We start from the raw sequence: 54,061 nt of genomic DNA, 5'->3' as shown, positions 1-54,061 counted from the left end.
CGGAGGACGGGCGGATGGAGGCGCGCTGAGAAGCAGCGCGCTGCGTGGCGGGCGTCAGGCCCTAGATTTCAGATGGATGGCACATCGTTTCATTCCCCATTCTGTTGGGGGGAACACGAAGCTGGCGTCGTCGCCCGAGCATCGTGCGCTTTAGCTGTTGGTGACGCGGAGCAAGCTGCATCCCGATCAAAAGCCGCGGGTCCGATGCCGATGTCGTCATCCGGGCGGGGACCAGTCCGCTCCGTTTCAGGCAATCTCTACTTATAAGATAGAGTGTCTGGCTCAACCAAGTTTTGCTTGGCCGTGCCCAAATTGCGCTGTGCCGGTCCATCCGCCCGTTCGAGCATGGCGTCGCGTCGGGCGAGGGTGATGAGGCGCAGGCCCGATTCGGCGGCGCGATCGAGCGCGAGGCTGGTGGGGGCGGAGAGGGTGACGAGCAGCGGGCAGGCGGCGAGCGCGGCCTTTTCCACCAGTTCATAGGAGCAGCGCGAGGAGAGGAGGGCGAAGCCGCCATCCCAGCCAAGGCCGGCGCGGGCCATGGCGCCGATCAGCTTGTCGAGGGCGTTGTGGCGGCCGACATCCTCGCGCGCGAGGCGGAGCGTGCCGTCGGACGCGGCGAGGGCGGCGGCGTGGAGGGCGCCGGTGCGCTGATTGCCCGGCTGGCGCGCGTCGAGCGCATCGAGGGCACGGAACAGGGCATCGTCGCTGGCCTGGGTGACGGCGGTGACGCGTGGCAGCGGGCGCAGCGCCTGCTCCAGATTCTCTATGCCGCACAGGCCACAGGAGGATTCGGCGACGCGGTGGCGGACGCGCGCGAGGATGCGGTCATGGCGGTCGGCGATCAGGCGGATGCGCAGCAACAGGCCCTGGGGCGCTTCGTGAATGTCGATGTCGATGATGTCGGCGGCACTATCGATCAGCCGTTCGGACAAGGCGAAGCCGGTGGCGAGATCGTCGAGATCGGCCGGGGTCGCCATCAGCACGGCATAGCCGATGCCATTATATTCGAGCGCGACCGGACATTCGACCGCGACCGCGCGGGTGACGGACGCGCGGCCGCCGTCCGGGGTGATCCGGGTGAAGCGGACGGGCCGGTCGGCGTCGCTCATCGGGCGGCGCGCACCGTGACGGGAATCGACTTGTAGGCGGGGGTGCCGCTGGCCGGATCATAATCGTCGAGCGGGACGAGATTGTTCGCTTCGGGATAATAAGCCGCGAGCGATCCGCGCGCGATGGCGTGCATGACGATGGTGAAGCCGCGCAGTTCACGCCCGGCCGGCGTCGTCACATCGACCTTGTCGCCATGGGCCAGGCCCATCTCCGCCAGATCGATCTCGTTCGCGAAGATGATGTCGCGCCGGCCATGGATGCCGCGATAGCGATCATCATAGCTGTAGATGGTCGTATTATACTGGTCATGGCTGCGGATGGTGGTGAGCAGCAGCGGCAGCGCGCCCTCGTCCGGGGCGACCGGGTGGGTGATGAACTGCGCCTTGCCGCTGGGCGTGTTCCAGATCCGGTCGCAGGGGCCGATCGTCAGGCGGAAGCCGCCGGGCTCGCGCACCCGGATGTTGAAGTCGCGGAAATCGGGATAGACCGCCTCGATCCCGTCGCGGATGCGGTCATAATCGGCGACCATGCCGTCCCAGTCGGTGCGGCTGGCGGGCATGGCGGCCTTGGCCAGACCCGCAACGATCGCCGGTTCGGAGCGGACATGGGGCGAGGGGGGCTTCAATTTGCCGCGCGAGGCGTGGACCATCGACATGCTGTCCTCGACCGTCACCCATTGCGGGCCGGCGGCCTGCATATCCAGTTCGGTGCGGCCAAGGCAGGGCAGGATCAGTGTCTCGCGCGCGGTCAGCAGGCAGGTGCGGTTGAACTTGGTGAGGATGTTGATCGACAGGTCAAGCCGGCGCACGGCGGCGAAACAGGCGTTGGGATCGGGCATGGCGACGGCGAGATTGCCGCCGAGGGAAATCAGCGCTTTTGATTCGCCAGCGTGCATGGCGGCCAGCGCCTCGACCGCATTATGGCCATGCTTGCGCGGCGACTGGATGGAAAAGGCGGTGTCGAGCCGTTGCAGCATCGCCTCGGTCGGGAGTTCGGTGATGCCGACAGTGCGATCGCCCTGCACATTGCTATGGCCGCGCAACGGGCAGATGCCGGCGCCCGGCTTGCCGAAATTGCCGCGCAGCAGCAGCAGGTTGGCGAGCGCCTGCACATTCTGCGTGCCGTGGCGATGCTGGGTGATGCCCATGCCATAGCAGATGATGACCCGGTCGGCCCTGGCATAGACATGGGTCATGCTCTCGATCGCTTCGCGGGTGAGGCCGGACAGGCGCTCGATCCACGGCCATTGGGTGGCCTCGATATCGGCGCGCAGGGCGTCGAAGCCCTCGGTATGCTGGGCGATGAATTCGTGGTCTAGCGTGCCGGGCTGCTGCGCCTCGATCGCCAGCAGCGCCTTCATCATCCCCTTGAGCATCGCCATGTCGCCGCCGATCCGCACCTGATGATAGGCGGACGCGAGCGGGGTGGCGCCGGGCGAAAGCATTTCGGTGGGATGCTGGGGCGACTTGAAGCGTTCCAGCCCGCGTTCGCGCATCGGGTTGGCAACGATGATCGGCACGCCGCGCTTGGAGGCGGCGGCGAGCGTGCTCAGCATGCGGGGATGGTTGGTGCCCGGATTATGGCCGATGCAGAAGATCGCATCGGCATGGTCGAAATCCTCCAGCGTCACCGTGCCCTTGCCGATGCCGATCGATTTGGGGAGGCCGGTGCTGGTCGCCTCATGACACATGTTCGAGCAGTCGGGGAAATTGTTGGTGCCGAACTCACGGGCGAACAACTGATAGAGGAAGGCGGATTCGTTCGACGCGCGGCCCGAGCAGTAGAATTCGGCCTGGTCGGCATGGTCGAGCGCCTGCAAGGCGGCGCCGGCGCGGGCAAAGGCCTCGTCCCAGCTGATCGGCACGAAATGGTCGGTCGCGGCATCATAGCGCAGCGGTTCGGTCAGACGGCCGGCATCTTCGAGCTTGTGGTCGGTCCAGTCCCATAGCTCGCTGACGCTGTGGCGGGCGAAGAAATCGGGATCGACGCGCTTGACCGTCGCTTCCCAGGTGACCGCCTTGGCGCCATTCTCGCAGAACTCGAACGAAGAGGTGTGCTTGGGGTCGGGCCAGGCGCAGCCGGGACAGTCGAAGCCGTCGGGCTGGTTCATCTGGAGCAGGGCGCGGGTGTCGGGGCTGGCGCGCATCTGTTCGGCGACCGTCTTTGCGACTGCACGAAGCGCGCCCCAGCCACCGGCCGGGCCGTCATAGCTGGATACGCCTTCCACCGTGTCCGGGATCAGGTCTTCGGCGGATTTGTCCATGGTCGTCTGTCCCACATCATCGCGGTGCCCCGCGTCGGATATAGGAAAATTCGGCTGGAGAACCAAGGTCGGGCAGGCAGGATGGGTGGTGCCCGAAGGGGGCTGTCATCATCATCTGCAGCTATCGGGAAAGTGATGGTGCGGTCGAGAAGACTCGAACTTCCACGGCCTTTCGGCCACAACGACCTCAACGTTGCGCGTCTACCAATTCCGCCACGACCGCACATCAACAGGGAAACCGGCGGGGCCGGTGCCTTGGTAGGAGGCGGCCCTTAGCAAAGGCTTTTGGGTCATGCAACCAGTGATCGGCATCAACGTTATCTTTGTTTGGCAGAAAGTCGGTTGCGAAAGGGGGCTGGCCCCATGTCGTTGCATTTCTGGGTGGGATCGGGCGGCGCGCTGGTGGCCGCCGCCGTGATGGGGCTGGGCCTGGGCGCCTATGTCACCAGCCCGCAAAAGCCGGTGCGGCCTGCGCTGGAGGCGGAACTGGATAGCGGCGACATGGCGACGGCGCAGACTCTGCCGGAGGCCGAGCGCGGACCGGCATTCGTGACCTGCACCGGGTGCGGACCGACGCTGGAGGAACGGCGGATGAAAGCCGACATGGCGGGGCTGGATGCCGATGGCATGATCGGCGAATCGCGCGATACGGCGGTGCGCGACTATCTGGCGGAAGAGGAACAGCCGGTCGAATCGGCGGCGCTGGGCTATCCGCCGCTGCCGCAGCCGACGGTGCGGGTGGATCGCCTGCCGCCGCGGATCGAGCGATTCGCGGCGGGCGAGGCGGAACCGGGACCGGCGCTGAGGCCGGTCTCGGCGACGGCGGCGCCGCCCCCGCTGGTCCCCGCAGAACCGGCAGAGGCGGGCTTGCCGCAGTAATTATTCGGCAGCGACCGGGGTCGATGCGTCGCTCAGCGGATGGGCCAGGCGATTGACCATTTCCTTCGGGCAGACCTGCCAGATGTAGCGGCGCCAGCGATCCCAATCCTCCAGGATGGTGTTCGACCATTTGCTGTCGGTCGCGACCGCATGTTCAGCGATCAGCGCCTTGAGCTCGCCTTCCCAATGGGCACTGTCCAGACGCTGCCAGACGATGCTTTCCGGGTTGGCGCGGCTCGGGAAGCTGCCATCCTCGTCGAGGATGAAGGCCATGCCGCCGGTCATGCCCGCGCCGAAATTGGCGCCGGTCTTGCCCAGGATGACGGCAGTGCCGCCGGTCATATATTCGCAGCCATTGGCGCCGCAGCCTTCGACCACCACCTTCGCGCCCGAATTGCGGACCGCGAAGCGCTCGCCGGCCTGGCCCGCGGCGAACAGCTTGCCGCTGGTCGCGCCGTAGAGGACGGTGTTGCCAAGGATGGTGTTGTCCTTCGACGAGAGCGGCGAGGAGACGGTGGTGCGCACCTTGATGATGCCGCCCGAAAGCCCCTTGCCGACATAGTCGTTGGCGTCGCCGAACACTTCTAGGGTGATGCCCTTGCAGAGGAAGGCGCCGAGCGACTGGCCGGCCGAACCGCGCAGGCGCACGGTCAGATGGCCGTCGGCCAAGGTGGACATGCCGAACTTTTCGGTCACGGCGGAGGAGAGGCGGGTGCCGACGGCGCGGTGCGTGTTGCGCACCGTGTAGGTCAGCTGCATCTTCTCGCCGCGCTCGAACACGGCGCGGGCATCCTTCATCATCTGCGCGTCGAGGCTGTCGGGCACTTCATTGCGCCACTGGGGCAGGCTGAAGCGGCGATGCTCGTCGGGGGCGTCGACCTTGGCCAGGATCGGGTTGAGGTCGAGATCGTCGAGATGCTCGGCGCCGCGATTGACCTGCTTCAACAGTTCGGTGCGGCCGATCACTTCGTCCAGGCTGCGGAAGCCAAGGCGGGCCAGGATCTCGCGCACTTCCTCGGCGATGAAGGTCATCAGGTTGATGACCTTTTCCGGGGTGCCGGTGAACTTCTGGCGCAGCTTCTCATCCTGCACGCAGACGCCCACAGGGCAGGTGTTGCTGTGGCACTGGCGCACCATGATGCAGCCCATGGCGACCAGCGACAGCGTGCCGATGCCGAATTCCTCGGCGCCCAGGATCGCGGCGATGACGATGTCGCGCCCGGTCTTGAGGCCGCCATCGGTGCGCAGCTTCACGCGGTGGCGCAGGCCGTTGAGGGTCAGCACCTGATTGGCTTCCGACAGGCCCATTTCCCAGGGCGTGCCGGCATATTTGATCGAGGTCTGCGGGCTGGCGCCGGTGCCGCCGACATGGCCGGCGACCAGGATGACGTCGGCATGCGCCTTGGCAACGCCGGCCGCGACCGTGCCGATGCCGGCCTGGCTGACCAGCTTGACGCAGACGCGGGCGCGCGGGTTGATCATCTTGCAGTCATAGATGAGCTGCGCGAGATCCTCGATCGAGTAGATGTCATGGTGCGGCGGCGGCGAGATCAGCGTCACGCCGGGCGTCGAGTGACGCAGGCGGGCGATGAATTCGGTCACCTTGAAGCCGGGCAGCTGGCCGCCCTCGCCGGGCTTGGCGCCCTGTGCGACCTTGATCTCGATTTCCTCGGCCGATCCCAGATATTCGGCATGGACGCCGAAGCGGCCCGAGGCGATCTGCTTGATCACCGAATTGGCGTTGTCGCCATTTTCATAGGGCTTGAAGCGCGCGGCATCCTCGCCACCCTCGCCCGACACCGCCTTGGCGCCGATGCGGTTCATGGCGATCGCCAGCGTCTCATGCGCTTCGGGGCTGAGCGCACCCAGCGACATGCCCGGCGTCACGAAGCGCTTGCGGATCTCGGTGGTCGCTTCGACCTCGTCGATCGGCACCGCCTCGCGGGCGAAGTTGAACTCCATCAGGTCGCGCAGATAGACCGGCGGCAGGTCGCGCACGCCGCGCGAGAATTGCAGATAGGTCGAATAGCTGTCGGTGCCGACGGCGGTCTGCAGCAGGTGCATCAGCTGGGCGGAATAGGCATGGGCCTCGCCGCCGTTGCGCTGGCGATAGAAGCCGCCGATCGGCAGGCGGACGACCGCGCTGTCATAGGCCTTGTCGTGGCGCAGCATCGCCGAATAGTGGAGCGAGGCATAGCCTTCGCCCGAAATCTTCGCCGGCATGCCGGGGAAGAGATCGTTGACCAGGGCGCGCGACAGGCCGACCGCTTCGAAATTATAACCGCCGCGATAGGAGCTGACGACCGCGATGCCCATCTTGGACATGATCTTGAGCAGACCCTCGTTGATCGCGGTGCGCTGACGCTCGAAACACTGGTCGAGGGTCAGGTCGCCGAACAGGCCGCGGGCGTGGCGATCGGCGATGCTGGCTTCGGCCAGATAGGCGTTCACCGTGGTTGCGCCCACGCCGATCAGCACCGCGAAATAATGGGTGTCGAGCGCTTCGGCCGACCGCACGTTGATCGACGCATAGCTGCGCAGGCCCTTGCGGACGAGATGGGTGTGGACGGCCGCGGCCGCCAGCACGCCCTGGATCGCGACCCGGTCCTGCCCGGCGCGCTCGTCGGTCAGGAACAGTTCGCTGCGCCCTTCGCGCACCGCCTGCTCGGCCTCCTCACGGATGCGGGCGATCGCCGCGCGCAGCTGTTCCTGGCCGCCGGTCGAGGGGAAGGTGCAGTCGATTTCGGCCACGGCCGGGCCGAAATAGGCCTTGAGCCGCGCCCATTCGGCGCTGTTGAGCACCGGCGATTCCAGCACCAGCACATGGCTGTTCTGCGCATCTTCCTCCAGGATGTTGTGGAGGTTGGAGAAGCGCGTCTTGAGGCTCATCACATGCCGTTCGCGCAACGGGTCGATCGGCGGGTTGGTGACCTGGCTGAAATTCTGGCGGAAGAAATGGCTGATGGTGCGCGGCTTGTCGGAGATGACCGCCAGCGGCGTGTCGTCGCCCATCGAGCCGATCGCTTCCTTGGCATCCTCGACCATCGGCGCGAGGATCAGTTCCATATCCTCCAGCGTCATGTTGGCCGCGACCTGGCGCCGGGTCAGTTCCGCCTTGTCCCATGCCGGCAGGGCGCTGGGGACGTCGGGCAGGTCGGTGATGTCGAGGAAGTCCTTGATCAGGTCGCCATAGGGGCGCTCGCCCGCGATGCGATCCTTGATCGCGCGGTCGTCATAGACTTCGCCTTCCTGCAGATCGATCGCGATCATCTGGCCCGGACCCATGCGGCCCTTCTGGACGATGGTGGTTTCGGGCACGACGACCATGCCGGTTTCCGAACCCACGATCAGCAGATTGTCGCCGGTCAGCGTGTAGCGCAGCGGGCGCAACGCGTTGCGGTCGACGCCGGCCACGACCCAGCGGCCGTCGGTCATCGCGAGCGCGGCCGGGCCGTCCCACGGCTCCATCACGGAGGCGAGATATTCATACATGTCGGCATGCGCCTTGGGCAGTTCGGCGCTTTCCGCCTGCCATGCCTCGGGCACCAGCATCAGCTTGGCCGTGGGCGCGTCGCGGCCGGAGCGGCAGATCGCTTCGAACACGGCGTCCAGTGCGGCGGTATCCGACGCGCCGGCCGGGATCACCGGCTTGATGTCCTCCGACTGCTCGCCGAAGGCCAGCGAAGCCATCTTGATTTCGTGGCTCTTCATCCAGTTCTTGTTGCCGCGGATCGTGTTGATCTCGCCATTATGGGCGAGGGTGCGGAACGGCTGGGCCAGCCACCATTGCGGGAAGGTGTTGGTCGAATAGCGCTGGTGGAAGATGGCGACGCGGCTCTCGAACCGCTCATCCTGCAGGTCCGGATAGAAGACCGACAGCGATTCGGCGAGGAACAGGCCCTTGTAGATGATCGAGCGGCACGACAGCGAGCAGACGTAGAAATCGCTGATCTGCGCTTCGATCACCTTCTTCTCGATGCGGCGGCGGATCAAGTAGAGATCCTTCTCGAACTCGCCGACGTCGCGTTCCTCCGGCATCGGGCCGGCGATCATGATCTGCTCGATCTCGGGACGGGTGCGCTGCGCCTTCTCGCCGATGACGGAGACGTCGACCGGCACCTGGCGCCAGCCATAGATGGTGTAGCCCGCGTCGATGATTTCGGCCTCGACGATGGTGCGGCAGGTTTCCTGGGCGCTGAGGTCGGTGCGCGGGAGGAAGATCATGCCGACGGCGAGGCGGTTGGGCAGCGGCTTGTGGCCCGAATCGGCGATCGCATCGTCGAAGAAGCGGACCGGCAGGTCGACATGGATGCCCGCGCCATCGCCGGTCTTGCCATCGGCGTCGACCGCGCCGCGGTGCCACACGGCTTTGAGCGCATCGATCGCGGAGGAGACGACGCGGCGGCTGGGCCGGCCGTCGGTCGCGGCGACCAGGCCGACGCCGCAGGCATCGCCCTCCATCTCGGGATGATACATGCCCTCGGCAGCGATGCGTGCGCGCTCTTCGGGGCTGGCCATGAAATTGGTGTCGGTCATGATGACTTACCCTTGCATCTGGCCGTCCCTTTCTTGGGGCACGGCCGCCTTCATTCTGTTGGTGCCGGCGTGCCGGCGTCGATCGTCAGTTTGCCTTTTGCGTGTCCGCCCCGAGCAATGCGGTGAGGCGGTCGCGTTCGGCCTTGGTCAGGTCTTTATAGGTGCGCGGCTTGGGCAGCTTGGCGAGTTCGGCCTGGGAGGATTGCATGATCTCCGGCATGGCCTTCATCATGTCGGGCATGATCTTCTGCATGCGGCCGATATAATGGGGGTCGGTTGCCAGCTGCATGAAGCCCTCGCCGAACTTGGCGCCGGTCGGCGTCTTCAGGAAGGCGGCGATCTGATCCAACTCGGTGGCATTGTAGCGATAGGCAAATGCCTCCGCCATGCCGGCGCGCATGTCCGGTTCGTAACGGCCCATGAAGCGGCCCATGGCCGGCATCATGGTGTTGACGATCACGTCCATCCGCTTGCGGAAATTGGGATCGAGGATCGCCATCATTTCCTCCATCGTGCCTTCGCTCAGACCTTCGGCCCGTTCGGGGTCGATGCCGCCGACTTTCAGGAACTCGCGGATGGGCATCTTGGTCATGCTGTCCATCATCGGGCCCATCATCTTCTGCATCATCGGGCCCATCATCTTTTCCATCGTGCCGTCGGGCAGGATGAGGGCCGCGATCGGCTGCGCCTTGGCGAGCAGAGCCGGATCGACCGGCTGCTCGGCGGCTACAGGCGCCGCTGGCGTCTGCGCCTGCACGGCGACCGGGGCCGCCAGCAGAAACAGGGACAGGAAGGCGAGGCGCATCAGGCGGCAACCTTCTCGCTGGCGGCGGCGACGGCCTTGGCCTTGAGATATTTGTGCATATGGTCGGTCACGTCGCGGCCATCGCGGATGGCCCAGACCACCAGCGATGCGCCGCGCACGATGTCGCCGGCGGCGAAGACGCCGTCCATGCTGGTCATCATCGTCTTGTGATCGACGCGCAGCGTGCCCCAGCGGGTGACCGACAGGTCGTCGGCGCCGAACAGGCGGGGCAGGTCTTCGGGATCATAGCCCAGCGCCTTGATGACCAGATCGGCTTCCAGCGTATGTTCGCTGCCCGGATCGGGCTCGGGCGCGCGGCGGCCCGATGCGTCGGGCGAACCCAAGCGCATCTTGGTGACCTTGACGCCGGTGACATGCTCCGTGCCCTCGAAGGCGATCGGCGCGGTCAGCCAGACGAACTCGACGCCTTCCTCCTCGGCATTGGCGACTTCGCGCTGCGAGCCGGGCATATTGTCGCGGTCGCGGCGATAGAGGCACTTCACCGACTTGGCGCCCTGGCGGATGGCGGTGCGGACGCAGTCCATCGCGGTGTCGCCGCCGCCGATCACGACGACATTCTTGCCGGTGGCAAGCAGGGTGCCATCTTCATGGCCGGGCACGGCATCGCCGAAGCCCGCCTTGTTGGAGGCGGTGAGATAGTCGAGCGCCTTGACCACGCCCGGTGCGCCGACGCCCGGCGCCTTGATGTCGCGGGCCTTGTAGACGCCGGTGGCGATCAGGATCGCGTCATGCTTGGCGCGCAGCTGTTCCATGCTGGCGTCGCGGCCGACCTCGAACCCTTCGTGGAAGATGATGCCGCCGTCCTTGAGGCGCTGGACGCGGCGCATGACGACATCCTTTTCCAGCTTGAAGCCGGGGATGCCATAGGTCAGCAGGCCGCCGGCACGGTCGTGCCGGTCATAGACATGCACTTCATAGCCCGCGCCGCGCAGATATTCGGCGGTGGTGAGGCCGGCGGGGCCGGCACCGATGACGCCGACCGACTGGCCGCGCGCGGCGCCGGGGACGAGCGGTTCGACCCAGCCTTCCTTCCAGGCGGTGTCGGTGATGAACTTTTCCACCGAGCCGATGGTGACCGATCCGTGGCCGGAAAATTCGATCACGCAATTGCCTTCGCACAGACGGTCCTGCGGGCAGATACGGCCGCAGATTTCCGGCATGGTGCTGGTCAGGTTCGACAGTTCATAGGCTTCGCGCAGGCGCCCTTCGGCGGTCAGGCGCAGCCAGTCGGGGATATGATTGTGCAGCGGGCAATGGGTCGAGCAATAGGGCACGCCGCATTGCGAGCAGCGCGACGCCTGTTCCTCGGCCTTGTCCAGAATGAAGGACTTGCTGATTTCCAGAAAGTCCTCGGCGCGCGCATCAGCGCCGCGCTTTTCCGGATAGGCCTGTTCCTTGCCCACGAACTTCAGCATCGGATTTTCAGCCATGGCATTTCCCTGCAACGATTGTTTGCAGTGCGCATAGCAGGAAAACCCGCGGAGTCACGCGGATTCTAACATTTAGGACAGTTAAGTTGACCTATTATCTGGCGGTTTGGGAAAAGACTGTCGCGGCGCTGTAATTATCTTTCAAATATTAGGTCCGTATCGGCCTTATCTCAGGCTGAGCCAGACCAGCGCGCCGATGCCGGCAATGATTCGATACCAGGCAAAGGGTGCGAAGCCATGGCGCGACACCAGGCCGACGAACCATTTGATCACCAGCAGCGCGACGATGAAGGAGACGATGAAGCCGAGCGCGATGCTGTCCCAGCCGACCTGGGCGCTGGTGAGCTGGTCGCCCTTCTTGAGCAGTTCTAGCGTCGAGGCGCCGAGCATGGTCGGGATGGCGAGGAAGAAGCTGAATTCGGCGGCGGTGCGGCGTTCGACGCCCAGGGTCAGCGCGCCCATGATGGTCGCGCCCGAGCGGCTGACGCCCGGCACCATGGCAAGGCACTGGATGAAGCCGATGCCGATGACGCGGACCAGCGGAATGTCGGCGATGCCGTGAAAGCGCTGTTCCCTGATCAGGCGTTCGATCACCAGGATGGCGACGCCGCCGACCACCAGCGCGACGGCGACGACGCGGGGCGAGCCGAGCAGCGTGTCGATATAGTCGTGTAGGGCAAGGCCGATGACGACGGCGGGGATGAAGGCGACCAGTAGGTTGCGCACGAAGCGGATGCTGACCGGATCGAGGCGGAGCAGGCCCATGGCCACTGCCCAGAAGGTGCGCCAGTAGAGGACGACGACGGCGAGGATCGCGCCGAGCTGGATCATGACGTTGAACATCGCCCAGACCGACGCATCATAGCCGAGCAGCTCGCTCGCCAGGATGAGGTGGCCGGTCGAGGACACGGGGAGAAATTCGGTCAATCCCTCCACGATGCCGAGCAGGATGACCGTCAGATAATGCATGTCCATGGGGATGTCGGATCCTCAAGCAGGGGGCGCATAAGCCAAGCCCTCCCCCCGCGAAGGGAGAGGGCCGGGCAATGCCTATATGTCAGGGATGCACCATGCCGCAGTGCAGCGAAAAGGCAAAGCGGCATGGCCACGGCCGGTCGTGGCCGATCATCGGCCCGTCGAGCCGATGGCGGGAATGGATCAGGCCTTCACGCGGCCGGCGAAGCGGCCATGCTTGCGATAGGGGACCATCCAGCGTTCGGCGACGGCGGCCATCGGCGTGGGGGCGACGCCCAGCGCCTCAAGGCCCGGCGCGCCGGGCGCGGCGACATTGTCCTGGCCCAGCATGGCGAGCTGGTCGCGGGTGATCGGGCCGCCGGGCAGCATCGCCAGCAGCGAGGCGAAGGCGCCGGGGACTTCGACCAGCGGCTTGTCGCCCCGGCCGATCGCCTTGGCGACCCAGGCATTGATTTCCTTCATGCTCATGACCTGCGGGCCGGCGAGTTCGAAGGTCTTGCCGCCAAAGAGGCCGGGCTGCTGCGCCGCGTTGGCGATCGCCTCGGCAACGTCGCCGACATAGACGGGCTGGAACTTCGTGGCGGCGCCGATCACCGGCACGACCGGGCCGCTGCTGGCGACGCCGGCGAAGCGGTTGAGGAACTGGTCCTCCTGGCCGAAGATGATCGACGGGCGCACGATGGTTGCGGTCGGGAAGGCAGCCAGCACGGCGGCTTCGCCCGCAGCCTTGGACCGGCCATAGGCCGAGGGGCTGTTGGCGTCGGCGCCGATCGCCGAGACATGGACTAGCGCGGTGACGCCGGCGGCGGCCGCCGCCTTGGCGACATTGGCGGCGCCCTCATGCTGGACGGCGTCGAAATCGCCGCTCAATATGCCGACCAGGTTGATGACGATGTCGCTGCCGTGCAGGGCGCGGGCGACGGTGTCGGGCTTGCGGATATTGGCCGCGACGAACTGGGTCTGGCCCAGATTGCCGAGCGCCTTCACCTTGACCGAATTGGCGAGGTCGCGCTGGGCGATGCGGACGCGCGCGCCGCGTGCCATCAGCGCCTGGGCGACCTGGCGCCCGAGAAAGCCGCCGCCGCCGAAGATGGTTACCAGATTGTCCTTCATCACGCGCGTCCCATGCTGTTCGAAAAGGGGAAAGTTCGTGCCGTTTCCCTTGCAACTTCCGCCGCCCGCTGACAACCGCCCGCCGGCGGCGGTGTTCCGATTTCTGGAGCGTTTTCTAATCGGGTGATATCACCCGATGACTCGGAAAACGCGACCAGCCAATCAGCCGATCCAGCCCTGCAGTCCGGCGATCATCCACAGGCCCAGCAGCAGGAAGAGCAGGGCCGCACCGATCTGCAGCGCGCGCATCGGCACGCGCTTCGCCAGTGCTTCGCCGAACAGCACGGCCGGGACATTGGCCAGCATCATGCCGCAGGTGGTGCCGGCGGTGACGGCGAGCAGATTGTCGAACTGGGCGCCCAGCGCCACGGTCGCGACCTGGGTCTTGTCGCCCATCTCGACCAGGAAGAAGGCGACGAGCGTGGTTACGAACACGCCGGCCTTCGACGGGGCCTTGAGCGGCGCATCCTCATCGATCTTGTCGGGCACCAGCGTCCAGAGCGCCATGGCGATGAAGCTGCCCGCCACGGCATAGCGGAACCATGGCTGGGTGAGCACCCCGGCGATCGAATGGCCGACCAGCGCGGCGAGGAAATGATTGGCGATGGTCGCGACGAAGATGCCCAGGATGATCGGCACCGGCTTGCGAAAGCGGGTGGCGAGCAGCATGGCCAGCAACTGCGTCTTGTCGCCCATTTCGGCGAGCGCGACGAGGGCGGTGGAGGTGAGGAAGGCTTCCATGAAGAACGTCCGGGCCGGGCTCTGACAAAAGACACAATGCCACCGCCTTCCCCGCCCGGCCGGACTGGGAAGCCGATGCCATTGGTCTCGCCCGATGCGGCTGATACCGCATCCCATATGCCATGGCCTCTCGGCCAAATATGTTGACATATGGCCCGTCCCGTCAGCGGAACGGCTGGCTACTCCCCAGATGACGCGCTAGCCTGTAGTCGGACAGGCCGCGAAAGGCAAGCCGATGGCGACGGGCGAGAACAAGACCACGGAGACGATGGCGGATGTCGCCGCCTATCTCGACACGGTCGAACCGGCCGAACGACAGGCGGATGGTCGGATGGTCGCGGCGTTGATGGCGCGGCTGTCGGGCGAGCCGCCACGGCTATGGGGACCGAGCATCATCGGCTTTGGCCGCTATCATTATCGCTATGACAGCGGGCGCGAGGGCGACATGTGCCGGATCGGCTTTTCGCCGCGCAAGGCGGAACTGGTCTTCTATCTCGCCGGTCTCTACGACGCCGATTTCATGGCATTGGGCAAGCATCGGCGCGGCAAGGGCTGCCTCTATGTCAAGCGGCTGGCCGATATCGACATGGGCGCGCTGGAGGCGCTGATCGTGCAGAGCCTGGCGCATATGGACGGGCTGTATCCGCGCTAGGAAAAGCGCTCAGGGCGTGCTGCTGCTCTGCTGCATCCGCCGTTCGGCGAACCATTGTTGCAGCATCTGGGCGGTGCAGCCGGTGAAGCCGTTGCTGCCGATGGCGGAGCAGCTGTTGGGCAGGATCTGGCGCTGGGTCTGTTCCATCGTCGCGACCTGGCTGCCCCAGCCGGGGCCACCCACTTCTTCGGGCTTTTCGCGCAGCTTCTTGGGGATGCGATAGCGTTCGGATTCGGGCTTGCGGGCGCAGACCACGATTTCCTCGCCCTCGCCCGTCGGGCAGGGATCATCGCCATAGACAATGAGGTTGAAGATCTTTTGCGGCGGATCATCCTGGGCGACGGCCGGCGCGGTGGGCAGGGCCAGCGCGGCCAGGCCGGCGATCAGCAGGGGGCGGGGGAGACGCATCATCAATTCCTTCATTCGCCCCGGTTGCACCCCGTTCGTCCCGCGCTGCACTGGCGCGGGATCGATATGAACAGACGCCGCAGGACGCCCCATGCCGTCACGGCCGGGGCGGGACTTCCTGTTCCTGCGCCTTCTTGGCATCGGCGTCGGCCTTTTCCTCGGCCAGAACGCGCTTTTCGATCGCCTCGCTGTCGGCGTCGATGGTCGACAGGCGCCTGGCGCGCTCGGCTTCGACCAGATCCTTCCAGCTGGCATTGTCGGCCTGCTGCCGTTCCGCCTTGGCCAGGCGCGACAGCTTGGCGAAGCAACCGGTGGCGCCGCCGCCGCCGACCGGCGAGCAGCTTTCGGTGCCGTCGCGACCGACATATTCCATCGACTTCACCCGCTCGCCCCAGGCCTGGTTGCTGGGCTTGTTGGGATCGCCGCGCAGCGGCTCGGGAATGCGGTAGCGTTCCTCCTCGCCCTTGCGCGCGCACACGACGATGCCATCTCCCTGGCTCTGGGGACAGGCATCATCGCCATAGACGATGACCAGATTGACCTTTTCGGAGCCGGTGCTGGTGGCGGCCGTGGGGGCGCTGTCCTGCTGCGCGAGCGCGGGGGCGGCGGTGCCCAGCATCAGGCCGGCCGCCAGAGCGATCAACGGGGTCTTCATCATCGGTCCGTCCCTTGTTCAGATGCGCTTCGAGAGCGCGATGGCGGCGCGGCAACCCAGGCGGATCGCGCCGGACAGCAGCGGATAGGCCGGGGCCTGTTCCGCGCCATGGGCGATGGCGGCGTCGCGATGCTCGACCTCCTCCGCCTGGAAATCCTTGATCAGGGCAGAGAGTTCCGGATCATCCTCGCCCAGTTGCTGCAACTGTTCTTCATAATGAAGGTCGATCTCGGTCTCGATCGCGGCGGTGCAGGCCATGGCGGCCTTCGGCCCCATCGCGGCGGTCACGGCGCCCAGCGCGAAGCCGGCGACATTCCAGATCGGATGGATCGCGGTCGGCCGTACGCCGCGTTTGGCGATCAGCGCGTCGAAAGCGGCGCGATGGCGTTCCTCCTGCGCGGCCATGCCGGCGATCAGCCGGCCATAGGGATGGCGATCGCCCATCACCGCAAGCTGCCCGGCATAGATGCGCACCGCGCCGAATTCGCCCGCCTGGTCGACGCGCACCATGGAGGCGCGATCGACCTTGTTCGTGCGACGGCCCGGCCGGGGGAAATCCTTGGTGGCGCTCATGCCTTCCTCGCTTTCAGCAGCAGGGCCAAGATGGCGAGCGCGGCCGCACCCGACAAGAGGCCGTTATAGCCTGCCAGCGAAATGCCGAAGAGGCTCCAGGGCGCAACATCGCAACGGGTGATCGGCGTTGCCATGATCTGGCTCAAAATATCGGTGCTGCTGCCGCCGGTCGGCGTGGTCGAGCAAGCGGTCAGCCCTTCCCACCAGCCATATTCGACCCCGGCATGGAACAGGCCGATGGCGCCGCTGATGCCGATGGCGATGCCGGCGAAACCGGCAAACAGCCCGCTCATGCAGGCGCGGCCGCGCAGCGCATAGGCGACCAGCGCCAGCGGGATCGCCGCCATATGGGGATAACGCTGCCACCAGCACATTTCGCACGGATGCAGGCCGCCCAGATATTGGGAGGCATAGGCCGTGCCCAGCGCGATCACGGGCACGAGCAGGGCAAGCAGGCGGGCGCGGCCCAAGGCGGGGGACAAGCTGTTCATATCGCCCGCTTAAACCCTTGTCCGCCTTTCGTCATGCTGAACTTGCCCGTCCGGTCATCCGAACGGGCACGACTCATTTCGCGCCGGGCTTGCGCGCAGCGGCCTGCTGCGCCTGGGCGATGGTGGCGCCGGGCGTGCCGGCGAGGCGGGAAATGGTCTTGAGCGCATAATCGAGCTGGAAGTCCTCGATCCCCTTCTTCTTCAGCTCCTCGGCGGTCTGGGCGAAGCGCGGATCTTCCTTGCTGTCCTCTTCCAGCGCGGCGTCGTCGGTCTTGATCTCGTTGATCAGGTGGCGGCGCAGGTCGCTTTCGCGGAACTTGGGGCGATCCTTGTAATCCGGGTCGCTGAGCTGCGGCACCTTGATGTCCGGCTGGATGCCGCCTTCCTGCACGCTGCGGCCCGACGGGGTGAAGTAGCGCGCGGTGGTGAGCTTGAGCGCGGTGGTGTTCGACAGCGGCAGCATGGTCTGGACCGAGCCCTTGCCGAAGCTGCGTTCGCCCATGATGAGCGCGCGATGCTGGTCCTGCAGCGCGCCGGCGACGATTTCGGAGGCCGAGGCGGAGCCCGCATCGACCAGCACGATCACCGGCAGGCCCTTCGCGTCATCGCCGGGCTTGGCATAATAGCGTTCGACATCGCCCTTGTTGCGGCCGCGCTGCGACACGATCTCGCCGCGCTCCAGGAAGACGTCGCTGGTCGACACCGCTTCGTCCAGCAGGCCGCCGGGGTTGGAGCGCAGGTCGAGGATATAGCCGGTCGGCTTGTGGCCCAGGCTCTTGTCGATGCTGCGGATCGCCGAGCGGACATCGGCGCCGGTATTGGCCGAGAAGCTGACGATGTTGATGACGCCGATATTATTCTTCACTTCCCACTTCACCGGCTTGATCTCGATGATCTCGCGGGTGAGGGTGAGGTCGATCGGCTTGTCGCGACCGGTGCGCACGATGGTCAGCTTGATGCTGGTGCCCGGTGCGCCGCGCATCTTGTCCACCGCCTCGTCCAGCGTGCCGCCATAGATGAGCTGGCCGTCGATGTGGGTGATATAGTCGCCCGCCTTGATCCCGGCGCGCCAGGCCGGCGTGTCCTGGGTGGGCGCAATCACCTTGACCGCGCCATCCTCCTGCGTGACCGACAGGCCCAGGCCGCCATAGCTGCCCTCGGTCTGGGTGCGCAGATTCTGGAAATCGCGCGCGTCGAGGAAGCTGCTGTGCGGATCGAGGCTGGCGAGCATGCCGTCGATCGCGCCCTTGATCAGCTTCTCGTCGTCGACCTTCTCGACATAATCGCTGCGGACCTTCTGGAAGACGTCCATGAATTCGTCGAGCGCCTTGTAGCTCGATGCCTCGCCATCGGCGAGCGCCGCGGTGGTGGCGGGGATGAGCGCAAGCGCGCCGAGCGCGACCGCGCCCTGCAGGAAGGTGGATTTCATGGCTGTCCTTGGAGTCCGCATCAAGGGATCGATATACGTCGATTCGCTATCCAACGCAAAAGCGCGCTTCGACCAATGTTGCCTGGCGTCGATGAGCGTGGGGTTAATGGGGCCGGTCGGATTGCCAGGCGATGCCCAATCGCGTGGCATTTTCGTGCAGCCGCCGGTCGCGTGCCCATAGCCGCGAGCCGGTAGTCAGGCGTGCCGATGCAAGCAGATGGGCATCGACATAACTGATACCGCGCCCAAATAGATATTCAGCCTCGATCAGTAGTTGCACTTCATCATTACTGGCTTCCGTCGCTTTAGGCAGGTCACGCAGTAATGCGAGAAAATCGTGCCGATCAGGCAGACTTCCCAAGGCCAATTCGCCGATCACAAAGGGGTGGCAAAGGACAGCCTCGGCATTGAGAAGATCGGTCAACATCGGATTGCCGCTGCGCAGATGATCGATCCAGACGGAGCTGTCGACAAGGATCATTCAGGATCCGATCGGCGGCGTGGTGCCGGTTCCATATCGGGCGCGCTGCCACCCAACAATGCGAGGCGTCGCGCCGCTTCGCGCTGGACCAGAGCGGTCAGCGCTTCCCGGACCAAGGCGGATTTTTCCTTGATGCCGGTATATTCTTCCGCCTTGGAGACAAGGTCGTCATCAAGGGCCAGTGTCGTGCGCATATATCATGCTCCTTAGGCACGATATTTATCATCATATGATGATGATTTCAATGCTTCAGCCCAGCCCCACCAGCGGCACGATATCCACCGGGCGGCCGTTGCGGCGCAGTTCGATCGTCACTGTCGGGCGGCCCTGGGCGGCGGTGAGGCCGACCGGGTCGCCCTGGCGCACACTCTCGCCGACCTGGGCGGTGACGCGGTGCAGGCCGGTGATGAGCGTGGTCCAGCCCTGGCCATGGTCGATGATCAGGATCTGGCCATAGCCGCGATAGGGGCCGGCAAAGGCGATGCGGCCGGCGGTCGGCGCGACTGCCTGGGCGCCGGCCTGGGTTACCAGGGTCAGGCCGCGCGAACGCACACCGCCGTCATTCACCTCACCCATGCCGGTGACGAGCTGGCCGACGACCGGCAGGCGATAGGGCGGCGGGCCGCTGTCCAGCGTCTCGCGGTCGGGCGCGGGCGCACCGGCCTGGTCGGGGCGGGCGGGGCGCAGCACCGGACCGGACAGTTGCGCCAGGCGATCGCGCAGGTCGCTTGCCACCTCCAACTGGTCCATCAGGTCGACAATGTCACGCGCCTTCTCGCCCAGCGCCAGCGCGCGTTCGCTCTCCAGCCCGGCATTGGCGCGATAGTCGCGGGCGGCGACGCGCTTTTGCGTTTCGAGCTGGCGCAGGGCGGCTTGGCGATCGGTGAGGTCGCGGCGGCTCTTTGTCAGGGCGTCGGCGGCCTGCTGCGCGGTGGCGCGGATCGCGCGGCTGCGGTCCAGTTCGGCGCGCAGGCCCGCTGTGCGCTGCTCGATCACCGGCAGCACCTGTCCCAGCACCGCGCGCATATGGACGGCGTCGCTGATCGATCCGGGCTGGACGAGGGCAAGGGCGAGCGGACGGCGGCTCATCATCTGCAGCGCGGCGGTCAGGCGCACCACCGGTTCCTGCCGGGCGGCGAGACGCGCGGCCTGGGCGCGCTGCATGCGGGCGATGATGGCGATGCGGGCCTGGGCGGCCTGCACATCGGCCTCGGCCTGCTGGATGCGGGCGGCCATGGCAGCGGCGCGGCGGCCGGCCTGTTCGGCCTCGTCACGGGCCATGCCGGCCTGCCGCTCCAGCCGGACCGAACGGTCGGCGGCCTCCACCGACTGGCGGCGGGCGTCGCGCAGCGCCTTTTGTTCCTGTGCCAGCGTGGTGCCGGCGGTGCCAGGCAGGATGATCGCGGCATCGTCCGCGGCAGGCAGGCGCGTGGCGACAAGGGCCACGATGCCCGCCAGTGCGATGCCCGTGATGCTGTTGCTGATGATGCTGCGCTTCAACCGCTTGTCCCGCCCGATAGGGCTTTGACTAGGCGCAAGCCGCGGGCATGTCGAGCCTCAGCCTTCGCGGTGATAGGGGTGGTTGGCGAGGATCGAGCAGGCGCGCCACAGCTGTTCGGCGAGCATGGCGCGGGCGATCATGTGCGGCCAGGTCATGGCGCCAAAGGCGATCAGCAGGTCGGCATTGGTCCGTTCGGCATCGTCGAAGCCGTCGGCCGCGCCGATCAGGAAGCGGATCTCGCGCGTGCCGGTGTCGCGCCAGCCCTCGATCCGCCGGGCAAAGTCCATCGAGGAGAGCTGCTTGCCCTTTTCGTCGAGCATCACCGTCACCGTGCCGGGACCGACGGGCGGCAGCTTGCCGCCCCGGTCGGGCATTTCGGTGATCTTGTGCGGCATGGTCAGCCGCTTGACATAGCGGTCGACCAGATCGGCTTCGGGCGAGCGCCCGATCTTGCCGCGCGCGATGATGTGGAGGAGCATGGCTCCCCCTAGCCTGTCATCGCGCCCATGTCGAAGGGTGCGACGGCAAGGATCAGGCGTTACCCGCGACCGGCGCGTCGACGAAGCCCCACATCCGTTCCAGATTGTAGAAGCTGCGCACTTCCGGCTTGAACAGATGGACGATCACGTCGCCGGCATCGATCAGCACCCAGTCGGCGACCGGCAGGCCTTCGACCCGCGCGGAGCGGCCGGTGGCCTTCTTGATCCGTTCGGCCAGATGCTGGGCGATCGCCGCGACCTGACGCGACGAACGGCCGCTCGCGATCACCATATGATCGGCGATGCTGCTCTTGCCTTCGAGGGGGATGGAGATGGTTTCCTGCGCCTGGTCGTCGTCGAGCGACTGCATGACAAGGGCGTGCAGGGCGGCCACGCTATCGGCGGCAGGCGCCGTATCGTTGGCAGGGGCGAGGTTGGTCAATTAAACTCCAATCTAGACGATCATCCGGCGCGTGAGCGGATCGCGCACACACGTTGCTTCATATTCGCGATGCCAGAGGGGGTCCGCCTGCCGTAGCAGGGTTGCCGATCTTGGATCAGGGCGAAAGCGCAATAGCACGAGCGCCGGTGGTCTCCAATTCGTCCAGTCTGCACTCTGGCGCGCGGACCGGACGAAGCGCCGCAGCCAGCTCATGGCCGTAGAGCCACGGGCAGCGTCATCATAGCCCGGACGGGCGATGACGGCAATGGGCATCTGTCGCGCTATGCCGCGCCAGTCGCGCCATTGGCCAAATTGCGCCAGATTGTCGGCGCCCATCAGCCAGACGAAGCGGTTGCGGGGGTAGCGCTGGCGGAGCGCGCGCAGCGTGTCGACGGTGTAGCGGGTGCCCAATTGGCGCTCGATCGCACTGGCGCGAATCGGCGCGCGGCGGGCGATTTTCTGCGCATGGGCGAGACGGACAGGCAGCGGCGCCATGCCCCTGGCGGGCTTCAACGGATTGCCGGGCGACACCAGCCACCAGATTTCGTCGAGACCCAGAGCGTCCCTGGCGAACAGCGAAATGGCGCGATGCCCGCCATGCGCCGGATTGAAGGAGCCGCCAAGCAGGCCGATCTTTTTCATGGGGCAAGCCATGCCAGCGCGGGGGCGGGGCGGCAATGGGCAGATTCTTAAGGCTTGCCCGCTATAGCCGCGCCATGCAGGGGCGGCTGATCGGATTCGATGGATTGCGCGGGATCGCCGCGCTCAGCGTCCTGCTGTTCCATGCGCTGACCTGGACCACGGGCGACGCGCGTGGCAACGGCTATCTGGCGGTCGATTTCTTCTTCATGCTGAGCGGCTATGTGATGGCGCGCACCTATGAAGCGCGGCTGGGGCAGGGGCTGTCCACCAGCGCGTTCGTCCGCGCGCGATATCGACGCTTCCTGCCGGTCATGGCCATCGCCGGACTGATCGCGCTGCCCGGCTTCCTCCTCACCAATGAGATGTCGCTCTGGCCGGTGGCCCTCGCCAATCTGCTACTGATTCCCAGCCTCTTCGCCGGGCGTCTCTATCCGTTGAACGGGCCGGCCTGGTCGATCCTCCTGGAACTGATCGCCAATATGGCCCACGGCCTTGTCCTGCGCCGCTTGTCGACCAGGATATTGGTGCATGTCGTGCTGCTGAGCGCTACCCTGTTCGCGGTTGTCGCCAGTCGTGTGGGGATGGACGTGGGGGCGCAGCCTGCCAGCTTCCTCTTCGGCCCGCCGCGGGTGATGTGCGCCTATGGCATGGGAATCATAATGTGGCGCTGGTGGCGTGACCTGCCGACCATTGCCGTTCCTCCGATGGCGGCCCTGGTTGCGATGCCGCTCTATTTCGGCATCGGCACGGTGATCGACGCGGATGGCTGGATCAGTGGCATGGTCTTCATCCTGCTGGTCTGTCCCCTGATGCTGGCGGGCGGGCTTCGCTGGCAGCGACAATCGCGGTGGATGACGGCGGCGGGGGCGATATCCTTTCCGCTTTATGCCGTTCACGCCCCGGTCTGCATGACGGGGTTGATGCTGGGCGTGCCCGTGGCCGGCGGGGTCGCCGCCAGCCTGGCGATTGCGGGGCTGATTGCCTGGATGCAGGCGCGGCCGCGTCGTCGGGGATCCACGACGCTTTCGTCCGCGCCAGTGGCGGCAAGCTAGCCCGAGACGATCTTATTCGGCCGCCGGCAGCGCGCGCGCCTCTTCGGCCTGGGCGTCGCGAGCGAGGACGTCGAGCGGTTCCATCGCCTCGATCTCCTTGCCGCCGGTCTCGATGTCGAGATCGCGGAACTTGCGGCCGGTGGAGAGGACACGCGTCTCAAAGCTGCCGATGAAGCTGTTATAGTTGGAGACTGCGCTGTTGAGGCCGGAGCCGAGGCGCTTGAGGTGGGTCGCGGCGACGGACAGGCGCTCATAGAGTTCCTTGCCGAGCTGGCCGACCTGCTGCGCCTGTTCCTGCATCTTGGCCTGGCGCCAATGGCCCGCCAGCGTGCGGGCGAGCGGCAGGAAGGTAGCGGGGCCGCAGATGATGACGCGATTCTTGGCGGCGCGTTCCCAAAGCTCCATGTCCGCCTCCAGCGCGGCGGTGACGAAATTGTCGCCCGGCACATACATGATGACGAAGTCGGGGGCCTTGTCGAACTGTTCCCAATAGGCCTTGCGCCCCAATGCATCGGCATGGGTGCGCATCGCGCGGGCATGGTCGAGCATATGGGCGTCGCGCAGCGCCGGATCGACCTGATCGACCGCGTTCAGATAGGCGACCAGCGAGCATTTGACGTCGACCACCATCTGCTGGTCGCCGGGCAGGTTGATGACGAAGTCGGGGCGCAGGCGGCCGTCCTCGACCGCGACCGACACTTCCTCCTTGAAGTCCACGAAGGGGGAAAGGCCGGCGGTTTCGATGAGATTCTTGAACTGCTGCTCGCCCCAGCGGCCGCGCGTCTTGGGCGCGGCGCGCAGGGCATTGACCAGCTTGGCGGTTTCCTCGCGCACCTGGCCCTGGCCCAGATGAACCTGCTGCACCGCTTCGCGCAGTTCGGCATAGCTGCCGACCCGGTCCTTCTCGACGCGGGCGAGGCCCTCCTCATAACGCTTGAGCGTGGTTTCGACCGGGTTGAGCAGCGTCTTCAACTGCGCCTCGCTCTTCTCGCTCGCCTGGGCGAAGCGCTGGTCGGCGCGGGTCAGGAACTGGGTCTGGGCGGATTCGAGCAATTTGCCGCCGATTTCGCTGAACTGGGCGGAGAGCTGTTCCTTGGCATCCTTGAGCGCCGCAATCTGCTGCTCGAACGCCTGGGTGCGGGCATGGATGTCGGACTGGAGCGCGGCCAGCTCGCGCAGCGCGGCCTCGCGCTCGGTCTGGATCGCCTCGATGCGCTGGCTGGCGGCGGCCTGCAGCGCCTCGATCCGCTGTTCGGACGCGGCCTGCGCGGATTCGAGCCGGGCGAACTGGCTCATGCCCTGCGCGACCCGTTCCTTCTCCACCGCCAGTTCGGCGATCGCGCCGTTGCGCTGGGCGGTTGCAATGTCGAGCTTGCTGGTCAGATCGGCCCTTTCGGCGGTCAGCGGCGCCAGCGCCTTGCCCTTGAGCAGCCAGCCGACGGCGAGGCCGATCAGCAGCGCGACGGGAATGAGAAGGGCGGCGAGGCTGTCCATAACTATCCTTTTTGGGAACGAAACGGGAACTTAGCGGGCCGCGTCGAAGGTCGCAAGAACCTTCCTTGTTTGTGCCGTCATGCCGCCTGTGCGCTGGGCGCGGCAAAGCGGGCGCGATAGTCGCCCGGCGACAGGCCGACCAAGCGGTGGAACAGCTTGCGGAAGGCGGCGGCATCCTCATAGCCGACGCTCCAGGCGATCTGGTCGATCGTGCGCCGGGTAAATTCCAGATGCTCGCGCGCCCGCGCCACGCGCAGATGCTGGACATATTCGATCGGGGTCATGGCGGTCGCCGCCTTGAAGCGGCGCTGGAAGGTGCGCTCCTCCAGCGCGGCCTGCGCCGCCATCTCGGTGACGCTGACCGCCTTCGCCTCCCGCGCGGCGAGCCAGTGCTGCACCTTTAGGATCGGCTCGTCGCCATGGGTCAGGCGCGGCAGGAAGCGGGCGAAATGCTTCTGCTCGCGCCCGGCCGTGTCGATCAGCAGGAATTTGGCGGTGTCGAGCATCACCGTCGGGCCGAGCAGCCGGTCGACCAGCCGCATGCCAAGGTCGGTCCAGGCCATCAGCCCGCCGGCGGTGATGATATCGCCATCGTCGATGACGATGCGGTCGCAATCGAGCTTCACGGCCGGGAAGCGGGTGCGGAAGGCGTCGGCGAACCACCAGTGGGTGGTGGCGGGGCGACCATCGAGCAGGCCGGTCGCCGCCAACAGGAAGGCGCCGCCGCAATTGGAGGCAAGGGTAGCGCCGGCGGCATGGCGATCGAGCAGCCAGCGGGCATAGGGCGCGGCTTCCTCCGCCTCGGGCACGCCGGTCAGGCGACCGGGGACCAGCCAGATGTCGGGCGTGCCGCCCAATCCTTCATGCGTGTCATGGCTGCGGGCAAAGCAGCCGTCATCGCCCATCTGCCAATGGCTGACGCGCACCACCGGGCCGCCATGCTGGACCGAAAACTGCCCGGCAATGTCGATCAGGTCGGTCATGCCATGGACCATCGCCTGCTGGCAGCCCGGATAGAGCAATATGCCCACTTCGGCGCGCGGAAGACTGCTGTCGGCCATATGCTGATCCTTTGTCGGAATCGGCCCGTTTAATGTCGGAACCGCCAATCCCGATCCTCCGCCATTGCCAGTAATTCTGCAAGCACAGGGCGTGAAGGACGCCCTTCTGGAACAGAAGAAGGGAATTTCACATGAGCAACTATGTCACCACCAAGGACGGCATCCGCATCTTCTACAAGGATTGGGGACCGCGCGACGGCCAGCCGATCCTCTTCTCCCATGGCTGGCCGCTCAGCGCCGACGCCTGGGACGCGCAGATGGTCTATTTCGCCAATCAGGGCTTCCGCACCATCGCCCATGACCGCCGCAGCCATGGCCGGTCGGACCAGGTGTGGGACAATAATAATATGGACCAATATGCCGACGATCTGGCCGATCTGATCGCGGCGCTGGACCTGTCTGACATCATCCTGGTCGGTCATTCGACCGGCGGCGGCGAAGTCACCCGCTATATCGGCCGCCATGGCACCAGCCGGGTTGCCAAGCTGGCGCTGATCGGCGCGGTCCCGCCGCTGATGCTGAAGACCGAAGCCAATCCCGGCGGTCTGCCGATCGACGTGTTCGACGGCATCCGCAAGGGCACGTTCGACAATCGCAGCCAGTTCTTCAGGGATCTGACCATCCCCTTCTACGGCTATAACCGGGATGGCGCGGTCATCTCCGAAGGCATTGTGCAAGATTTCTGGCGGCAGGGGATGATGGGCGGCCTCAAGGGGCAACTCGACTCGATCCGCGCCTTTTCCGAAAGCGATTTCCATGCCGACCTGGCGAAGGTCGATGTGCCCACGCTGGTCCTGCATGGCGATGACGACCAGATCGTGCCGATCGGCGCGGCGGCCCTCTCCACCATCAAGATCGTTACGGATGCGGTGCTGATCGTGTATGAAGGCGCCGACCATGGGCTGACGCAGACTCACCAGGACCGGTTCAACGCCGACCTGCTCGATTTCATCAACGGCTGACACAAATACCGTTCGCCCTGAGCGAAGTCGAAGGGTTCCACCGAGCGGAGCGAGATGCCTTCGCTTCGCTCAGGCAAGGGCTTCGACTTCGCTCAGCCCGAACGGGAAAATAGTCTTTCAAAGGAGACATCCCATGACCCAAGACACCATCCTCATCACCGGCGCGTCGGACGGTATCGGCGCGGTCTATGCCGATCGCTTCGCCAAGCGCGGCGCCAATCTGATCCTGGTCGCTCGTCGCGCCGAGAAGCTGGAGGCGCTGGCCGCCCGCCTGCACGCCGACAGCGGAGTCAGCGTCGAGGTGATCGCCGCCGATCTGGCCAAGGCCGACGATCTGGCGCGGGTCGAGGCGCGGCTGCGCGACGATGACGCGATCACCGGCCTGGTCAACAATGCCGGCATCGCCGGGGAACAGGCCTTTGTCGAGACCGACCCGGCCTATCTCACCGGCCTGATCGACCTCAACATCCTGGCGGTGACGCGGCTGTCCCGCGCCATTGCGCCGCGGCTGGCGGCCAGGGGCGCGGGCACGCTGATCAACATCACATCGGTCACCGCGCTGATGCCGGACGGCTTCACCGCCGTCTATCCCGCAAGCAAGGCCTATGTGCTGGCCTTTACCGAAGCGTTGCAGGTCGAACTGGGCAGCAAGGGCGTGAAGGTGCAGGCAGTGCTGCCCGGCATCACCCGCACCGCAATCTGGACGGCGGAACAGATTGCCGGCCTGCCGCCGCACATGGTGATGGATGTCGAGGTGATGGTCGACGCGGCGCTGGCCGGGCTCGACATGGGTGAGGCGATCACCATTCCGGCCCTGCCGGACAATGCCGATCTCGACGCCTATCTCGCCGCGCGGGCCGCGCTTCGGCCCAACCTGTCGCTCAAGGATGCGGCGCCTCGTTATCGGGTGACCGCCTGATCTCTTTCGTCATTCCCGCGAAGGCGGGAATCCATCTCCTGGCCTTGCGTCTGGATGCATCGTTGGGAGATGGACCCCCGCTTTCGCGGGGGTGACGGGAATTTTCCAGGGAGAAGCATCATGATCCTCGGTCTTTCCATTCCCGCCTTCATCGCCCTGCATGTCGCGATCAGCCTGATCGGCATCGTCAGCGGCCTTGTCGCCCTGCCGGCCATGGCCAAGGGACATGTCCTGCCCAAAATGCAGGGCCTGTTCCTGGTGACGACCCTGCTCACCAGCCTGACCGGCTTCCTCTTCCCCTTTCGCGGCTTCACCCCGGCAATCGGCGTCGGTATCCTCTCGACGCTGATATTGATCGTCGCCTTCGCTGCCTTTTACGGCCTTGGCCTGCGGGGCCGGGCGCGGGGCGTTTATGCGGTGACCGCGACCATCGCTTTGTGGCTCAACCTGTTCGTGCTGGTCGTGCAGGGTTTCCTCAAGGTGCCGGCGCTCAACCGGCTGGCGCCGACCGGCACCGAGCCGCCCTTCCTCGCCGCGCAGGGCCTTCTGCTGATCGTCATGCTGATCTTGGGCGCGGCGATCCTGCGTCAGCCAAGGCTCGCGCGGAAGGCGGCGAGCCGCTCGATCGCCTGATCCAGCGTCGCGTCCGACTTGGAGAAGCAGAGGCGGACCAGATGGGTGACCGGATCGTCGGGATAGAAGGCGGAGATAGGGATCGCCGCCACCCCGGCTTCGTCGATGATCCGGTTGCAGAAGGTCACATCGTCCATCGCGATGCCCGACGCGGGCAGGTCGATAGACAGGAACCAGGTGGCGCCGCTCGGCTGCACGACATAGCCCGCCTTGATCAGCCCCGCCGCCAGCCGATCGCGCGACGCCTGATAGGCGGCGCGCTGGTTGCCGAGCCAATCATCGGGCCAGCCCAGCCCCTGCGCCACCGCCCATTGCAGGTTGGGCGGGGTGGTGAAGGTCAGGAACTGGTGCGCGCGAGCGAGCAGGGTGGCGATCGGCGGCGCGGCGCACATCCAGCCGACCTTCCAGCCGGTGACGGAAAAGACCTTGCCCGCCGACCCGATCTTGACCGTGCGCTCGCGCATGCCGGGAAAACCGATCAGCGGGCGATGCGGCAGCCCGTCATAGACGGTCTCCTCCCAGACTTCGTCGCACAGCGCGATCAGGTCATGGGTGGTGCAGAGGTCCGCCAGCAGCGCCAGTTCTTCCTCGCGCAGCACGATGCCGGTCGGGTTCACCGGATTGTTCATCAGCAGGATGCGGGTCTTGGGCGTGATCGCCGCCTCCAGCGCATCGCGGGTGACGCGCCAGTCCGGTGGCGTCAGCTTCACCACCCTCGCCACGCCGCCAGCCCGCTCCACCAGCGGCAGATAGGCGTCATAGAGCGGCGCCAGCATCAGCACTTCATCGCCCGGCCGCACCAGCGCCAGCAGGCTGGCAGCGATAGCCTCGGTCGCGCCGGAGGTGACGATGACCTCCTGCGGGCTGAGGTCCAGCCCCTGACGCCCGGCATAATGATCGGCCAGCGCCGTGCGCAGTTCGATCAGGCCCGGCATCGGCGGATATTGGCTGGAGCGGGTCAGCAGCGCATTCGCCGCGGCCTGCAGCACTGCCTGCGGTCCCGGCCCTTCGGGAAAGCCCTGGCCCAGATTGATCGCGCCGGTTTCCCGCGCGCGGGCCGACATATGCTCGAAAATGGTGGTCGGCATGTCGCGATAGACGGGATGGCCAAGTCGGGTGTCGGGCAAGCGGGGCTCCATCGGATCGTCGGCGATGCCAGCGGTCTAGGTCTTTCCATTGCCCTGCGCAAACCGGTCCGGCATCATGGCGCCTCCTCATCACAGGGAGACAGACCCATGTGTTCGGACGTCGATGGCATGCATGACCAGCTGCACGGGACGCAGGAGGAGGATGGCGCCGCACCCTCCCGCCGCGCCTTTCTGACAGCGATGACGATGGCGGGCGGGGTGGCCATGGCCGCTCTGCCGTCCGTGCCGGCGATGGCGGCGCCTCCCGTCGATGGCCCGGATGCGTCGATGACGCCGGACGCTGCCCTGGCCGAGATCGTGGCCGGCAATGCCCGCTTCGTCGCCGGCAAGCCGACCGCCCATCTGCAGGACCTGTCGATCATCAAGGCGCGCGCGGCCGAGGGGCAATGGCCGGTGGTCGGAGTCCTCTCCTGCGCCGACTCGCGCGTGCCGGTGGAGATGGTATTCGACGAATATATCGGCCGGCTGTTCGTCACCCGCATCGCCGGCAACATCACCACGCCCGAAATCGTCGCCAGCCTGGAATATGGCGTTGCGGTGCTGGGGCTGAAGGCGCTGGTCGTCATGGGCCACAGCAATTGCGGCGCGGTGAAGGCGGCGATCGACAATCCCGAGGTGCCGGGCCAGATCAGCGCGCTCTTCCCCGCGATCCTGCCCGCCCTCTATCTCGCCCGCAGCAAGGATGCGGCCATCGTCACCCGCACCAATGCGCTGGTGCAGGCGGCGACGCTGGTCAACGCCTCACCGGTGATCGAGGAAAAGGTGAAGGCGGGCACGCTGAAGGTGGTCGCCGCCGTCTATGACGTGGCGACCGGCAAGGTCGACATGCTGCCGGTGCCGGCCGACATGCTGATGCGCGGCTGATCCGTCAGGGCCGGGTCGCCGCCGCATTCCAGGCGGCGACCTTCGCCTTCGTCTCTGCCAGCAGCGCGTCGAGCCGGGCGCGGTCCTGCAGCGTGCCGCGCAGGATCACCGCGTCGATCGCTTTTGTGGCGTGGATATCCTCCAGCGGATTGGCGGTCAGCAGGACCATATCCGCCTGCTTGCCTTCCGCCACCGCGCCATAGCGGTCGAGCAGGCCGAACCAGGCCGGGCCGGCACGGGTGGCGCTGGCCAGCGCCTGGGCCGGGGTCAGGCCGCGATCGACATAGAGCGCCAGTTCCTGGTGCAGGGCAAAGCCGGGATAGTCGAAGCTGTTGAGGAAGCCCGCATCGGTGCCGGCCATGATGGTGACGCCGGCCTGCTGCAACAGCGGCAGGATCGCGGCATTATGCTCGTAGATGGCGTGACGCTGGGCGATCTGATCGGGCGTGGCCTTTGCCGCGCGCTCGATCCGCCAGTCATAGGTCTTGCGCAGGCGCGGGCCGATATAGGCCAGTTCGGGATCGGCGCTGTGATCATTCTGGTCGAGATAGGCGACGGTGCGCGAGATGCTGAGCGTCGGCGTCACGAACACGCCGCGCGCCGCCATGTCGCGATAGGCGGCCATGGCGGTGGCTTCGTCAAAGCCGGCGTCCAGTTGCGCGCTCGCCTGTGCCCGGTCGATCCTGCCGGCGGCGAAATCGGCGGTGATCCGCGCCTCATCCTTCACGCCCGCCTTGTGCGCATAGTCGATATGCTCGATCGAGCTGATCCCGGCCTCGATCGCCTGGCCGACGGTCAGCGCCATCGGAATATGCCCCGATGCGCGCAGCCCGGCGCCACGCGCCTGGCGCACGGCATAGAGGAACAGATCGGGCTTAAGGGTGCTGTCGGTGATCTTGACGAAATTGACGTTCAGTTCTTTCAGCTTGGCGATCGCCTGGTCGACATCGGCCTCCGACCCGGTTTCCAGCGTGCCCTTCCACACCGGCTTGATCCCCTCGATCTTGGGGCCGGAACTCAGCAGGGTCGGGCCAAACAGCCGCCCGTCGGCAATTTCGCCGCGCCAGCGCAGCACATCATAGGGCAGGTCGCCCGACGCATCGCGCACGGTGGTAATGCCATTGGCGATATAGAGCGGCAGCAGCGCCTTATTCTCTTCGATCAGCTCCGGTCCGCCGCCGAAATGGACATGCATGTCCCACAGGCCGGGGATCAGATAGCGGCCCTTGGCCTCGACATTCTTGCCCGCGCGCCAGGCGGCGGCGATCGTGGCGTCGTTGCCGACCGCGACGATCCGGTCGCCCCTGGTCGCGACCGCCTGGTCGGGGACCAGCCGGCCATGCTCGACATCGACCAGCGTCGCATGGCGGATCAGCAGGTCGGCGCGGGCCGGCGCGGCCTTCGCTGCGGTGGGCAGGGGCAACAGGGCAGTGGCGGCCAGCAGCGCGGCGAGAAGCGTCTTCATGAAAATCCCCGGTTCTTGTGCGGCGCGCAGGATAGGCAGGGGCTGCATCATCGACAAACAACATATATGAATGGCAATCATTCATGATCCAAATGGAATGCCATGCTCGATCCGCGCCTGCTCCGTGCCTTTGTCGCGATCGCCGACAGCGGCAGCTTCACCATCGCGGCGCAGCGGCTGCACATGACCCAGTCGACCATCAGCCAGCAGCTCGGCCGGCTGGAACAGGCGGTGGGGCATGTCTTGGTCGATCGGGCGGCGCGGCCGGTGCGGCCGACGGCGGCGGGCGAGCGGCTGCTGGGCCATGCAAGGCGCATCCTGTCGCTGCAGCAGGAGGCGGAAAGCCTGCTTGCCGATCCGGCCGGCAGCGCGTCGATCCGCATCGGCCTGCCCGACGACATTGCCAGTCGCGCCATGATGCGGGTGTTCGCCCGTTTTTCCGAGCAATATCGGGCGGTGCGGCTGGACGTCACCACTGGCCTCAGCCGTGATCTCACGCGCCGATACCGCGCGGGCGAGTTTGACATCATCGCTGTCAAGGAACCGACGCCGAGCGCCGATTGTCGCGCGAGTTTCGCCGAACCGATCGGCTGGCATGAAAGCGCGGACCGGCAGGGCGACTGGCCCGATCCACTGCCGCTGGTCGCCTTTCCCGCGGGCGGCCTCTATCGCGATGCGATGTTCGACCGGATCGGGCGCGAAAGGCGGCGCTGCCATGTCGCCTTCACCGGCAGCGACCTCACCAGCGTGCTGACCGCGGTCGAGGCGGGCATGGGCCTGTCGCTGGTGCCGCTGCGCGCGGCGGCCGGGCGGGCGGTGCGGCTCTATGCGCCGTTCGGGGCGGAGGCCGATATGCGCGTGTCGCTCTATGCCTGGGACGACACCGGGCCGACAGCAGAGCTGGTCGCGCAGATGGCGGCAGTTCTGGCGGAGCGGTAAGCGGCAAGGGCTGCGGCGGCTCGCGCCGCCGCAACTGGGTCTAAGTGGTGCGGCACCTTGCGGCGCCGAATAAACCGGATGACCGTCCCCCGGACGGTCATTTAATCCGGTTTATTCCCACTCGATCGTGCCGGGGGGCTTCGAGGTGTAGTCGTACACCACGCGGTTGATGCCCTTGACCTCGTTGATGATGCGGGTCGCGACGCGGCTGAGGAAAGCGGCGTCGAAGGGATAGATGTCGGCGGTCATGCCGTCGGTCGAGGTGACCGCGCGCACGGCGCAGACGCTGTCATAGGTGCGGTAATCGCCCATCACGCCGACGGTGCGGACCGGCAGCAGCACGGCAAAGGCCTGCCAGATCGCGTCGTAGAGGCCAGCGTTGCGGATTTCCTCCAGATAGATGAAGTCCGCCTTGCGCAATATGTCACAGCGTTCCTTGGTGACTTCGCCGGGGATGCGGATGGCAAGGCCCGGCCCAGGGAAGGGATGGCGGCCGACGAAGATGTCGGGCAGGCCCAGTTCCTTGCCCAGCACGCGCACTTCGTCCTTGAACAATTCACGTAGCGGCTCGACCAGCTTCATGTTCATGCGTTCGGGCAGGCCGCCGACATTATGGTGCGACTTGATCGTCACGGAAGGCCCGCCGGTGAAGGACACCGATTCGATGACGTCGGGATAGAGGGTGCCCTGCGCCAGGAAGTCGGCGCCGCCGATCTTGGCGGCTTCCTCCTCGAACACGGCGATGAATTCGCCGCCGATGAACTTGCGCTTCTTTTCCGGGTCGGTGAGGCCGGCGAGGCCGCCCAGGAAGCGCTCCTCGGCGTTCACATGAACGAGCTTGATGCCATAATGTTCGCGGAACAGGCTGACCACCTGCTCGGCTTCGCCCAGCCGCATCAGGCCATGGTCGACGAACACGCAGGTGAGCTGGTCGCCGATCGCTTCATGAATGAGGACCGCCGCCACCGCGCTGTCGACGCCGCCCGACAGACCGCAAATGACCCGGCCATTGCCGACCTGTTCGCGAATCTCGGCAATCTTGACCTGCCGGAACTCGGCCATGGTCCAGTCGCCGGCGAGGCCGCAGACATGGCGGACGAAATTGGCGATCAGCTTGCCGCCGTCGGGCGTATGCACGACTTCGGGGTGGAACTGCGTACCGTAGAATTTCCGTTCCTCGTCGGCGATCACCGCGAAGGGGGCGCCGTCCGACACCGCCACGATCTTGAAGCCGGGCGCGAATTTCGTGACCTTGTCACCATGGCTCATCCACACCTGATGCCGTTCGCCGACTTCCCACAGTCCGTCGAACAGGGCGCAGGGTTCGGTCACGGTCAGGAAGGCGCGGCCAAATTCGCCGCCTTCGCCGGTTTCGTGACCGGGACGCACTTCGCCGCCCAGCTGATGGCTCATCACCTGCTGGCCGTAGCAGATGCCCAGGATCGGCACGCCGGCGTCGAACAGGGCCTGCGGCGCACGCGGGCTGCCTTCCTCCGGCACGCCGGCGGGCGAACCGGACAGGATGATGCCCTTGGGCTTCATGCGGTCGAACGCGGCCTGGGCCTGGGTGAAGGGGGCGATCTCGGAATAGACGCCGGCTTCGCGCACGCGCCGGGCGATGAGCTGAGTCACCTGGCTGCCGAAGTCCACGATAAGGATGGAATCCTGAAGGGGCAGCGTCATCGAATCGCCTTTATATCGAGCGTGGGAAGGGATTCGCGCCCGGTTAGTCGCACCGCCCCGATATGTCCAGTTTTCCCGGTTCAGAGCATCATCCGATTAGGGTAAATCGGATGATGCTCTGATTTCCTTTTGTTTGCCGCATTCTGCGAGTCGTCGGCTGTTCCAGCCGACTTCAGAATGCTCTAGGCAGGCGCAGGATCATCCTGCTTGCGTCCCGCTGCGCGGCCGAGCAGGGCGGCGCCGGCGAGCACCAGCGCCGCGATCAGGAAGGCGCTGCCGATGAAGGGCAGGATCGGGCGGGGGCCGACCGAGGCGGAATAGACCGCGCCGAAGAAGAGCGGGGAGACGATGCCTGCGATGGCGCCGACACTGTTGTTGGCGCCCTGCAACTGGCCCTGTTCGCTTTCGGAGACGCGCTGCGTCATCAGCGACTGGATGGTCGGCATGGCGAGGCCCCAGAGCGCATTGGGGAACATGGCGGCGACGAACAGCCAGCCGGTGGGGGCCAGGCCCATGGCGGCGATGCCGACCGCGCCAAAGCCAAGGCCCACGACCATCGTCGTCCGGTCGCCCAGCCGCTTCACCACCGGACCGACCAGCAGGCCCTGCACCGCCATGTCGAGCAGGCCGACCATCGCCAGCAGGGTGCCGACCTGCCAGGCGCCCCAGCCATAGCGGTCGCCGGCATAGAGGACGAACACGGCCGAGAAGAGATGATGGGCGAAATAGAGGAGGAAATTGACGATCGCGAGGCTCGACAGCTCGGGGTGCGAGCGCAGCAATTGCAGCGCGCCGAAAGGATTGGCGCGGCGCCAGCTGAAGGCCATGCGCTTTTCCGGGGCGAGCGATTCGGGCAGCACGATGAGGCCATAAAGGAAGGCGAGGCCGGACAGGCCCGCCGCCGCCCAGAAGGGGGCGCGGTGCGAGATTTCGCCCAGCACCCCGCCCAGCAGCGGTCCGGCGACGAAGCCCGCGCTGAACGCCGCGCCGATCAGGCCATAGCCCCGCGCCCGGCCCTCGGGCGGGGTGATGTCGGCCATATAGGCGAAGGTGGAGGTGAAGCTGGACGAGGTGATGCCGGCAAGGATGCGGCCCAGCGCCAGCCACCAGAGATTGGGCGCGAGCGCCATCAGCACATAGTCGAGCGCCAGCCCCGCGACCGAGATCAGGATCACCGGCCGCCGCCCGAAGCGATCGGACAGCGAACCGATCACCGGCGAGCAGAGAAACTGCATGGCCGCCCAAAGCGCGACGAACAGGCCATTCCACAGGCCCGCGCTGGTGCTGGAGCCGGACAATGTCTCGATCAGCTGCGGCAGCACCGGAATGACGATGCCCATCGACATGACGTCGAGCAGCGCCGTCACCAGGATGAAGGCGATGGCGGCGGTGCGGCGCGGATGGGCGGGGGCAGTCATGGCGCAGGCGCTATCCTGCCGGGATGGCGATGCCAAGCGCGATGGCGCGATGTTCAGGCATGGGGCGCCGTTTCAGCATGTCTGACGCCCCAAAAAAAGGGCCGCCCCGGCGGGACGGCCCCAGCTCATGCTATGGGATGCATGGAGGGATCAGCGCTGCTCGCGATCCTGATCGTCGCGGCGTTCCTGCTGGCCGCCGCCTTGCTGGCGACGCTGTTCATCCTGTTGGTTCTGCTGGTCGGGCTTGCCGGGCTGACCGCCCTGCTGACCGGGATTCTGGTTCTGGTTCTGGTTTGCCATCTCACACTCTCCTAACGGGCATCGTAACCCGCCTGCGCTCAACTTGGGCCGGTGCGGCGATGTTCCGAAAAATCATGCTGATCGAAATCAAGTCCGCCACAAGCTGCGGACAAGGTGCCATATTTCCTGCGTCTCGCCCAAAATTGGATCGATCGGAACGCCTGATGCGGCGATGGCGTCATGAGACTGTCCTGTCGGCTTGCGCGGCGGTGAGCTTGGGCTAGTCTGCGCCCGTCCACAGCAGGAGAGCGCCGATGACCACCGATCGCGATGATGTGCCGTCCCCCGTCGAGCGACTGGCGGAGGATCGCAACTGGATCGCCTCGACCGGGCTCAGCCGGCGTCACATCTTGGCCGGGGGCGCCTTTGCCGCCGGTTTTGCCGCCGCCTGCCAGCCGGTCGCGGCCAGCACCATCCAGACCGCGCCCGACGGGCTGGTGGAGGAGGCGGTCTCGATCTCGACCAGCGACGGTTTCGCCATGCCCGGCTTCGTCGCCCGGCCGGCGGGCAAGAAGAAGGCGCCGGTGATCGTCGTCGTGCATGAGATTTTCGGCGTCCATGAATGGGTGCGCGACATGTGCCGGCGTTTCGCCAAAGCCGGCTATCACGCCGTCGCGCCGGATCTGTTCGCCCGCCATGGCGATGCGACCAAGGTCAGCGACTTCAAGCAGCTTGTCGCCGAAATCGTCAGCAAGGCACCGGACGTGCAGGTCTTGTCCGACATCGATGCCACCTATGCCTTTGCCGGCGCCCATGGCGGCGACGCGGCGCGACGCGGCATTACCGGCTTCTGCTGGGGGGGGCGGATGGTCTGGCTCTATGCCGCGCACAGTGCCGCGCTCGACGCTGGGGTCGCCTTTTACGGTCGGCTGGTGACGCAGAAGAATGATCTCCAGACGCTGTCGGCGATCGAGGAGGTGGCCAAGCTCAAGGCGCCGGTGCTCGGCCAATATGGCGAACTGGACAAGGGCATCCCCCAGGCCGATGTCGAAGCGATGCGCGCCGCGCTCAAGGCGGCGGGCAAGTCGCCGCCCGATGCGATCACGGTCCATGCCGGCGCCGACCATGGTTTCATGGCCGATTATCGACCCAGCTATAATGCGGCGGCGGCGAAGGCCGCCTGGACCGAAACGATCGGCTGGTTCGACAAATATGTGAAGGGGTGACCGGCCCCCCTTCGCCGTTGCGCCTTATTTCTGCTTCATCGCCTCGACCGCAGCCAGCGTGCTCTTCACATGGCCGGCATAGCTCATCTCGCTATGGACGAAGGCGATGCGGCCGCTGGGCGCGATCACATAGGAGGTGCGATCGGTCATGCCCGGCCGCATCTTGAGCGCGACATCATAGCCCGACACGATGTTCGGCCCGGCCGAGGCGACCGCGAACTTGCCGGCGCATTCCTTGGTGGAGAAGGCGACCAGATCGTCGACCGGATCGGCCGACATGCCGATCACGGTGGCGCCGGCCGCCTTGAACTTGTCGATATTCTCGGCGAACTCGCGCGCCTCGGCCGAACAGCCCGGCGTGAAGGCCTTGGGGAAGAAATAGAGGACCACCGGCCCGCGCTTCAACTGGTGCGACAGGGTGACGGTGAAGGTCTTGCCGGCCAGCGCGCCGCGGGTGGTGAATTCCGGCGCCTTGGCGCCGACCGCCAGTGCCGCCATGCTGCCCTGCGTGCCCAGGGCTGCGGCCGCCAGGGCCAGGATGATCTTCGCGCTCTTCATAATCTAGCTCCCATGGGTCGGTCAGGCGGCGGGGGTGGGCGGTTCCCACAATTCGATGGCATTGCCCTCGGGATCATGGATGCGGGCAAAACGCCCGACATCGGGATGATCCCATTCGGGCTTGGTGATGGCCTCAACGTCCGCCGCGCGCAAGTCCGCCAGCAGCCCGTCGAGATCGGACACGCGCAGATTGATCATGAAGCTCTTGTCGGCGGCGAAATAGTCGCTGTCCTGCTTGAACGGCGAAAAGACCATCGGCCCGCCCAGCGTCTGCCAGACATATTCGTTGACCGCCGGAATGTCGGGATCGGCGCTGCATCCGCCGCCGACGCCCAGATGGGTGCGATACCAGGCGGACAGCGCCTGCGGATCACGCGCACGAAAGAAAAGTCCGCCCATTCCCAGGACCGGCATGGCATCCCTCCTCGATTGTCTCTGTGGTGATAGCATGGCTGCGATGGCCGGTCACGCGGGGGTTGGGGGAACCCGATGCCGCCCTGCCGGGTTGGCATCGCATGCGTAACCATTTCCTCCTCGCCCTTCCGCTGCTGCTGCTCGCCGGTTGCGGCAGCAAGGAACAGAATCAGTCCGGCATGGTCACCAACATCCTGGACCAGGCCTTGCCCAGCACGCGCGATGTCCCGCCCGGCGCCAATGCCATCACCCCGGTCGAGCCCGCGCCCGACCTGCCGGTGGCCAAGGGCGACGCGCTCCACGCCAATGCGATCCCCATCGCGCTGCAGGGGCGCTGGACCGGGACCAATGAGCGCTGCGGCGACCGGGCGGCGGCACAGGCGCTGGAACTGACGGCGGCCAGCCTGATCTTCCACGAAAGCGTCGGCACGGTGCAGCGCGTCACGCGCGAGGGGGAGGGGCGGCTGGCGGTCGTCGCCAATTTCACGGGGGAGGGCGAAAGCTGGACCCGGACATTGATGCTGCGTCCCTCGACCGATGGGCAGCAGCTTACCATCACCAATGACGGCACGGCGATCGTGCGCAAGCGCTGCACCCCGGCGGCCTGAACCGCTTCCCCCGGCGCGCAGTCCTCGCTACAGCGGCGCGATGATCGGCCGCCTCACCCTGAGTGATTTCCGCAACCATGCGGACGCGCTGATCGTGCCCGACCAGCCGTTCGTCCTGCTGACCGGCGACAATGGCGCGGGCAAGACCAATATATTGGAAGCAGTATCGATGCTGGCGCCCGGCCGGGGGCTGCGCGGCGCGGCACTGCGGGCGATGGCGCGGCAGGATGGCGGCGGCAGCTTCGGCATCGCGGCGGAGGTGGATGGCGTGGTGCTGGGCACTGGCGTCAGTGCGGATGCGCCCGACCGGCGGCAGGTGCGGATCGGCGGGGTCGCCTCGTCCGCCAATGCGCTGGCCGACCATCTCTCGATCGTCTGGCTGACGCCGGCGATGGACCGGCTGTTCCTCGACAGCCCTGGCGGTCGCCGGCGCTTCCTCGATCGCCTCACCCTGGCGCTCCATCCCGGCCATGCCGCGCACAGCGCCCGCTATGAAGCGGCGATGCGGGCGCGCAACCGGCTGCTGACCGATCTGCGCCGGGCGGACCCGGCCTGGATCGGCGCGCTGGAGGCGCAGATGGACGAGCATGGCACGGCGCTCGCGGCCGCCCGCGCCGATCTGGTTGCGCGCCTCAACCGGCAATTGGTGGATCAGCCCGACGAGCCCTTCGCCCGGCCGCTCATCCGAATCGCGCAGGAGGATGGCGCCAGCGACGAACTGCTCGGCCAGCGGCTTGCCCGCGAGCGGCGACGCGATGCCGCGGCCGGCCGCACCCTGTCGGGGCCGCATCGCCACGATCTGGATGTCATCCACATCGCCAAGAATCAGGCGGCGGCGCTCTGTTCGACCGGCGAGCAGAAGGCGCTGCTGCTTTCGATCCTGCTGGCCCATGCGGCTCTGGTGTCGGCCGATCGCGGCCAGCCGCCGGTGCTTCTGCTCGACGAAGTGGCGGCGCATCTCGACCCGTCGCGACGAGCTGCGCTGTTCGACCGATTGCGTGAAACCGGCGGCCAGGTCTGGATGACCGGCACTGAAGATAGTCTTTTCAACGAGTTGAACGGTGCAACCCGGCTCCATGTAACGGCCGGGCATGTTTTTCGTTCCGCAGCATGACGCATCGCAGCAACGACTCATCGCTCGGCGGTTTTCAAGACGAACGGCGTCTGCCCTAAGGAGGTCATCGGGGATTATACCTACCTACAAGTCGGGGGTCGCAAGGAATGATCGGTGGTTTTCGCGCGCTGTTCGCAGCAGCCATGCTTGCGCTCGGTGCCTTCTCTGCTGTTCCCGCCACCGCCGGTGTCCTGCAATGCGCGCCCTTCGCCCGCGAAGTTTCGGGCATCGAGATTTTCGGCAATGCCAACACCTGGTGGAACCAGGCCGCCGGTCGTTACGACCGTGGTCATGAGCCCCGCGTCGGCGCCGTCCTCTCCTTCGCGTCCAGCCGCGCCATGCCGGTCGGCCATGTCGCCATGGTCAGCAAGATTGTCAATGATCGCGAAGTGCTGCTGACCCACGCCAACTGGTCCTATCGTGGCGGTGTCGAGCGCAATGTCCGCGCCATCGACGTGTCGCCCAACAATGACTGGACCGACGTGCGCGTATGGTATGGCCCGATCGGCGACGTTGGCCTGCGTTCGAACCCGACCAACGGCTTCATCTATGCCGACAAGCCGGAAATCGATCAGCCGGTCCAGATCGCCCTGGCCGATCGCGCCACCGCCGGCACCGACAGCGCCAAGGGTGCTTTCTGAGCCGTTAACCCAATCCTTACGGATGGGGCTCTAGGGTCGATCGCGGTGGGGCGATACTCGACGCTTAGAGGTCGCATTAAATGTTTCGATATGTCCGCTGGATGGCTTTGCTGTCCGGCCTGACGGCGGCGCCCGTGCTGGGCGCCACGGCGCTGCAGTGCGTTCCTTATGCGCGCATCGTGTCGGGCGTGGAAATCTATGGTGATGCGCTGACCTGGTGGGACCAGGCACAGGATCATTACAAGCGCGGCAGCATCCCCAAAAAGGGGGCGGTGCTCGCCTTCCGGCCCGTCGGGCCGATGACCCTGGGCCATGTCGCCGTGGTCAGCCGGATATTGGATGATCGCCGCGTGCTGATCCGCCACGCCAACTGGTCGTCGCCCGGCGCGATCGAGGAGGATGTGCTGGCGATCGACGTGTCGGATGCGGGCGACTGGAGCCAGGTGCGCGTCTGGCACAGCCCGACCGGGCAGATGGGCGCCCGCATCAACCCGACCTTCGGCTTCATCTATCCGACCAGGGCGAAACTGCATCCCTTCACGCCCGATCCGGCGCTGGGCAGCAGCCTTCGCTATGCCAGCGCCGCGGCCGACACAGGCGATGGTGAGGACGGTGCGGAGCTTGCGCCGCTGCCCAGGGCGGCGACACGGGTGGCGTCGGTTCAGACGCATGCGATGGTGGCGGCGGTTTCGCCCAAGCCTGCTGCGCCCCGGCGCAAGGCGGCGCCCCGTATCGAGGCGGACCCGTTCATCATCGAATATGCGGACAACAGCCCGTCGGATCGCTCGCTGGGCGACGTCATCGCCGACGTGAAGCGCGAATCCCTGATGAACTGACCGGCCCCCACGATCGAGCGGGGACCGGCCTTATCTGCTTATTCCGCGTCGGCGGCCTTGTCGCTCTCGGCGCCTTCGGCCGGATTTTCGAACCAGGCCTCGACTTCACCCGACAGCTTGATGGTCAGCGGGTTGCCGTGACGGTCGCGGGTCTTGCCGGCGGCAACGCGAATCCAGCCCTCGGAAATCGAATATTCTTCCACATCCTTGCGCTCGCGGCCCTTGAAACGGATGCCGATGCCGCGCTGCAGCACCTCCATGTCGAAATGGGGGCTGCGCGGGTTGGTGGACAGATGGTCGGGGGGCGTGTCGCTCATGATCTCAATTTCCCTGAAAATGCTGCGCAGCGCCTACTCTTTCCTGCCCGCAGGCGTCAACCGCCGCGCCCGTCATCGACATCGCAGAAGATGCGGCGGATGACGCCATCGTCCAGCCAGTTGGCGAAACGTTCCTGCGCGTCGGTCAGCCCGGCAAAGGGATAGGCGACCGGCTGGTCGCCAACGGCACGGCTGGCGGCGGTCAGGCGCATCATCGCGTCGGGCGCGACGGTCAGGATGCGGCCGCGCCGGTCGGTCGATGCGCTGTTGATGCCGACCACCCGGCCATCGGTGGAGAAGACCGGCCCGCCGCTGATCCCCGACAGGGTGCCGTCGCCCTCGGGCAGGCGGCCACGCTCGGCCCAGACCAGCACCGGCTGGTCGATGCCGCTGCTGCCGCGCCGGGCTTCGGCCCGGCCGATCAGTTCGGACAGGACCAATGTCGGTTCACCGGCGGGAAAGCCCATATGATAGCCGGTGGAGCCGGGCGAGGGTGCGCCGCTGCGCAGCGGCAGGGCGGCGGGGCTGCGGGGGCCGCGTGGGATGATCGCGGCATCCGATTCCCGGCTTTCGATGACGCGCGGCACTTCCAGCGCGCGGCCGCGCTGTTCCAGCCCGACGCGCGAACAGCCATGGGTGACATGTTCGGCGGTCATCCACACGCCGCTGCGATCGACGGCAAAGGCCGTGCCCATGGCGTCCGCCGGGCCGCCGGGGCGATCCTCGATAATATATTGTTCCTCGCCCCCGCGCGGCAGCGGGCGGCGGGGCGAGCGGGGATCATATTGTTCGACCTGCAAGGACGGTGCCTGCATCTCGCCCAGCCAGGCGAGCAGCAGGATCAGGCCCAGCAGCCAGGGCAGGCAGCCACAGCCCCCACGCCCCATCGCGTCAGCCCGCCACGGCCGCAGCCGTCAGGCAGGCGACCGCAGCCTTCATCATCGCCAGGAAGATCGCGGCTGAACGCTCATTCGCCTCGATCCGGCCCGACAGCGATCCCAGCAACAGGTCGACCAGGCGAAAGGCGATGAGTTGCAGCACCAGCGTGACGCTGCCCCAGATGACGACGTCCCAGACATTGACCGATCCGGCGAGGCAGAAGGCCAGCGGCACGGCGAGGCCGACGGAGGCGCCGCCCAGCGAAATGGCGGCCGCCTCATTGCCGGCTCGGATCAGCTTGAACTCGTCGTGCGGGGTTATCCACATATAGACCGCCATGGCGGCCGCCCAGACCAGGGTGGCGCAGGCGAGGTGGAGCAGCAGGATCGGCAGGCCCGACAACAGGCTCTGGATGACGGGTGTAGGATCGCTCATGGGCACAGAAATGCCGCAACCCGCCCTCGGGTTCAATCGGGGCGGGCCGCGATATGGATTTGCTCAGGCGGGATCAGCGACAGACACGCACCCGGACCCGACGGTCGCGATAGGAATTATAGCGCCATTCGTCCCAGCAGCGCTGGCGATAGGCGGAGCGATAATAGCCGCGTCGCCCGTCATAATAGCGGCGATCGCCGCGCCAGCGACGGCGGTCGTCCCAGCGGCGATTGTCCCAATGGCGCCGGCCATCCCAGCGGCCATCGCGATCGCCGCGCCAGCCGTCGCTGCGATAATGCTGCGCCTGGGCAGGCGCGCTCGTGGCGGCGATGCCGGCCATGGCCAGGCCCAGCATCGCGGCGCTTTTCCACAGGAATTTCATCTTGCTTCTCCTCTGTCCGACCCGGCTGCCGGGGCAGCGCGGGGACGTGGGGAGAAGAATGGGGGGCGGTCACTGAACCGTCCGGGAACGGGGCTGACAGGCTTTGTTCAGCCCGCCCGGACGGTCGCAATTCTGCCTCGCATCATCGGTGCGCGGCGGTGTTTCAGCGTCCGCGCAGCGCCGTCTCTGCCTCGATCATATAATCGCGAGTGATCGGCAGCGCGCGGCGATCGCGCACATATTGGACCTGGAAATTGACCATCGATCCATGTTCGAACACGGTCGCCGCGCCCGCCAGATAGAAGGTCCACAGGCGGAAGAAGCGCTCGTCATAGAGGGCGACGATATCCGCCTTGTGCGCCATGGTCCGCTTGTACCAGTCGCGGATGGTGAGGCCATAATGGATGCGCAGCACCTCCACGTCGGTGATCATCAGCCGCGTGCCTTCGCTGCCCGCCACCATTTCCGACAAAGCGGGGATATAGCCGCCGGGGAAGATATATTTGGTGGTGAAGGTATCGGTGATGCCGGGGCCATCGACCCGGCCGATGGTGTGGATCAGCATCACGCCGTCGGGCGTCAGCAGGTCGCGGCACTTGTTGTAGAAGACGCGATAGTCGGCGGTGCCGACATGTTCGAACATGCCGACCGACACGATCCGGTCGAACGGCCCTTCAATGTCGCGATAATCGATCAGTTCGAACCGGACATGGTCGGCCACGCCGGCGTCGATCGCCCGCTGGCGCGCAACCTTCAACTGCTCTTCCGACAGGGTGATGCCGGTGACGTCGACACCGAAATGCTTGTGCAGGTACAGCGCCATGCCGCCCCAGCCGCAGCCGATGTCCAGCACCTTCATGCCCGGCTTCAGGTAGAGCTTGGCGGCGATATGCGCCTTCTTGTCTTCCTGCGCCTGTTCCAGGCTGATCCCCGCCTCATTCTCCGCATCGGGGAAATAGGCGCAGCTATATTGCCGGTCACGGTCGAGGAAGAGGGCGTAGAGCGCGCCCGACAGGTCATAATGATGGGCGACATTGGCCTTGGACCGGCTGCGATGATTGGCCTTCCACAGCTTGCGGCGCACCGTCTTCAGCGCGCGCTGCACCGGCCCCTTGGCGTCGATCGACTTGCCATTTTCCCAGGCGTTGTTCTGGCGGATCATGGACACGAACTCCATGATGCCGCCGCCCTCGATCGCCACCCGGCCATCGATATAGGCCTCGGCCATGCCCAGGCGCGGATCCTTGACGATGTCGAGGGGCACGCGCTTGTCGAGGAAGCGCAGCGCCAGCGGGGGCAGGTCGGGATCGGGCGAACCGACGGTAACGCTACGGCCATCGGCATAGAAAACGGTCAACTGACCCTTGGTGACAAGACGTCTCAGAACGCGGTCGAAAATCTTCATGGAGCAGGCTGGTCCTTCTCGTTACGCGGCCGTCAAATACCTGCATACCAATCATAATTGGCGCGGTCTTCCCAAAAACCGCCCTTGCCCCGACCGATGGACAATAGGCTCTCGACCGCCTCGATCCGCATCAGATATTTGGCCTGCTTATAGCCCAGTTGCCGCTCCACCCGCAGCCGCAGCGGCGCGCCATTGGCGACGCTCAGCGGCCGGTCGTTGAGCGCGAAGGCCAGGATGGTTTGGGGATGGAAGGCATCGATCAGGTCGATACTCTCATAATAAGCGGTGCCACCGCCCATGTCGTCGGCGCAGTGGAACACGATATAGCGCGCGCGATCGCGCAGCCCCGCGCCGTCGAGCAGCAGCTTCAATGGCACGCCGCGCCATTTGCCGATCGCGCTCCATCCCTCGACACAATCATGGCGGGTGATCTGCTCGCGATGGGGCAGGGCGTGCAATTGCGACAGCGAAAGCGACAGGGGGCGGGCGACCAGTCCGTCGACGCGCAGCCGCCAGTCGGCAAAGCCGCTGCGCCACAGCGCCTTGTAGGCCGGGGTGTTGGGGTTGGCGGTGCCGTTCGCGCGGAATAAGGGCGAAATCTGCTCCGGTCGGAATTCCTGCGCCAGTGCGTCGCGCGCCATGATTGTGCGCTGCGCCCATTGATGAAAATTGTCGGCGGAAAAGAGGATGTCGCGGGCCAGCGGCTGGCGCGCGATCCGGTCGTATCCCGCCAGCGTCGCGGTCGCGCCCAGCAGCAGGGTGCGGCGGGTCAGGATCATGGCCGGTCCTTAGGGAGGCGATAGCGGCCGGTGATCATCGATCCTATCTCGTTCACCGGGCCGGCCAGCAGCACCATCAGCATATGGACCAGGAAGAAGGCGACCAGGGCGAAGGCGGTCAGGAAATGAATCGACCGGGCCGACTGGCGTCCGCCGAACAGGTCGACCAGCCAGGGCCAGGCGGCGTTCATGCCGGGCGACATGGTAAGGCCGGTCAGGATCAGCAGCGGCAGGGCGATGAAGAGGACGGCGATATAGCTCGCCTTCTGCAGCACATTGTAGCGCAGTGCCGCGGCGCCGGTGGGGAAGCGCAGCCGGGCATGATCCCTTATGTCCTGCCAGACATGGCGCGGCGCCAGCTCGCCCCGGCGAAAGGCCAGGTCGCGGGCGATATGGCCGCCTGCCAGGCTCCAGATCATGTAGAAGAGCAGCGCGAAGGCGAAGATCGGCGCGGCGGTCAGGTGCCAGTGGCGCGACAGCGCCAGATTATAGAGGGCGGGCAGGGTGATCCAGCCGGGGAACCGGTCCAGCTCCAGCCAGGCATGATCGAAATTGGCGCCATAGTGCCCCCAATAAAGGCGGGGATGGGCGTTGAAGATGCCAAGGCCGGAGGTGAAGAGGATATAGAGCAGCAGCGCGTTCAGCCAGTGCCACAGCCGGGTGATCAGGCGGTGGGGGCGGACCATGTCCCCTGGGGCGTAAGGCGGCTCCATGGGCATGACCCTATTGTCTTCCGTCGAAATATCCAGCCGCATCGCGGTCGTTCGCATGTCCAGGCCTGTCGTTGGTCGAATGGCCATGGTGCGCGCCGTGCGATTGCGATCAACGGCTGGCCCTGCAAGGGACTGATGAAGTCGACTTCAAAGAATTTTCGTACAGAAATTTGAATTGATAAAATTCCTCCACGAAACGGGAGTATAAACAAGGTCGCCTGTCACGATTTTCGGCGCTTCGACGCAGATATTGGATGGGTAATATGAAGAGTATCACGTTTTTTATCGCTTCGGCTGTTCTATGTTTTGTTTCGGCGCCTGCCTTTGCGCAGGATTATGCCCCTTTCACGGGTGCCCATGCCGAAATCATCACCGGCTATGATGTGGTCGATGCCAAGGGCGTCAAATCGGCCGACGGCCTGCTCTATGGCCTCAATGCCGGCTATGACTTTGCCCTGGGCGGCCTGATCCTGGGCATCGAGGGCGAAATTTCCGATTCCACCGCCCGCCTGCATGTCGCCGGCGGCAAGAGCGAGACCGATCGCGACCTGTATGTCGGCGGGCGGATCGGCGTGCCGCTCGGCAGCAAGGCACTCGCCTATGTGAAGGCGGGCTACAGCAATGCCCGGATGGAATATGAAGCCAGTGACGGCGAAGGCGGCCTGATCCGCGGCGGCGACAATGGCGATGGGCTGCGGCTGGGCGCGGGTCTGGAATATCGGATCGCCGAAAAGCTCTTCCTCAAGGGCGAATATCGCTATTCCGATTATGAGGCAGGCGTGTCGCGCCACCAGTTGGTGACGGGCATCGGCCTGCGCTTCTGATCGCCCGGAAACCGGGGCTTTCGCGAAGGGGGCGGCTGTCGGGCCGTCCCCTTTTTGCGGTCGGTCGTGCTGCAGGCGCGTTGTCACACTTTTGCAACACAAGCCCTGAAATTGATTGAAATAAAGGCCTTGCCCCTTTGCAAGTGAGTTTGGCGATCCTAGATGGCCACTGCGCTCTCATGATGCAGAGGGGGCAGTTCCTCTCCGAAGTGTCGGAGAAGAATAAGCAGGAGGAAGTGTGACTCTATTTCATATTTTCCTAGCATCAAACCTGAACGCTAGATGAACAATTAAGTCGTAGCGTCATAATAAATATCGAGGACTTTATGAAGACTGTGATTTTCGCAGCGATTGCTGCTGCCGCCGCTGTTTCGGCCCCCGCTTTCGCTCAGGATGCTGCGCCGTTCACCGGTCCGCGCGCTGGCGTCACCATGGGCTTTGACAAGGCGCAGGGCGAAGACGGTTTCAGCTACGGCGTGACCGCCGGCTATGACCTCGCCGTTGCCAACCGCGTGACCTTCGGTCCGGAAGTGTCGTTCGGTGACTCGACCGTCGACGGCCAGGGCTTCGACGCCAGCCGCGACCTCGCTGCTTCGGTCCGTCTCGGCTATGTCGTGACCCCGCAGATCCTGGCGTTCGGCAAGGTCGGCTACGCTTCGAGCCGCATCGAAGCCGCTGGCGCCCACACCTCGCTGGAAGGCGTGCGTTACGGCGGTGGCCTGGAATATTCGGTGACCCCGAACACCTACATCTCGGCCGAATATCAGCGCACCGAGTATGAAGACAATTTCGGTGGCCGTGACGCTGGCGTCGTCGGCATCGGCTTCCGTTTCTGATCCCTCTCGATCGGAATATGGGGAAGGGCGGTCCGTTCGGGCCGCCCTTTTTTTATGCCGGCAGCGGCGCCCGATCGGGCGCGACCCAGGTCCGCCGCGCGGCCGGGCTCATCAGCGTCTCGCGCGTCCAGTAGGTGAAGGGCCAGTCCTTGTCGCCCAGCGGCGACGCCATCAGCGCGGCATAGGCTGCGGCCGGCGTCACATCGGCGGGCAGCCCGGCCAGCAACTGCCGGGCCATGCGCAGCGAGGCCTGGGTGATGGTCTCATGATAGCCGCTCGTGTCGCTGTTCACCCCGCCGATGCTTTCATTGTAGCGGCGGATCATGCCGGGCATGTCAATTTCGGCGTCAACATCGGGCCGGTGCAGGATCAGCCACAGCGCGGTCGCGAAATGGGCGCCGTGGGTCCAGCGCGCCTTGGGCAAAGTGCAGGCGCAAAAACCGCGTCCCAGCATATCGATCTCGTCATCGGTCATCCTCATTCCCCCAAAAGAAAAGCCCCGCCGGTATGGGCGGGGCTTGTCGTCGCGCGGCATGCGCGCAGCCAGTCGTCCCCGGATTATCCCAGGGCAGCTTGCTTCTCTTCGGCCAGGCGCTTGAGTTCCGCCTTGCTCTTCTTCTCGCTCGCCGACTTGAGCTGGCCACAGGCGGCCATGATGTCGCGGCCGCGCGGCGTGCGCACCGGCGCGGAGATGCCGCCCTCGAACACGATCGTGCTGAACGCGCGAATCCGTTCGGGACTCGAACATTCATAGTCGGTGCCCGGCCAGGGGTTGAACGGGATCAGGTTGACCTTGGCCGGCAGCTTGTACTTGCGGATCAGGCGGACCAGTTCATGCGCGTCGGCATCGCTGTCATTCTTGTCCCTGATCATCACATATTCGAACGTGATGCGCCGGGCATTGTTCGCCTTGGGATAGTCGGCACAGGCCTGGAGCAGTTCCTCGATGCCATATTTGCGGTTGAGCGGCACCAACTCGTCGCGCACTTCCTTGGTCACGGCATGGAGCGAGACCGCCAGGTTCACGCCAATCTCTTCCGCCGCGCGCGCCATCATCGGCACGACGCCGCTGGTCGACAGGGTGATGCGCCGCTTCGACAGGGCCAGGCCATCGCCGTCCATCACCAGCTTGAGCGCGTCGCGGACATGATCGAAATTATAGAGCGGCTCGCCCATGCCCATCATCACGATGTTGGTCAGCATGCGGCCGTCCGCCGTATATTGCGAATCCTCGTCCGTCTCGTCGTCATTGGCGCTGGCCATGCTGCCCTTGGGCCATTCGCCCAGCGCATCGCGTGCCAGCATGACCTGGCCCACGATCTCGCCCGGCGTCAGGTTGCGCACCAGTCGCATCGTGCCGGTGTGGCAGAAGCTGCAATTGAGCGTGCAGCCGACCTGGCTCGACACGCACAAGGTGCCGCGATCCGCATCGGGGATGAAGACCATTTCATAATCCTGGCCATCGTCCGAACGGAGCAGCCATTTGCGGGTGCCGTCGTTCGACACCTGCGCTTCCACCACCTGCGGCCGGCCGACGATGAAGCGTTCCGCCATCCACAGCCGCATCGGCTTGGCCAGGTCGGTCATCTTCTCGAAATCGGTTTCGCCGCGATGATAGAGCCAATGGAACAGCTGCTTGGACCGCAGCTTGGCGGCCTTCTGGTCGAGTCCGGCTTCTTCCAGCACGCCCTTCATCTGGGCGCGGGTCAGGCCCAGCATGTCGACGCGTCCGTCCTCACGGGGCGTCACCGCGCGGGGCACGGGCACAGGGTCGATAAGGCCGGGAATCGGCATGATGGGATTGGCGGCGGAATGCATGGCCGCGCACATAGTCGATTTTGCCGGATTTTTAAAGTGGCGTTGCAATCAGCGTAAACGGGCGCACCCCAGCGCTGCCGCGTCGATCGCCGTGGCGGCGCCGCGCAGCGCATAGCTGTCGGCAAAGGCGCCGCCCTTGGCCGATGTCGATTGCACGCTCATGCTGCTGGCGGAGCGCATCGCGGCGATGATCGCGGCATCGTCCTGCGGATTGGCGGCCCAGGCATCGGCCTGGCCCGCAACCAGCGCGAAACGGCGGTCGCCGACGCTGAGCGAGACCCGCGCATTGGCGGCGCGCGGGTGGCTGAGGCGGAAATGGACCTGGCCGCGGACATGCTGGCGCGGCCAGGTGCCGACGGCGGCAAAACCCTTGGGCGCATCGCCCGCGCGGCGCGGCACCGGCATGGCGATGGCGTAGCAGCGCGGGCCGTTCTGGCCGGCGCCGGGATCGCGAAACGCGCCCCAGCTTTCGAAAATGCCGAGCGAATCGCGCGCCATGGCCGGACTGGCGAGGATGACGAGCGGGATCAGCAGGGCGGGCAGGCGGCGCATGGTCCGGGCAAAGCGCAAGCCATCGTCATTTGCAAGCCCGGCTTCGTTTCGAAAGCGCGTCGAGGTGCTTGCCGCCGCCGACATAGCGGTTATGAAGGACCATCCATCATTGCCGCCGGGATTCGACCGAATCCTCGCCATCGACGCAAAAAGAACGGACAGAACAGGGACATGAAGGCCACCATCGAACGCGCAACGCTCCTCAAGAGCCTCAGCCACGTCCAGTCGGTGGTCGAGCGGCGCAACACGATTCCGATCCTGTCCAACGTGCTGATCGAGGCATCGGCGGATGGCGCGATCAAGCTGATGGCGACCGATCTCGACCTGCAGGTCGTGGAAAGCGTGTCGGCCCAGGTCGAACAGGCCGGCGCCACCACCATTTCCGCCCACACGCTGTTCGACATCGCCCGCAAGCTGCCCGAAGGCAGCCAGGTGTCGCTGCAGGCGGCCGACGGCAAGATGCTGATCCAGGCCGGCCGCGCCCGCTTCAACCTGTCGACCCTGCCGCGTGACGACTTCCCGGTGATTGCCGAGGGCGACCTGCCGACCAGCTTCGAACTGCCGGCCGAAACGCTCAAGCAGATCATCGACAAGACGCGCTTCGCCATCTCGACCGAAGAGACGCGCTATTATCTGAACGGCATCTATTTCCACGTCTCGGACGAAGGTTCGCCGGTGCTCAAGGCCGCCGCGACCGACGGTCATCGTCTGGCCCGCGTCACCGTGCCGCGTCCCGACGGCGCCGACGGCATGCCGGGCATCATCATCCCCCGCAAGTGCATCGCCGAACTGCGCAAGCTTCTCGACGAGGTCGAGGGTTCGGTGCAGGTCAGCCTGTCGGCCAGCAAGATCCGCTTTGGCCTGGGCAGCGCGATCCTGACCAGCAAGCTGATCGACGGCACCTTCCCCGATTATAGCCGCGTCATTCCGACCGCGAACGACAAGCTGCTCAAGATCGATCCGCGCAGCTTCGAGGAAGGCGTGGACCGCGTTGCGACCATCGCCACCGAAAAGACCCGCGCGGTCAAGATGAGCCTCGACAAGGACAAGATCACCCTGTCGGTCACCAGCCCGGAAAATGGCACGGCGGCCGAAGAAGTGCCCGGCGCGTTCCAGGGCGAAGGCTTCGATATCGGCTTCAACGCCCGTTATCTGCTCGACATCCTTGGCCAGATCGACACCGACATCGTCGAACTGCACCTGGCCGATGCGGCCGCGCCGACGCTGATCCGCGAAAATGATCGCAGCCCGGCGCTTTACGTTCTGATGCCGATGCGCGTCTGACCGGTCTTGCCGGGAGATCGCTGAATATCAGGGAATCTCCCGGACCCGGCGGGTAATCGCTTCTCAAGCTTTGTCGGTTAGACGATCGGCATGGCTATTGTCCGCAAAACAGATACTGATGCGCCGGCCAGGACCGCGAGCCTGCTGGTTTCGCTGGGTCTGGCCGAAAGCGGCACGGAAGTCGCCGCCAACTGGCTGTCGCGCAGCTTCACCCATGTCGCCGCCCTGTGGCCGCTGATGCTGCTGGCCAAGCTGTGCGTTGCGGCGCTGCTCGGCATGCTTTCCTTCACCCGGCCGGAACATGGCGCCCTGCTGTGCGGCGTGGTGCTGATCGACGGCCTGCTGATGCTGGTGCCGCGCTGGGCGCTGTTCCGCAATTTGCGACCCCATGTCCAGAACTGGCTGATGCTGCCCGCACTCTTCTGTTCGGGACTGATCTTCAGCCTGTGGCTGGCGCAGGGCAATGGCGTGGCGATGCCGTCCGCCGTGCCGGAAATGGCGATCGCGCTGCTGGCGGTCTGCATCGTCGGCGATCGACGCCTGCTGGGGCTCTGCTATTTCATGGGGGCGCTGCTGGTGGCCGGCATCGCCCATGCGGGCATGGTGCATCTGGGGCTACTGGCCAGCTGCCTGGCGGTAATGGCGATCGCCACCCTGCGTCAGGCGGCGGCGGATCGCGAACGCGCGATCGAACAGCATCGGCAGGATCTCAAGGCGCAGCGTTCCGACCGGTTGCTGGAGGAATATGAACAGTCCGGCCGCGGCTGGTTCTGGGAAACCGATCGCCACGGCCACATCACCTATATCTCCGCCACCCTGGCCGAACCGCTGGGCGTGGAAGCGGGCAGCCTGATCGGCCGGTCGCTGACCGACATCATCCAGCAGGGTGACCGGCAACAGGGCGATGGCGAGCGGACGCTGGGCTTCCACCTCTCCGCCCGGACCGGCTTTGCCGACATTGCGGTGCGGGCTGCGATCGCCCGCGAGGAACGCTGGTGGTCGATCTCGGGCGAACCGGTGTTCAACGAATATGGCCAGTTCCACGGTTTCCGCGGATCGGGCACCGACCTGACCGAAATGCGGCGCAGCCAGGCGGAAGTAACGCGCCTGGCCCAATATGATTCGCTGACCGGCCTCGCCAACCGGGTGCAGATGCTGCAGGCGCTGGAGCAGGCAGTGCTCGGCTCGCGGGGCAAGCAGGGCGAATGCGCGCTGATGATGCTCGATCTCGACCGGTTCAAGAGCGTCAACGACACGCTTGGCCATCCGGCCGGCGATGCGCTGCTGCGCCAGGTCAGCCAGCGGCTCCAGCGCGTGGTCGGCAATCAGGGGCTGGTCGGGCGCCAGGGCGGCGACGAGTTCAAGGTGCTGGTGCATGGCCGCCATGACCGCAACCGGCTCGGCCTGCTGGCTCAGGCGATCATCAGCGCCCTGTCGCAACCCTATTCGATCGAGGGCACGGGCGTGGTCATCGGCGTGTCGATCGGCATTTCCTTCTGCCCCGAAGACGGCGTCACCGCCGATGCCCTGATCCGCAATGCCGACCTCGCCCTCTACAAGGCGAAGGGCGATGGGCGCGGCGTCTATCGCTTCTATTCGGCCGACATGCATGCCGATGCGGAGGATCGCCGCCAGCTCGAACAGGATCTGCGCCATGCGCTGACGGCGGACGGCCTGCACCTCGTCTATCAGCCGATCGTCAGTTCGACGACCGAGCGCATCACCGGCTATGAGGCGCTGCTGCGCTGGGATCATCCGGTGCGCGGCGCCATCTCGCCCGCATTGTTCGTCCCCATTGCGGAGGATAGCGGCCTGATCGCGCCGATCGGCGAATGGGTCATGCGCACCGCCTGTCGGGACGCGGCCCAGTGGGACGCGGGCATCCGCGTTGCGGTCAATGTCTCGGCGATGCAGTTCGCCAATCCCGGTTTCCCGACCACCGTGATGCAGGCCCTGGCCAGCGCGCAACTGGCGCCCGAACGGCTGGAGCTGGAAATCACCGAAAGCGTGTTCCTGAACGACAATGACGGCACCGACGCCATGTTCACCCGGCTCAAGGGGCTGGGCGTGCGGCTGGCGCTCGACGATTTCGGCACCGGCTATTCGTCGCTCGGCTATCTGAAGAAGGCGCCGTTCGACAAGATCAAGATCGACCAGAGCTTCGTGCGCGGCGCCGCGATCCGGGGCAGCCGCAACAGCGCGATCATCAAGGCGATCGTCAGCCTGGCCGAGGCGCTGGGCATGGATACGACCGCGGAAGGGGCCGAGACCCGCGACGAGCTGGACCTGATCCGGCAACTGGGGTGCAGCCATATCCAGGGCTATATCTATGGCCGGCCGATGCCCGCCGCGCAGGTGCTGGAAGGCCAGCGCGCCAATGGCGTCTCCGCCCGGTCCGAAGGCTTCCAGTCGAGCCGGCCCGAGCGCAAGGCGATGCTGCGCACGGTCGCCGTCCATCATGACGGCCATGTCTATAATGGCCGCATCCGCAACATCTCCGCCACCGGTGCGATGATCGAGGGGCTGTGGAACGTGCCGGAAGGCACGCAGTTCGCGATCGACCTGTCGGAGGGGCAGAGCGTCGATGCGACCACCCGCTGGTCGCGCGAGGACCGCATGGGGGTGGAATTTGCCGCCCCGATTGATCTTGCCCTGCTCCGTAGTCAGCCCAAGGCGATGGCCGGATAAGGGGGGAGGGCCGGCCGGGCACTACCCAGCCGGCCGACCTTTCAGAAGAACAGCTTGCGGAAGCTGATCGACACGGTCCGGCCGAGCGGGTCGAGATAGCCCGGCTGATAGCGGACCGGGGTTGCTCCGGTCGCGTCGGTGACGTCGCGGCGGGTGTTGAAGATATTGTCGATGCCGATCGACACGCGCGCGCCGCGCAGGAAGGGATGGGCCTTCACCAGGCTGGGCATCTGGCCGAAATTGGCGAA

At 65.9% G+C, this 54,061-nt stretch carries 56 protein-coding genes, 1 tRNA gene and 1 riboswitch (1 of these 58 cut by a window edge); of the genes, 18 read left to right on the top strand and 39 right to left on the bottom strand.

Annotation, left to right across the window (positions count from 1 at the left end; translation table 11 throughout):
* Window positions 1-257 precede the first annotated feature (257 nt).
* From fdhD to JQK15_RS05005, 3 genes are all read right to left on the bottom strand, one after another.
* Window positions 258-1,109: a formate dehydrogenase accessory sulfurtransferase FdhD gene (gene fdhD / locus JQK15_RS05015; RefSeq protein ID WP_214863818.1), complete on the bottom strand. Its 852-nt coding sequence runs from the start codon at window positions 1,107-1,109 to the stop codon at window positions 258-260.
* Window positions 1,106-3,373, bottom strand: a complete 2,268-nt coding sequence (locus JQK15_RS05010; RefSeq protein WP_214863816.1) for an FdhF/YdeP family oxidoreductase — start codon at window positions 3,371-3,373, stop codon at window positions 1,106-1,108. Before JQK15_RS05010 ends, fdhD begins: the two co-directional genes overlap by 4 nt.
* Window positions 3,374-3,509: 136 nt before the next feature.
* Window positions 3,510-3,596 (bottom strand) — tRNA-Leu (locus JQK15_RS05005).
* A gap of 140 nt (window positions 3,597-3,736) precedes the next feature.
* Between JQK15_RS05005 and JQK15_RS05000 the strand changes: the two genes are divergently transcribed.
* Window positions 3,737-4,252, top strand: coding sequence for a hypothetical protein (locus tag JQK15_RS05000; RefSeq protein WP_214863814.1), 516 nt, complete (start codon window positions 3,737-3,739; stop codon window positions 4,250-4,252).
* Here the strand turns inward: JQK15_RS05000 and gltB are convergent, their stop codons facing one another.
* The 6 genes from gltB to JQK15_RS04970 all read right to left on the bottom strand — a co-directional run bounded on the left by gltB (window position 4,253) and on the right by JQK15_RS04970 (window position 13,873).
* Entirely contained in the window at window positions 4,253-8,788 is a 4,536-nt protein-coding gene (gene gltB, locus JQK15_RS04995; protein ID WP_004209810.1) for a glutamate synthase large subunit, read from the bottom strand.
* 85 nt (window positions 8,789-8,873) lie between these two features.
* Window positions 8,874-9,593: a DUF2059 domain-containing protein gene (locus JQK15_RS04990; RefSeq protein WP_214863812.1), complete on the bottom strand. Its 720-nt coding sequence runs from the start codon at window positions 9,591-9,593 to the stop codon at window positions 8,874-8,876.
* Window positions 9,593-11,044, bottom strand: a complete 1,452-nt coding sequence (locus JQK15_RS04985; protein WP_214863810.1) for an NAD(P)-dependent oxidoreductase — start codon at window positions 11,042-11,044, stop codon at window positions 9,593-9,595. The genes JQK15_RS04990 and JQK15_RS04985 overlap by 1 nt, the downstream gene beginning before the upstream one ends.
* A gap of 165 nt (window positions 11,045-11,209) precedes the next feature.
* On the bottom strand, window positions 11,210-12,019 hold the full coding sequence (locus JQK15_RS04980) for an undecaprenyl-diphosphate phosphatase (RefSeq protein WP_004209815.1): 810 nt from the start codon (window positions 12,017-12,019) through the stop codon (window positions 11,210-11,212).
* Window positions 12,020-12,202: 183 nt separating this feature from the next.
* On the bottom strand, window positions 12,203-13,132 hold the full coding sequence (locus tag JQK15_RS04975; protein ID WP_214863808.1) for a complex I NDUFA9 subunit family protein: 930 nt from the start codon (window positions 13,130-13,132) through the stop codon (window positions 12,203-12,205).
* Window positions 13,133-13,294: 162 nt separating this feature from the next.
* The gene (locus tag JQK15_RS04970; RefSeq protein ID WP_037507236.1) at window positions 13,295-13,873 is read right to left on the bottom strand and encodes a TMEM165/GDT1 family protein; all 579 of its coding nucleotides are present in this window, start codon (window positions 13,871-13,873) and stop codon (window positions 13,295-13,297) included.
* 93 nt (window positions 13,874-13,966) lie between these two features.
* Window positions 13,967-14,074: riboswitch (yybP-ykoY riboswitch) on the bottom strand.
* Between the two features lie 34 nt (window positions 14,075-14,108).
* Here JQK15_RS04970 and JQK15_RS04965 point away from each other — a divergent pair.
* A complete protein-coding gene (locus JQK15_RS04965; RefSeq protein ID WP_214863806.1) occupies window positions 14,109-14,525 on the top strand; it encodes a DUF1801 domain-containing protein in 417 nt (138 codons plus the stop codon).
* A 9-nt stretch (window positions 14,526-14,534) separates the two neighbouring features.
* Here JQK15_RS04965 and JQK15_RS04960 read toward each other — a convergent pair whose 3' ends face one another.
* The 11 genes from JQK15_RS04960 to JQK15_RS04910 all read right to left on the bottom strand — a co-directional run bounded on the left by JQK15_RS04960 (window position 14,535) and on the right by JQK15_RS04910 (window position 21,626).
* Complete coding sequence (locus JQK15_RS04960; protein ID WP_214864000.1) at window positions 14,535-14,933, bottom strand: hypothetical protein; 399 nt, start codon at window positions 14,931-14,933, stop codon at window positions 14,535-14,537.
* Between the two features lie 97 nt (window positions 14,934-15,030).
* Entirely contained in the window at window positions 15,031-15,591 is a 561-nt protein-coding gene (locus JQK15_RS04955; RefSeq protein WP_010336965.1) for a hypothetical protein, read from the bottom strand.
* A 15-nt stretch (window positions 15,592-15,606) separates the two neighbouring features.
* Window positions 15,607-16,161: a demethoxyubiquinone hydroxylase family protein gene (locus tag JQK15_RS04950; protein WP_010336966.1), complete on the bottom strand. Its 555-nt coding sequence runs from the start codon at window positions 16,159-16,161 to the stop codon at window positions 15,607-15,609.
* Complete coding sequence (locus JQK15_RS04945; protein ID WP_161730448.1) at window positions 16,158-16,652, bottom strand: disulfide bond formation protein B; 495 nt, start codon at window positions 16,650-16,652, stop codon at window positions 16,158-16,160. Before JQK15_RS04945 ends, JQK15_RS04950 begins: the two co-directional genes overlap by 4 nt.
* A 73-nt stretch (window positions 16,653-16,725) precedes the next feature.
* Window positions 16,726-18,081: a S41 family peptidase gene (locus JQK15_RS04940; protein ID WP_004209836.1), complete on the bottom strand. Its 1,356-nt coding sequence runs from the start codon at window positions 18,079-18,081 to the stop codon at window positions 16,726-16,728.
* A gap of 103 nt (window positions 18,082-18,184) precedes the next feature.
* Window positions 18,185-18,562, bottom strand: a complete 378-nt coding sequence (locus tag JQK15_RS04935; protein ID WP_214863804.1) for a type II toxin-antitoxin system VapC family toxin — start codon at window positions 18,560-18,562, stop codon at window positions 18,185-18,187.
* Window positions 18,559-18,756, bottom strand: a complete 198-nt coding sequence (locus tag JQK15_RS04930; protein ID WP_214863801.1) for a type II toxin-antitoxin system VapB family antitoxin — start codon at window positions 18,754-18,756, stop codon at window positions 18,559-18,561. Before JQK15_RS04930 ends, JQK15_RS04935 begins: the two co-directional genes overlap by 4 nt.
* Before the next feature lie 55 nt (window positions 18,757-18,811).
* Window positions 18,812-20,062 carry a murein hydrolase activator EnvC family protein gene (locus tag JQK15_RS04925; protein WP_214863799.1) on the bottom strand — a complete coding sequence of 417 codons (1,251 nt, stop codon included), beginning with the start codon at window positions 20,060-20,062 and terminating at the stop codon, window positions 18,812-18,814.
* 57 nt (window positions 20,063-20,119) lie between these two features.
* On the bottom strand, window positions 20,120-20,542 hold the full coding sequence (locus JQK15_RS04920; protein ID WP_004209840.1) for a 23S rRNA (pseudouridine(1915)-N(3))-methyltransferase RlmH: 423 nt from the start codon (window positions 20,540-20,542) through the stop codon (window positions 20,120-20,122).
* 52 nt (window positions 20,543-20,594) lie between these two features.
* Window positions 20,595-20,984, bottom strand: coding sequence for a ribosome silencing factor (gene rsfS, locus JQK15_RS04915; RefSeq protein WP_004209841.1), 390 nt, complete (start codon window positions 20,982-20,984; stop codon window positions 20,595-20,597).
* 12 nt (window positions 20,985-20,996) lie between these two features.
* Window positions 20,997-21,626 (bottom strand): nicotinate-nucleotide adenylyltransferase, encoded by a 630-nt coding sequence (locus tag JQK15_RS04910; RefSeq protein ID WP_214863797.1) that lies wholly within the window; start codon window positions 21,624-21,626, stop codon window positions 20,997-20,999.
* A 35-nt stretch (window positions 21,627-21,661) separates the two neighbouring features.
* Between JQK15_RS04910 and JQK15_RS04905 the strand changes: the two genes are divergently transcribed.
* Window positions 21,662-22,678: an acyltransferase family protein gene (locus JQK15_RS04905; RefSeq protein ID WP_214863795.1), complete on the top strand. Its 1,017-nt coding sequence runs from the start codon at window positions 21,662-21,664 to the stop codon at window positions 22,676-22,678.
* A 12-nt stretch (window positions 22,679-22,690) separates the two neighbouring features.
* Here JQK15_RS04905 and JQK15_RS04900 read toward each other — a convergent pair whose 3' ends face one another.
* The gene (locus tag JQK15_RS04900) at window positions 22,691-24,172 is read right to left on the bottom strand and encodes a DNA recombination protein RmuC (protein WP_214863793.1); all 1,482 of its coding nucleotides are present in this window, start codon (window positions 24,170-24,172) and stop codon (window positions 22,691-22,693) included.
* A gap of 77 nt (window positions 24,173-24,249) precedes the next feature.
* Window positions 24,250-25,233: a GlxA family transcriptional regulator gene (locus JQK15_RS04895; protein ID WP_069337461.1), complete on the bottom strand. Its 984-nt coding sequence runs from the start codon at window positions 25,231-25,233 to the stop codon at window positions 24,250-24,252.
* A 131-nt stretch (window positions 25,234-25,364) separates the two neighbouring features.
* Between JQK15_RS04895 and JQK15_RS04890 the strand changes: the two genes are divergently transcribed.
* From JQK15_RS04890 to JQK15_RS04880, 3 genes are all read left to right on the top strand, one after another.
* A complete protein-coding gene (locus tag JQK15_RS04890) occupies window positions 25,365-26,195 on the top strand; it encodes an alpha/beta fold hydrolase (protein WP_214863791.1) in 831 nt (276 codons plus the stop codon).
* Between the two features lie 133 nt (window positions 26,196-26,328).
* The gene (locus JQK15_RS04885; protein ID WP_214863789.1) at window positions 26,329-27,114 is read left to right on the top strand and encodes an SDR family NAD(P)-dependent oxidoreductase; all 786 of its coding nucleotides are present in this window, start codon (window positions 26,329-26,331) and stop codon (window positions 27,112-27,114) included.
* Between the two features lie 120 nt (window positions 27,115-27,234).
* Entirely contained in the window at window positions 27,235-27,747 is a 513-nt protein-coding gene (locus JQK15_RS04880) for a hypothetical protein (protein ID WP_214863786.1), read from the top strand.
* Here the strand turns inward: JQK15_RS04880 and JQK15_RS04875 are convergent.
* Entirely contained in the window at window positions 27,702-28,886 is a 1,185-nt protein-coding gene (locus JQK15_RS04875) for an aminotransferase (RefSeq protein WP_214863784.1), read from the bottom strand. The genes JQK15_RS04880 and JQK15_RS04875 overlap by 46 nt on opposite strands.
* Before the next feature lie 96 nt (window positions 28,887-28,982).
* On the opposite strand from JQK15_RS04875, the gene JQK15_RS04870 reads away from it, so the two are divergent.
* Complete coding sequence (locus JQK15_RS04870; RefSeq protein WP_214863782.1) at window positions 28,983-29,759, top strand: carbonic anhydrase; 777 nt, start codon at window positions 28,983-28,985, stop codon at window positions 29,757-29,759.
* Between the two features lie 4 nt (window positions 29,760-29,763).
* Here the strand turns inward: JQK15_RS04870 and JQK15_RS04865 are convergent, their stop codons facing one another.
* The gene (locus tag JQK15_RS04865; protein ID WP_214863780.1) at window positions 29,764-31,224 is read right to left on the bottom strand and encodes an amidohydrolase family protein; all 1,461 of its coding nucleotides are present in this window, start codon (window positions 31,222-31,224) and stop codon (window positions 29,764-29,766) included.
* Window positions 31,225-31,326: 102 nt separating this feature from the next.
* On the opposite strand from JQK15_RS04865, the gene JQK15_RS04860 reads away from it, so the two are divergent.
* Entirely contained in the window at window positions 31,327-32,163 is an 837-nt protein-coding gene (locus JQK15_RS04860) for a LysR family transcriptional regulator (RefSeq protein WP_214863778.1), read from the top strand.
* Window positions 32,164-32,274: 111 nt separating this feature from the next.
* Here JQK15_RS04860 and guaA read toward each other — a convergent pair whose 3' ends face one another.
* The gene (gene guaA, locus JQK15_RS04855; RefSeq protein ID WP_010336491.1) at window positions 32,275-33,846 is read right to left on the bottom strand and encodes a glutamine-hydrolyzing GMP synthase; all 1,572 of its coding nucleotides are present in this window, start codon (window positions 33,844-33,846) and stop codon (window positions 32,275-32,277) included.
* Window positions 33,847-34,028: 182 nt separating this feature from the next.
* On the bottom strand, window positions 34,029-35,264 hold the full coding sequence (locus JQK15_RS04850) for a TCR/Tet family MFS transporter (RefSeq protein WP_214863776.1): 1,236 nt from the start codon (window positions 35,262-35,264) through the stop codon (window positions 34,029-34,031).
* 141 nt (window positions 35,265-35,405) lie between these two features.
* Here JQK15_RS04850 and JQK15_RS04845 point away from each other — a divergent pair, with 141 nt between their 5' ends.
* Window positions 35,406-35,579 (top strand): hypothetical protein, encoded by a 174-nt coding sequence (locus tag JQK15_RS04845; protein WP_214863774.1) that lies wholly within the window; start codon window positions 35,406-35,408, stop codon window positions 35,577-35,579.
* A gap of 239 nt (window positions 35,580-35,818) precedes the next feature.
* Complete coding sequence (locus tag JQK15_RS04840) at window positions 35,819-36,730, top strand: dienelactone hydrolase family protein (protein WP_214863771.1); 912 nt, start codon at window positions 35,819-35,821, stop codon at window positions 36,728-36,730.
* A gap of 24 nt (window positions 36,731-36,754) precedes the next feature.
* On the opposite strand, the gene JQK15_RS04835 is transcribed toward JQK15_RS04840, so the two are convergent.
* The gene (locus JQK15_RS04835; protein WP_004209859.1) at window positions 36,755-37,288 is read right to left on the bottom strand and encodes a peroxiredoxin; all 534 of its coding nucleotides are present in this window, start codon (window positions 37,286-37,288) and stop codon (window positions 36,755-36,757) included.
* Between the two features lie 21 nt (window positions 37,289-37,309).
* Window positions 37,310-37,702, bottom strand: a complete 393-nt coding sequence (locus tag JQK15_RS04830) for a VOC family protein (protein ID WP_004209861.1) — start codon at window positions 37,700-37,702, stop codon at window positions 37,310-37,312.
* Between the two features lie 101 nt (window positions 37,703-37,803).
* Here JQK15_RS04830 and JQK15_RS04825 point away from each other — a divergent pair, with 101 nt between their 5' ends.
* The 4 genes from JQK15_RS04825 (at window position 37,804) to JQK15_RS04810 (ending at window position 40,901) form a co-directional block, all read left to right on the top strand.
* Window positions 37,804-38,310, top strand: a complete 507-nt coding sequence (locus JQK15_RS04825) for a hypothetical protein (protein WP_251007542.1) — start codon at window positions 37,804-37,806, stop codon at window positions 38,308-38,310.
* Window positions 38,311-38,350: 40 nt separating this feature from the next.
* Window positions 38,351-39,424: a DNA replication/repair protein RecF gene (gene recF / locus JQK15_RS04820; RefSeq protein ID WP_169862739.1), complete on the top strand. Its 1,074-nt coding sequence runs from the start codon at window positions 38,351-38,353 to the stop codon at window positions 39,422-39,424.
* A gap of 107 nt (window positions 39,425-39,531) precedes the next feature.
* Window positions 39,532-40,065, top strand: a complete 534-nt coding sequence (locus JQK15_RS04815; protein ID WP_004209865.1) for a CHAP domain-containing protein — start codon at window positions 39,532-39,534, stop codon at window positions 40,063-40,065.
* 80 nt (window positions 40,066-40,145) lie between these two features.
* Entirely contained in the window at window positions 40,146-40,901 is a 756-nt protein-coding gene (locus JQK15_RS04810; protein WP_214863767.1) for a CHAP domain-containing protein, read from the top strand.
* Between the two features lie 38 nt (window positions 40,902-40,939).
* Here the strand turns inward: JQK15_RS04810 and JQK15_RS04805 are convergent, their stop codons facing one another.
* The 7 genes from JQK15_RS04805 to JQK15_RS04775 all read right to left on the bottom strand — a co-directional run bounded on the left by JQK15_RS04805 (window position 40,940) and on the right by JQK15_RS04775 (window position 45,784).
* On the bottom strand, window positions 40,940-41,218 hold the full coding sequence (locus JQK15_RS04805) for a DUF3297 family protein (RefSeq protein WP_017499161.1): 279 nt from the start codon (window positions 41,216-41,218) through the stop codon (window positions 40,940-40,942).
* Window positions 41,219-41,274: 56 nt separating this feature from the next.
* Window positions 41,275-42,105: a S1 family peptidase gene (locus JQK15_RS04800; protein ID WP_004209868.1), complete on the bottom strand. Its 831-nt coding sequence runs from the start codon at window positions 42,103-42,105 to the stop codon at window positions 41,275-41,277.
* Window positions 42,106-42,109: 4 nt separating this feature from the next.
* On the bottom strand, window positions 42,110-42,532 hold the full coding sequence (locus JQK15_RS04795; protein ID WP_004209870.1) for a DUF350 domain-containing protein: 423 nt from the start codon (window positions 42,530-42,532) through the stop codon (window positions 42,110-42,112).
* A 73-nt stretch (window positions 42,533-42,605) separates the two neighbouring features.
* Window positions 42,606-42,914: a hypothetical protein gene (locus JQK15_RS04790; RefSeq protein WP_010336501.1), complete on the bottom strand. Its 309-nt coding sequence runs from the start codon at window positions 42,912-42,914 to the stop codon at window positions 42,606-42,608.
* A gap of 163 nt (window positions 42,915-43,077) precedes the next feature.
* Entirely contained in the window at window positions 43,078-44,319 is a 1,242-nt protein-coding gene (locus JQK15_RS04785) for an SAM-dependent methyltransferase (RefSeq protein WP_004209872.1), read from the bottom strand.
* A 32-nt stretch (window positions 44,320-44,351) separates the two neighbouring features.
* Window positions 44,352-45,098, bottom strand: a complete 747-nt coding sequence (locus JQK15_RS04780) for a molybdopterin-binding protein (protein ID WP_214863765.1) — start codon at window positions 45,096-45,098, stop codon at window positions 44,352-44,354.
* Window positions 45,095-45,784 (bottom strand): cytochrome b/b6 domain-containing protein, encoded by a 690-nt coding sequence (locus tag JQK15_RS04775; protein WP_251007541.1) that lies wholly within the window; start codon window positions 45,782-45,784, stop codon window positions 45,095-45,097. Before JQK15_RS04775 ends, JQK15_RS04780 begins: the two co-directional genes overlap by 4 nt.
* Before the next feature lie 290 nt (window positions 45,785-46,074).
* Between JQK15_RS04775 and JQK15_RS04770 the strand changes: the two genes are divergently transcribed.
* Entirely contained in the window at window positions 46,075-46,635 is a 561-nt protein-coding gene (locus JQK15_RS04770) for an outer membrane protein (RefSeq protein ID WP_214863761.1), read from the top strand.
* Window positions 46,636-46,961: 326 nt separating this feature from the next.
* Complete coding sequence (locus tag JQK15_RS04765) at window positions 46,962-47,471, top strand: outer membrane protein (protein WP_004209879.1); 510 nt, start codon at window positions 46,962-46,964, stop codon at window positions 47,469-47,471.
* Window positions 47,472-47,523: 52 nt separating this feature from the next.
* Here the strand turns inward: JQK15_RS04765 and JQK15_RS04760 are convergent, their stop codons facing one another.
* The 3 genes from JQK15_RS04760 to JQK15_RS04750 form a co-directional block, all read right to left on the bottom strand.
* Complete coding sequence (locus JQK15_RS04760; RefSeq protein ID WP_214863758.1) at window positions 47,524-47,946, bottom strand: hypothetical protein; 423 nt, start codon at window positions 47,944-47,946, stop codon at window positions 47,524-47,526.
* An 83-nt stretch (window positions 47,947-48,029) separates the two neighbouring features.
* Entirely contained in the window at window positions 48,030-49,289 is a 1,260-nt protein-coding gene (rlmN, locus tag JQK15_RS04755; RefSeq protein WP_214863756.1) for a dual-specificity RNA methyltransferase RlmN, read from the bottom strand.
* A gap of 48 nt (window positions 49,290-49,337) precedes the next feature.
* A complete protein-coding gene (locus JQK15_RS04750; RefSeq protein WP_214863998.1) occupies window positions 49,338-49,841 on the bottom strand; it encodes a hypothetical protein in 504 nt (167 codons plus the stop codon).
* 171 nt (window positions 49,842-50,012) lie between these two features.
* Between JQK15_RS04750 and dnaN the strand changes: the two genes are divergently transcribed.
* On the top strand, window positions 50,013-51,125 hold the full coding sequence (dnaN, locus tag JQK15_RS04745; protein WP_004209883.1) for a DNA polymerase III subunit beta: 1,113 nt from the start codon (window positions 50,013-50,015) through the stop codon (window positions 51,123-51,125).
* Between the two features lie 90 nt (window positions 51,126-51,215).
* Complete coding sequence (locus JQK15_RS04740) at window positions 51,216-53,813, top strand: EAL domain-containing protein (RefSeq protein WP_214863752.1); 2,598 nt, start codon at window positions 51,216-51,218, stop codon at window positions 53,811-53,813.
* Window positions 53,814-53,854: 41 nt separating this feature from the next.
* Here JQK15_RS04740 and JQK15_RS04735 read toward each other — a convergent pair whose 3' ends face one another.
* Window positions 53,855-54,061, bottom strand: the end of a protein-coding gene (locus JQK15_RS04735) for a TonB-dependent receptor (protein ID WP_214863751.1). It continues 2,667 nt past the right edge of the window; only the last 207 of its 2,874 coding nucleotides appear in the window; the start codon falls outside the window, past its right edge; it ends in the stop codon at window positions 53,855-53,857.

The sequence above is a fragment of the Sphingobium sp. BHU LFT2 genome, assembly GCF_018604485.1.
Classification (GTDB): domain Bacteria; phylum Pseudomonadota; class Alphaproteobacteria; order Sphingomonadales; family Sphingomonadaceae; genus Sphingobium; species Sphingobium yanoikuyae_A.
Note: the sequence above shows the minus strand (reverse complement) of the source record. Positions and strands in the feature narration are given on the sequence as shown.

Bases quoted from the DNA above. Each gene is read 5' to 3' on its own strand.
- JQK15_RS04765 (WP_004209879.1), top strand. From the start codon at position 46,962: ATGAAGACTGTGATTTTCGCAGCGATTGCTGCTGCCGCCGCTGTTTCG.
- JQK15_RS04815 (WP_004209865.1), top strand. From the start codon at position 39,532: ATGATCGGTGGTTTTCGCGCGCTGTTCGCAGCAGCCATGCTTGCGCTC.
- JQK15_RS04860 (WP_214863778.1), top strand. From the start codon at position 31,327: ATGCTCGATCCGCGCCTGCTCCGTGCCTTTGTCGCGATCGCCGACAGC.
- JQK15_RS04790 (WP_010336501.1), bottom strand. From the start codon at position 42,914: ATGAAATTCCTGTGGAAAAGCGCCGCGATGCTGGGCCTGGCCATGGCC.
- recF (WP_169862739.1), top strand. From the start codon at position 38,351: ATGATCGGCCGCCTCACCCTGAGTGATTTCCGCAACCATGCGGACGCG.
- JQK15_RS04775 (WP_251007541.1), bottom strand. From the start codon at position 45,784: ATGGTCCGCCCCCACCGCCTGATCACCCGGCTGTGGCACTGGCTGAAC.
- JQK15_RS04785 (WP_004209872.1), bottom strand. From the start codon at position 44,319: ATGAAGATTTTCGACCGCGTTCTGAGACGTCTTGTCACCAAGGGTCAG.
- fdhD (WP_214863818.1), bottom strand. From the start codon at position 1,109: ATGAGCGACGCCGACCGGCCCGTCCGCTTCACCCGGATCACCCCGGAC.
- JQK15_RS04980 (WP_004209815.1), bottom strand. From the start codon at position 12,019: ATGGACATGCATTATCTGACGGTCATCCTGCTCGGCATCGTGGAGGGA.
- JQK15_RS04770 (WP_214863761.1), top strand. From the start codon at position 46,075: ATGAAGAGTATCACGTTTTTTATCGCTTCGGCTGTTCTATGTTTTGTT.
- JQK15_RS04840 (WP_214863771.1), top strand. From the start codon at position 35,819: ATGACCACCGATCGCGATGATGTGCCGTCCCCCGTCGAGCGACTGGCG.
- JQK15_RS05000 (WP_214863814.1), top strand. From the start codon at position 3,737: ATGTCGTTGCATTTCTGGGTGGGATCGGGCGGCGCGCTGGTGGCCGCC.
- JQK15_RS04965 (WP_214863806.1), top strand. From the start codon at position 14,109: ATGGCGACGGGCGAGAACAAGACCACGGAGACGATGGCGGATGTCGCC.
- JQK15_RS04935 (WP_214863804.1), bottom strand. From the start codon at position 18,562: ATGATCCTTGTCGACAGCTCCGTCTGGATCGATCATCTGCGCAGCGGC.
- JQK15_RS04830 (WP_004209861.1), bottom strand. From the start codon at position 37,702: ATGCCGGTCCTGGGAATGGGCGGACTTTTCTTTCGTGCGCGTGATCCG.
- JQK15_RS04940 (WP_004209836.1), bottom strand. From the start codon at position 18,081: ATGAAATCCACCTTCCTGCAGGGCGCGGTCGCGCTCGGCGCGCTTGCG.
- JQK15_RS04795 (WP_004209870.1), bottom strand. From the start codon at position 42,532: ATGAGCGATCCTACACCCGTCATCCAGAGCCTGTTGTCGGGCCTGCCG.
- JQK15_RS04850 (WP_214863776.1), bottom strand. From the start codon at position 35,264: ATGACTGCCCCCGCCCATCCGCGCCGCACCGCCGCCATCGCCTTCATC.
- rlmN (WP_214863756.1), bottom strand. From the start codon at position 49,289: ATGCATTCCGCCGCCAATCCCATCATGCCGATTCCCGGCCTTATCGAC.
- JQK15_RS04930 (WP_214863801.1), bottom strand. From the start codon at position 18,756: ATGCGCACGACACTGGCCCTTGATGACGACCTTGTCTCCAAGGCGGAA.
- JQK15_RS04890 (WP_214863791.1), top strand. From the start codon at position 25,365: ATGAGCAACTATGTCACCACCAAGGACGGCATCCGCATCTTCTACAAG.
- JQK15_RS04810 (WP_214863767.1), top strand. From the start codon at position 40,146: ATGTTTCGATATGTCCGCTGGATGGCTTTGCTGTCCGGCCTGACGGCG.
- guaA (WP_010336491.1), bottom strand. From the start codon at position 33,846: ATGACGCTGCCCCTTCAGGATTCCATCCTTATCGTGGACTTCGGCAGC.
- JQK15_RS04740 (WP_214863752.1), top strand. From the start codon at position 51,216: ATGGCTATTGTCCGCAAAACAGATACTGATGCGCCGGCCAGGACCGCG.
- JQK15_RS04895 (WP_069337461.1), bottom strand. From the start codon at position 25,233: ATGGCCGACAGCAGTCTTCCGCGCGCCGAAGTGGGCATATTGCTCTAT.
- JQK15_RS04905 (WP_214863795.1), top strand. From the start codon at position 21,662: ATGGGCAGATTCTTAAGGCTTGCCCGCTATAGCCGCGCCATGCAGGGG.
- JQK15_RS04960 (WP_214864000.1), bottom strand. From the start codon at position 14,933: ATGCGTCTCCCCCGCCCCCTGCTGATCGCCGGCCTGGCCGCGCTGGCC.
- JQK15_RS05010 (WP_214863816.1), bottom strand. From the start codon at position 3,373: ATGGACAAATCCGCCGAAGACCTGATCCCGGACACGGTGGAAGGCGTA.
- JQK15_RS04780 (WP_214863765.1), bottom strand. From the start codon at position 45,098: ATGATCCTGACCCGCCGCACCCTGCTGCTGGGCGCGACCGCGACGCTG.
- JQK15_RS04870 (WP_214863782.1), top strand. From the start codon at position 28,983: ATGTGTTCGGACGTCGATGGCATGCATGACCAGCTGCACGGGACGCAG.
- JQK15_RS04910 (WP_214863797.1), bottom strand. From the start codon at position 21,626: ATGAAAAAGATCGGCCTGCTTGGCGGCTCCTTCAATCCGGCGCATGGC.
- JQK15_RS04805 (WP_017499161.1), bottom strand. From the start codon at position 41,218: ATGAGCGACACGCCCCCCGACCATCTGTCCACCAACCCGCGCAGCCCC.
- JQK15_RS04945 (WP_161730448.1), bottom strand. From the start codon at position 16,652: ATGAACAGCTTGTCCCCCGCCTTGGGCCGCGCCCGCCTGCTTGCCCTG.
- JQK15_RS04760 (WP_214863758.1), bottom strand. From the start codon at position 47,946: ATGACCGATGACGAGATCGATATGCTGGGACGCGGTTTTTGCGCCTGC.
- JQK15_RS04955 (WP_010336965.1), bottom strand. From the start codon at position 15,591: ATGATGAAGACCCCGTTGATCGCTCTGGCGGCCGGCCTGATGCTGGGC.
- JQK15_RS04875 (WP_214863784.1), bottom strand. From the start codon at position 28,886: ATGGAGCCCCGCTTGCCCGACACCCGACTTGGCCATCCCGTCTATCGC.
- JQK15_RS04750 (WP_214863998.1), bottom strand. From the start codon at position 49,841: ATGCGCCGCCTGCCCGCCCTGCTGATCCCGCTCGTCATCCTCGCCAGT.
- JQK15_RS04900 (WP_214863793.1), bottom strand. From the start codon at position 24,172: ATGGACAGCCTCGCCGCCCTTCTCATTCCCGTCGCGCTGCTGATCGGC.
- JQK15_RS04880 (WP_214863786.1), top strand. From the start codon at position 27,235: ATGATCCTCGGTCTTTCCATTCCCGCCTTCATCGCCCTGCATGTCGCG.
- JQK15_RS04885 (WP_214863789.1), top strand. From the start codon at position 26,329: ATGACCCAAGACACCATCCTCATCACCGGCGCGTCGGACGGTATCGGC.
- JQK15_RS04985 (WP_214863810.1), bottom strand. From the start codon at position 11,044: ATGGCTGAAAATCCGATGCTGAAGTTCGTGGGCAAGGAACAGGCCTAT.
- dnaN (WP_004209883.1), top strand. From the start codon at position 50,013: ATGAAGGCCACCATCGAACGCGCAACGCTCCTCAAGAGCCTCAGCCAC.
- JQK15_RS04800 (WP_004209868.1), bottom strand. From the start codon at position 42,105: ATGGGGCGTGGGGGCTGTGGCTGCCTGCCCTGGCTGCTGGGCCTGATC.
- JQK15_RS04970 (WP_037507236.1), bottom strand. From the start codon at position 13,873: ATGGAAGCCTTCCTCACCTCCACCGCCCTCGTCGCGCTCGCCGAAATG.
- JQK15_RS04835 (WP_004209859.1), bottom strand. From the start codon at position 37,288: ATGAAGAGCGCGAAGATCATCCTGGCCCTGGCGGCCGCAGCCCTGGGC.
- gltB (WP_004209810.1), bottom strand. From the start codon at position 8,788: ATGACCGACACCAATTTCATGGCCAGCCCCGAAGAGCGCGCACGCATC.
- JQK15_RS04990 (WP_214863812.1), bottom strand. From the start codon at position 9,593: ATGCGCCTCGCCTTCCTGTCCCTGTTTCTGCTGGCGGCCCCGGTCGCC.
- JQK15_RS04825 (WP_251007542.1), top strand. From the start codon at position 37,804: ATGCGTAACCATTTCCTCCTCGCCCTTCCGCTGCTGCTGCTCGCCGGT.
- JQK15_RS04845 (WP_214863774.1), top strand. From the start codon at position 35,406: ATGGAGGGATCAGCGCTGCTCGCGATCCTGATCGTCGCGGCGTTCCTG.
- JQK15_RS04975 (WP_214863808.1), bottom strand. From the start codon at position 13,132: ATGAAGGACAATCTGGTAACCATCTTCGGCGGCGGCGGCTTTCTCGGG.
- JQK15_RS04950 (WP_010336966.1), bottom strand. From the start codon at position 16,161: ATGAGCGCCACCAAGGATTTCCCCCGGCCGGGCCGTCGCACGAACAAG.
- JQK15_RS04865 (WP_214863780.1), bottom strand. From the start codon at position 31,224: ATGAAGACGCTTCTCGCCGCGCTGCTGGCCGCCACTGCCCTGTTGCCC.
- JQK15_RS04920 (WP_004209840.1), bottom strand. From the start codon at position 20,542: ATGCTCCTCCACATCATCGCGCGCGGCAAGATCGGGCGCTCGCCCGAA.